The organism is Streptomyces sp. NPDC001153, from assembly GCF_053598315.1.
The window spans coordinates 113120-168762 of the sequence record NZ_JBSFJZ010000020.1; the positions used below are offsets into that span (position 1 = coordinate 113120).

A 55643-nucleotide genomic window follows, 5' to 3' on the forward strand; every position below is an offset into this window, starting at 1 on the left:
TGCGCTATACCGAGAGCACCAACGGCACCACGGAGAACCGGCTGGCGCTGGTGGACCTGGCGACCGGTGCGGTCACGCCCGTCATGGGGCCGCTGGTCTCCGGTGCCCGCGCCGTGCTGTCCAGCACGTACATCGCCTGGTATTCGTCGTACGGAGCCGACGGGACCACCTCAGGGGGGCAGGTCCACGTCGTATCCCGTTCCGCCCCCGGCGGAACGGAGAACACCATCCAGGTCCCGCCGGCACCGCTGGGCAGCACGTACACCAGCACCCTCTACCAGGTGGGCATCGCGGGCGACTCCCTACTCATCACGTACGCAGCGTCGCACACCGGCCCGTCCAGCGCAGACGACGCGATCGGTTACCCGCTCTACAGATGCCCCTGTCCGGCTCAACGGCCTTGACACCGGTCCTGGACCACGTCATTACCAGCAGCCTCAGGCAGGAGCCGGGCGGGGCCGTCGTCGTGGGTGGCTCATCGGTCACCGACTGGGCGGCCCGCCGGTTCACCGCCGGGTCGGCGGGCACCCCGACGGGAACCGCCGTGGACTCCGACCCCGGCATGCCCGCCCCCATCGACGGCCTGACCCTCGCAGGCGGCAAGCTGTTCACGGTGCGGCGCACGTCCGCCGGTGGGGATCTCGTCTACGACCGCAGCGTCCAGCCGGACTCGCCACCCTCGTACGGATCCGAGCAGAACTTCGGCTCCCCCTTCTCCCCCACCCACTGCGACACCACGGCCACCTGCAACCCGCCCATCGCCACCGGTGACGGCAACATCTCCCAGCTGTGGCCGAACACCAACAGCCAGGGCGACGCCGTCACCGTGCAGTCTCCCGGCGACTCCGCGGTGCTGGTCACCCCCGGCGCCACCGGCGGCACCCTCGTCGACGCCGAGGGCCCCTACGTGGCCTACAACGGCGGCTCCACGAAGAAGCAGTACATCGGCGACGCGGACGCCGGCGGCAACAGCCACGTGCTCTTCACCCGCCCCATCTCCGCCGCCGCACTGTCCGGCTCCACCGTGTGGGTCCCCGGTCCTGCCGCCGGAACCCTGCCCCAGATCGACCTCACCACCCAGCGCACCGTCCAGACCGTCGCGACCGACGCCCCGTGTGTGCCCAGTGAGCTGCAGGCCGCCGCCCAGCACTGGGTGTACTGGTCCTGCGGGCCCTCGGGCCCGGCCGGCGTGCACGACCTGGCCACCGGCAAGGACGCCCCTGTACCTGCCCATCCCGCCCAGCTCGGCGACGGATTCGTCGCCGAGCACGACACTGCGGCGGACAAACTGACCCTGACCGACGTCCACACCGGCACCGCCACCACCAGCGGCCTGGCCGACCTGCCCGCCGGTCCGGTCACCGACGACCGCCGGGTGACCTGGGCCGTCGACAACGACGTCCATCCCACCCTCACGCGGCAAGTAGGACGACCCGACCTTCCGTACCTCGTGCCCTCGCCGCGCCGCCCCGGCGGCCAGCCCCTGCAGCATCAGAAGCGACCTGTGACGCAGCGCAGGACACCCCAACGACACCGGCCATATCGAGAGAGCCTGAGCTGCCCAAAAACGGCCTGACGCCCCATCAGAACGAGCGTCAAATGAGCGTCACGAGCGTCATTTCAGCGTCAAGATATCGCCCGTAACGCCCACACTGCACATAATGCGCACGCACAAAACCCCAGGTCAGGAGCCCTTCGCGGCCGGTTCGAGGATGGCGACACACTCCACATGATGCGTCATCGGAAACAGATCGAACGCCCGAAGCGTCCGCACCCGGTACCCGCCCTCGCGGAAGTACGCCAGGTCGCGGGCCAGGGCGGCGGGATCGCAGGCGACGTAAGCGATGCGGCGGGCGCCCAGGGAGGTGAGGTGGGCGACCGTGGTGCGGCCCGCGCCGGCCCTCGGGGGGTCCAGGACGATCAGGTCGACCTCGGTGATGCCCGTGCGCGGCAGGACCGACTCGACCTTGCCCTGTTCGATGCGGACGCGCGGGAACTCGGCGAGGTTGTGGCGCGCGTCCTCCACCGCACGTTTGCCGGACTCGATGCCGAGAACCGCGCCCTTCTCGCCGAGCCGGTCGGCCAGTGCCCCCGCGAACAAGCCCACGCCGCAGTAGAGGTCGAGGGCCATCTCGCCCTTGCGCGGGAGGAGGCCCTGCATGACCGCCGTCACCAGGGTGTCCGCCGCCTTCGGGTGGACCTGCCAGAAGCCGCCGTTGCCCACGCGGTGGGTACGGCCGTCGGCGCGCTCGCGGACGAAGGGGCGGCCGTGGACGCGGTGCACCCCGCCGGACTTCTCGTCGACCCTGAGGACCGACACCGGCTTGTCCAGTTCGACCAGGGGGAGGCGGGCGCCGGGGCGCGGCGTCAGGATCACCTGGCGGTCCTGCGAACCCGTCGCCGCGATCGCCTCGACCGACTCCATGCCGGTCCAGTCGCGCCGCTCGATGCCCAGCTCGCTGACGCCCTCCGCCGCGATCATGCAGTGGTCGATGCGCTCGACCTCATGGGAGCGGTGGCGGCGCAGACCCGCGTGGCCCTCGGCGTCGACGGCGTACTGCACGCGCGTGCGCCACTGCGGGACCTGGCCGGCCGGCAGCTTGTCGCCCTCGGCCGGCATCACCGTGCCGTCCCAGCCGGCCTCCTCCGGCGTGAGGCCCGCGAGCCGCTTGAGCTGTTCGGCGATCACCTCGCCCTTCAGACGACGCTGGGCGCCGGGCTTGGCGTGCTGCCAGTCGCAGCCGCCGCAGCGGCCGGGGCCGGCGAAGGGGCAGGGGGCCTCGACGCGGTCCTTGGACGCCTCCAGGATCCGTACGGCGTCCGCGCGGAGGAAGCGGGCTCCCTCCTCGCCCTCGGTCACCCTCGCCACCACCCGCTCGCCGGGCAGCGCGTGCCGGACGAACAGCACCTGGCCCTCGGCCGTGCGGGCGATGCAGTGGCCGCCGTGGGCGACGGGGCCGATCTCGACCTCGTACTCCTCCCCGACCAGCGACTTCTTCGGTTCTGCCTGCATGGCGAGGTGACTCCAGATCGGGAACGGGAAACGGCCGGACAACAGCCCACCAGTCTACGTGGCTGTCGTCCGGCCGCTCACCACAGGCCGGGCCCCGGGCTCAGCACCCGGGCTCCGTGCCCCGGGCTCAGTCCTTGGTCGCCGACGGCTGCTTGGGCCGGTCCGCCGCCGGGCCGCGGCGCACCGCACCCGGTGCGTTCCACTCCTGCCGCTTGCGGGCCCGCTGCTTGGCCGCTTCGGAGGACTGCAGCTGGTAGGGCACCGAGGTCACCAGCACGCCGGGCGTGAACAGCAGGCGGCCCTTCAGGCGCAGGGCGCTCTGGTTGTGCAGCAGGTGCTCGTACCAGTGGCCGACCACGTACTCGGGGATGATCACGGACACCGCGTCGCGCGGCGACTCCTTGCGCAGGCTCTTGACGTACTCGATCACCGGTCGGGTGATCTCGCGGTAGGGCGAGTCCAGGACCTTCAGCGGTACGTCGATGCCGCGCCGTTCCCACTCCTCGCGCAGCGCCTTGGTCTCGGCCGCGTCGACGTTGACCGTCAGCGCCTCCAGGGTGTCCGAGCGCATCAGCTTGGCGTAGGCCAGGGCGCGCAGCGTCGGGCGGTGGATCTTGGAGATCAGGACGACGGAATGGACCCTGGACGGGCGGACCATCTCGTCGTCCGGGTCGTCCGGAGCGGCGAGCTCCTCGGCGACACGGTCGTAGTGCTTACGGATCCCGGTCATCGTCGCGTAGAAGATGCACATGCCGACCACGGCCACCCAGGCGCCGTGCGTGAACTTGGTGACCAGCACCACGACCAGCACCAGACCGGTCAGGAAGGCGCCGAAGGCGTTGATCGCGCGGGAGCGCATCATGTGGCGGCGCTTGGCCGGGTCCTCCTCGACCGCGAGGTGGCGGTTCCAGTGCCGGACCATGCCGGTCTGGCTGAGCGTGAAGGACACGAACACACCGACGATGTACAGCTGGATCAGACGCGTGGAGTCCGCGCCGTAGATGACGGTCAGCAGGGCGGCGGCGCCCGCGAGCAGCACGATGCCGTTGGAGAAGGCCAGGCGGTCGCCGCGGGTGTGCAGCTGGCGCGGGAGGTAGCGGTCCTGGGCGAGGATCGAGCCGAGCAGCGGGAAGCCGTTGTACGCCGTGTTGGCGGCCAGGAAGAGGACCAGGGCCGTCGCCGCCGCGAGGACGACGAACAGGAAGCTGCCCTTGCCGAAGACGGCCTCGGCGACCTGGGAGATCACCGGGTTCTGGACGTAACCGGAGCCGAGCGGGTGGCCGCCCAGGATCAGTTCGGTGGCCGGGTTCTCGGCCATGCGGACCTTGGTCGTCATGGCGAGCACGATGATGCCGCAGAACATGGTGACGGCCAGCACGCCCATCAGCGCGAGGGTGGTCGCCGCGTTCTTCGACTTGGGCTTGCGGAAGGCCGGGACGCCGTTGGAGATGGCCTCCACACCGGTCAGCGCGGCGCAACCGGAGGAGAAGGCGCGCAGCAGGAGGAAGATCAGCGCGAAGCCGGCGAGGCCCTGGTGCTCGGCGTTGATGTGGTAGCCGGCGCTCGGGGCGCGCATGGTGTCGCCGAGGATCAGGCCCCGGACGGCGCCCCACGCGATCATGACGAAGACGCCGCCGACGAACACGTACGTCGGGATCGCGAAGAGCTTGCCGGACTCCTTCACGCCCCGCAGGTTCATCAGCGTCAGCAGCACGATCACGACGACCGCGCAGAGCACCTTGTGCTCGACCACGAACGGGATCGCCGAGCCGAGGTTCTCGATGCCGGAGGCGATGGAGACGGCGACGGTCATGACGTAGTCCACGAGCAGGGCGCTGGCGACCGTGAGGCCGGCTCTGGCGCCCAGGTTCGTGGTGGCGACCTCGTAGTCGCCGCCGCCGCTCGGGTACGCGTGGACGTTCTGCCGGTAGGAGGCGACCACGGTGAACATCAGCACCACGACCGCGAGGGCGATCCACGGGCTGAAGCGGTACGCCGACACACCCGCGATGGACAGGACCAGGAGGACCTCCCCCGGCGCGTAGGCGACGGAGGACAGCGGGTCGGAGGCGAAGACGGGGAGTGCGATGCGCTTCGGCAGGAGCGTTTCGCCCAGCCGGTCACTGCGCAGTGCGCGCCCGATCAGGATCCGTTTGGGCACGTCGGTCAGTTTGGACACGAGAGAGGATCGTAGGCCTTCGAACTGGCAGCCGCCCACCCGGTGTCCCGGATCTGCCTCACGAGTGAAATCGGGGGCGCGCGGAACTGCGGATTCCGTGGTCCGCGCGCTCCCCGTGCCTAGATGGCAGACCCCGCATGTCATCGCACCTCGGAGGTCCCATGCCCGCGCCCGCGGAGCTGATCGGGGCGACGCTCGCCCTGCTCGGCCTCGGAATCCTGACCCTGTGCAGCGTGCGCAGCATCACTCGCCGTCCCCCGCCCCCGGTGATCGCGGACACCGACCGCTGACGCCGCCCACGCGCATGATCGCCGATCGTGGTCACGAGGAACCCGCACGGGGGGTGCCCGACCCCTGGCGCCCGTGTGTAGCTTTGGGCCTCGGTCTGAGAACCTGTTAAGGCCAAGTCAATGACTCTTGACATCGGAAGGACGGTCGTGCACATCGTCATCATGGGCTGCGGGAGAGTGGGTTCCGCTCTCGCCCAGACCCTGGAGCAACAGGGCCATACGGTCGCCGTGATCGACCAGGACCCGACCGCCTTCCGTCGGCTGGGCCCTGGCTTCGGGGGCCGCCGGGTCACCGGTGTGGGCTTCGACCAGGACACCCTGCGCGAGGCCGGCATCGAGGAGGCCGGCGCCTTCGCCGCCGTCTCCAGCGGTGACAACTCCAACATCATCTCCGCGCGCGTGGCCCGTGAGATGTTCGGCGTGGAGAACGTGGCCGCCCGTATCTACGACCCGCGCCGCGCCGAGGTCTACCAGCGGCTCGGCATCCCCACCGTGGCGACGGTCCGCTGGACCGCCGACCAGATGCTGCGCCGGCTGCTGCCCTCCGGTGCCGAGCCGCTGTGGCGCGACCCCACCGGCGGGGTGCAGCTCGCCGAGGTGCACGCCTCCCCGAAGTGGGTCGGGCACAAGATCAGCAAGCTGCAGGAGGAGACGGGCGTCCGCGTGGCGTTCCTGACCCGCCTCGGCGAAGCGATCCTGCCGACCTCGCAGACGGTGCTGCAGGAGGGCGACCTCGTGCATGTGATGATGCGGGCGGACGACGTCGAGAAGGTCGAGGCGGCGTTCGCCCAGGGCCCGGAAGAGGAGAGCGGTCACTGATGAGGGTCGCCATTGCCGGAGCCGGTGCCGTCGGCCGCTCGATCGCGGGCGAGCTGCTGGAGAACGGCCACGAGGTCCTGCTCATCGACAAGGCCCCGACCGCCATCTCGGTGGAGCGGGTGCCCCAGGCGGAGTGGCTGCTGGCCGACGCCTGCGAGATCACGTCCCTGGACGAGGCGGCGCTGCAGCGCTGCAACGTCGTCATCGCCGCGACCGGCGACGACAAGGTCAACCTGGTCGTCTCGCTGCTCGCCAAGACGGAGTACGGCGTCCCGCGCGTCGTCGCCCGCGTCAACAACCCGAAGAACGAGTGGCTGTTCAACGAGGCCTGGGGCGTGGACGTGGCCGTCTCCACCCCGCGCCTGATGTCCGCCCTGGTCGAGGAGGCGGTGAGCGTCGGCGACCTGGTCCGCCTGCTCCGCTTCAGCCACGGTGACGCCAACCTCGTCGAGCTGACCCTGCCCGAGGAGTCGGCCCTGGCCGGCACCCAGGTGGGCGACGTCGAGTGGCCCGAGGACACCTCCCTGGTCACGATCATCCGCGGCACCCGCGTCCTGACCCCGTCCAAGGAGGACTCCCTGGAGCCGGGCGACGAACTGCTCTTCGTGGCCGCCCAGGCCCGCGAGGAACAGCTGGAGGAGCTGCTGTCGGTGCGGCGCGAGGACACGTCGAGCTAGTCCGTGCGCTGCCGCGCCGAGGGCCCGGGGATCGTCGGATCCGCCGGGCCCTTCGCGTGCGGACGCCTGGAGCGCCGCCCCTGAGCGTCGGCTGTCGTCGGCTGCGCGCCGCTCATACCGCTGCCGCGGCAGCACGCGCCCCCTCACCGCACGGGTGTCGAGGCCATGCGAACGGCCCGGGACCTCGGCGGTCCCGGGCCGGCGCGGATCACGGCCTGTGGCGGCTACGCCTCCCGGCGGTGCCGGCCGCCCGTCGGTTCGCCCGCTTCCCCGGCCGGCGCCGCCGTGCGCTCCTTCTCGGCCTGCTCCTCGGCCTCCATCTCGGCGAAGACGTCGATGGGCGCGGGGGCCTTCGCGAGGAAGACCCAGGTGAGCCAGACCGCCAGCAGGAACGGCGGGATCTTCAGGATGACCAGCACCCAGCCCAGCTTGGTGGTGTCGGACCACCAGTAGAGCGGGAAGAGGATCGCGCACTTGGCGAGGAGGATCAGGCCCCAGGCCCAACTGGCCTTCGCGTAGGCCTTCTTGCGGCCCGGGTTGCGGGTGCGCCAGGAGAGGTTCTCCTTGAAGACCGGGCCGAGGATGAGGCCGATCAGGGGCACCCCGGCGAGGGTCGTGACGATGTAGGCCAGCCCCAGGCCCAGCGTGTAGAGCATGCCGGGGAGGTAGAAGTCCTTGGCGTTCCCGGTGAACATCGCGAACGCGACACCGAAGGCCACGCCGAAGACGCCGCTGAAGGCGTGCTTGACGGTGTCCTTCATCGCGAGCCGGACCACGACCAGGACCAGGGACACGGCCAGCGCGGCGATCGCCGACACGTGCAGGTTCTTGTTCACCGTGAAGATCGCGACGAAGAGCAGGCCGGGCACGACCGTCTCGACCATGCCGCGGACACCGCCGAACGCCTCGAACAGCGCGGCCTCGGTCACCGCACGGGCATCGCCGGTCTCGTCGGGCGGACTCTGGTCGGTGCCTTCGGTCGGCTTGTCGAGGGACGTCACCGGCTACTCCCGTCCGAGGGGTCGCAGTTCGTATTTCGGGTTGAACAGCACCCGGCGGCCCCGGCTCATCGAGATCCGGCCCGATGCGATCAGCTTGCGCCCCGGTTCTATGCCCACGATGGAACGCCTGCCGAGCCACACCACGTCCAGCGCCGCGGAGCCGTCGAACAGCTCGGCCTCCAGGGCGGGGACCCCGGCGCGGGGACGCAGGGTGACCGTGCGCAAGGTACCAGTTACGGTGACGATCTGCCGGTCGTGGCAGTCGCCGATCTTGGTACAGCCCGAGGTCTCGGCGTCCTCACGCAGCTCCTCGGACTCCAGGTCCTCCTGCGACGAGGAGAGCCGGTCGAGCATGCGCCGGAACCGGCCGGCCGGCTTTTCGGAACGAGGAACAGCACTCATACGTGAAGCGTACCGGGGCCCACCGACAGCGCCGTAGCCCAGCTCACTTCACGGCCCGCTCACTTCTCGAAGCGATATCCCATACCCGGCTCGGTGATGAAGTGCTTCGGGTGCGAGGGGTCCGTCTCCAGCTTCCGCCGCAGCTGAGCCATGTACACGCGCAGGTAGTTGGTCTCGGTGCCGTACGACGGCCCCCACACCTCCTGCAGCAGCTGCTTCTGGCTGACCAGGCGGCCGGTGTTGCGGACCAGCACCTCCAGCAGGTGCCACTCGGTCGGGGTGAGGCGGACGTCCCTGCCGGCGCGGTTGACCTTCTTGGCGGCCAGGTCGACCGTGAAGCCCTCGGTCTCGACGGTCGTCAGGTCGTCCTCGCCGGGCCCGACCGGCTCGGCCCGGCGTACGGCGGCCCGCAGCCGGGCCAGCAGCTCGTCCATGCCGAAGGGCTTGGTGACGTAGTCGTCGGCGCCCGCGTCCAGAGCCTCGACCTTCTCGTCCGAGGAGTGCCGGGCGGACAGGACCAGGATGGGCACGCGGGTCCAGCCGCGCAGGCCCCTGATCACCTCGACGCCGTCCATGTCGGGCAGACCCAGGTCGAGCACGACCACGTCGGGATGGCGGGAGGCGGCGAGTTCCAGGGCGGTACGGCCGTCGGGCGCCGCGTCGACCTCGTACTTGCGCGCTTTGAGGTTGATCACGAGGGCGCGCACGATCTGCGGCTCGTCGTCGACCACGAGCACCCGGGTCATAGAGTCGTCTGCCTTTCTGGTTCTGCGAGGTCCCGGCCTGTTTCGAGGGGCTCGGGACGCGATCCTGCCGCGCGGAGGCTGAGGACCATGGTGAGTCCGCCGCCCGGCGTGTCCTCGGCGTTGAGGGTGCCGCCCATGGCCTCGGCGAAGCCCCGGGCGACCGCGAGGCCGAGCCCGACCCCGGCGCCGCGCGGGGCGTCACCGTACCGCTGGAACGGCTCGAAGATGCGGTCCTTGGCCGCGTCCGGCACGCCCGGCCCGCGGTCCACCACCCGCACCTCGACCCGGTCGGCGATGGCACTGGCGGAGACCACCACGGACCGGCCCTTCGGGCTGTACTTGACGGCGTTCTCCACCAGGTTGGCCACCGAGCGCTCCAGCAGCCCGGGGTCGACCTCGACCATGGGCAGCGACTCCGGCACGTCCAGCTCGACGCTGTCCTCGGGTACGCCGCCGAGGGCCACCGGTACGACCTCGTCCACGTCGATCTCGCGGATCAGCGGGGTGACCGTGCCGGTCTGCAGGCGGGACATGTCGAGGAGGTTGCCGACGAGGTGGTCCAGCCGGTCGGCGCCCTCCTCGATGCCCTGCAGCAGCTCCGCCTGGTCCTCCTCGGACCAGGACACGTCGTCGGAGCGCAGGCTCGACACCGCCGCCTTGATGCCGGCCAGGGGCGTGCGCAGGTCGTGGCTGACGGCGGCGAGCAGCGCGGTGCGGATGCGGTTGCCCTCGGCGAGCGCCCGGGCCTGGTCGGCCTCCTCCTGCAGGCGCCGGCGGTCCAGGGCGACGGCGGCCTGTGCGGCGAAGGCGGCGAGCACCCGGCGGTCCTCGGCGGGCAGCACCCGGCCGGTGAGCGCGAGCGCCATGTGGTCGCCGACGGGCATGTCGACGTCGGCGTCCTCGGGCCGCTCCAGCGGGCGCCCGAATCCGGCCCGCCCGGCGCAGGTCCACGGCTCGACGTCGCCCGCCCGCTCCAGCAGCGCGGCCGACTCCATCGCGAAGGTCTCCCGGACCCGCTCCAGCAGCTCCTCCAGGCTGGTCTCGCCGCGCAGCACGTTCCCGGCGAGGAAGGAGAGTATCTCCGACTCGGCGCGCAGCCGGGCGGCCTGGTGGGTGCGCCGGGCGGCGAGGTCCACCACCGAGGCCACGGACACGGCGACCCCGACGAAGATCGCGATGGCGACGATGTTCTTGGGGTCGGCGATGGTCAGCCGGTGCAGGGGCGGGGTGTAGAAGTAGTTCAGCAGCAGTGAGCCGAAGGCCGCCGAGGCCAGCGCGGGCATCAGACCGCCGAGCAGCGCCGCCGCGACGGTGACGGACAGGAACAGCAGCATGTCGTTGGCGAGGCCGAGGTCGACGGAGTTCAGCAGCACCGCGAGGACCACCGGACCCACCAGGCCCACCGCCCAGCCCCAGATGATCCGTGCCCGCCCGAGCCGTCCGCCCCGGGCCACGGGCAGTCCGCGGCCCTTGGCGACCTCTTCGTGGGTGACGATGTGGACGTCCAGGTCGGGACCGGACTCGCGGGCGACCGTGGCACCGACGCCGGGCCCGAAGACGTACTGCCAGGCTTTGCGGCGCGAGGAGCCCAGCACGATCTGGGTGGCGTTCACACCCCGCGCGAAGTCCAGCAGGGCGGCCGGTATGTCGTCGCCGACGACGTGGTGGAAGGTGCCGCCCAGGTCCTCCACGAGGGTGCGCTGGACGGCCAGTTCCTTCGGGGAGGCCGAGGTCAGCCCGTCGCTGCGGGCTATGTACACGGCGAGCACCTCGCCGCCGGCGCCCTTCTCGGCGAGCCGCGCGGCCCGGCGGATCAGGGTGCGCCCCTCGGGGCCGCCGGTCAGGCCGACCACGATCCGCTCGCGGGAGCCCCAGATCTTGGAGACCCGGTGTTCGCTGCGGTAGGCGTTGAGGTACTCGTCGACCCGGTCGGCCACCCACAGCAGCGCCAGTTCGCGCAGGGCGGTCAGGTTCCCGGGGCGGAAGTAGTTGGACAGGGCCGCGTCGACCTTGTCGGGCTTGTAGATGTTGCCGTGCGCCATCCGGCGGCGCAGGGCCTGCGGGGACATGTCGACCAGCTCGATCTGGTCGGCCCGCCGTACGACCTCGTCCGGGACGGTCTCGCGCTGCCGGATCCCCGTGATCGACTCGACCACGTCGCCGAGTGACTCCAGATGCTGGATGTTGACGGTCGAGACGACGTCGATCCCGGCGGCCAGCAGCTCCTCCACGTCCTGCCAGCGCTTGGCGTTGCGCGAGCCGGGGATGTTCGTGTGGGCGAGTTCGTCCACCAGGGCGACGGCCGGCGCCCGACGCAGCACGGCGTCGACGTCCATCTCGCCGAAGGTGGTGCCCCGGTACTCCAGCCGCTTGCGCGGCACCTGCTCCAGACCGTGCAGCATCACCTCGGTGCGCGGCCGGTCGTAGTGCTCGACGTAGGCCACGACACAGTCGGTGCCCCGCTCCACGCGGCGATGCGCCTCGGAGAGCATGGCGTAGGTCTTGCCCACGCCGGGTGCCGCACCGAGGTAGATCCGAAGCTTGCCGCGTGCCATGACTCCATTCTCTTCCCGTGACTGCCGCCTACGCAGCGTCGACCTTACGGCCAACAATCACGGCAAACGGGACAGGAGGGCGTGCGGCGGACAACTTTGACGCAACTCTGATGAGCCCGCTGACCTGCTGCGGACGACGGTCCGCAGCAACCCCACGACGGCGTGCCCCACACGGCCACGAACGGATTGGCAACGGCGCGACCCCGCAGAGAACGGGCCGCACCCCCGGAAGGGCACGGCCCATGCATCCCCGCTGAAGCCGTCAGCGGACCTCTGTGATCTCCGGGCCGCGCTGCAGCTGGCCCATCCCGCCCGAGAAGCGGGAGGACTCCTCCTGCTGCACCCCTTCGGGGACCATCTGCGCGTCGTTCGGCAGCTTCAGGACGATCGGGTCGCGGGGCGCCATCGGCCCCTCACCGCGCACCACGACCGTGTCGCGGAAGATCTGCTCCAGCAGCCCCGCGGCCTGCGGCTGCACCGCGCCCTGCCCGGAGATCACACCCCGCAGGAACCACCGCGGGCCGTCCACGCCCACGAAGCGCACGACCTGGAAACCGCCCGTGCCGTCCGGCAGCTGCACCGGCACCTGCGCACGCAGCTCCCAGCCGAGCGGGCCCTCGACCTCGTCGACGATGCCACCCTGCTGGGTGATGCCGGACCCGATCTCCTCGCGGACCTCGCCCCAGATGCCCTCGCGCTTGGGCGCGGCGAAGGCCTGCAGCTGGATGGCGCTGTCGCGCAGCACGACAGTCGCGGCGACGATCGCGTCACCGGCGACCTCGACCCTGAGCTCCATGCCGTCGACGCCCGGTACGAACAGTCCGCCGAGGTCCACGCGGCCCTCGGCCGGGTCGCGCACCTCGCTGCTGTCCCAGGGCCCGTCGGGCCGGGGCCCGGGCTCCAGCCGGACGCGCTCGCGCTCGGCCTCTTCTTCCTCGTCCGCCTCGGTGTCGACGCTGTCGACGACCTGCTCGGCCTCGCCGGCCGCGTCCTCGGCGGCACCCTTCTTCTTGCGACGTCCGAACACGTCACTGTCCTTCCCGGTCGGATACGACCGAAGCGTATCGATTCCCACCCGTCGGACCGCCATCGGCGGTCTGACCGCTTGTGCCGCTCTCGCCGCCCACCGCGGCATGGCCGCCGGTGGACCCGAAGCCCCCTTCGGCCCGCGTGGAGTCGGGAAGCTCCGCGACCTCCTGGAAGCGGACCCTCTCGACCTGCTGGACGACCAGTTGGGCAATCCGGTCGAAGCGCTCGAACCGCACGGACTCGCGCGGGTCGAGATTCACCACGATCACCTTGATCTCCCCACGGTACCCGGCATCAACCGTCCCCGGGGCATTCACGAGGGCGACACCGCAGCGAGCGGCGAGCCCGGAACGCGGGTGCACGAAGGCCGCGTACCCCTCGGGCAGGGCGATCGACACACCCGTGGGGAGGACGGCCCGCTCCCCGGGTCCCAGTTCGCACGGCTCGGTCGTGCGCAGATCGGCTCCGGCGTCCCCCGGATGCTCGTACGCCGGAAGGGGTACGTCGGGGTCGACGCGGCGGAGCAGCACGTTCAGGGGACCACGGCTCACGGGTTCACCTCGAAGGCGCGGGTACGCCGGATCCGGTCCGGGTCGCTCATGGCGGCCTGGATCTCCTCCGTGCGGCCGTGGTCGATGAAGTGGTCGACCTTGACCTCGATGAAGAGGGCGTCGGCGCGGACCGCGAGGGGCCCGTCGGGGGCGCCGATGCGTCCGGTGGCGGTGGAGTAGATCTTCCGGCCGGCGACGGCGGTGACCTCGGCCTCCAGGTACAGCGTGGTGCCGACGGGCACGGGCCGCACGAAGTCGGTCTCCAGCCGGCCGGTGACGGCGATGGTCCGCAGCAGCCAGTTCAGCGAGCCGAGGGTCTCGTCGAGGGCCGTGGCCAGCACTCCGCCGTGCGCGAGGCCCGGGGCGCCCTGGTGGGCGGACTGGACGGTGAACTCGGCGGTCAGCGAGACACCCTCGCCGGCCCGGGCCTCCAGGTGCAGTCCGTGCGGCTGCCCGGGGCCACACCCGAAACAGTGTTCGTAATGGGCGCCGAGGAGTTCTCCGGGCGCGGGCGCGTCGGGGTGCCGTACCGGTTTCACCGCGTCGGCGGGAGGCTGAAGGCTTACGGAACTACCACTCACAGGCGCAGACCTTACCCGCCCGTCCGTCACCCACCACCGCCCTGCCTGACCGCGCTTCGCGCTGACTGCCCCTGACCGTGGCCAACTTCGGATCCCGTGCCAAGCTTGGCTCCATGCAGCTCTCCGCCACCCCCTACGAAGAACGTCTCACCACCCCCCGCTCGTGGTGGCTGATCAGCTTTCTCGTGGGCGTCTCCTTCGCCCTGATCCTGCTTCCCTTCGGCACCCTGCCGCTGCTCGGCGGCCTGGTCGGCGGTACCGCCGCGGCGGCGGTGGTCGCGAGCGCGTACGGCTCCCAGCGCATCCGGGTGGTGGGCGACTCGCTGGTCGCGGGCGAGGCGAAGATCCCGGTGTCGGCGCTGGGCGAGTCCGAGGTGCTGGACGCGGAGGAGGCCCGCGCCTGGCGGACGTACAAGGCCGACACCCGCGCCTTCCTGCTGCTGCGCGCCTACATCCCGACGGCGCTGCGGGTGGAGGTCACCGACCCGGAGGACCCCACGCCGTACCTGTACCTGTCGACGCGGGAGCCGGAGCGGCTGGCGGCGGCGATCGAGGCCGCGCGCAAGGCGAACGCCTGAAGGCCCTGGTGGGCGCCAGGACGCTCTTGGCGGATGTCTAGAGCTCTTCGGGCAGGTCGCGCAGCTTCAAGGGCTCGGCCGGCTCCTCCAGCGGCGGAAGCTCGGGCAGTTCGTCCCACGGCACCTGGATCTTGCGCAGGTCGGCCCGGACATGGGCGGCGAGCCTCTTGGTGTCCCGGCGGTTCATGACGGCGCCCACCGCCGCGCCGACCATGAACGGCATCAGGTTGGGCAGGTCCCGGACCATCCGCTTCATGATCTGCTGGCGCAGTTCGCGCTTCATGCGGCCGCCGAGGGCGGTGTCGTACGTCGACGGCTTCATCACGTCGATCCCGCGCTCCCCCGACCAGGAGGACAGATACGCGGTACTGCGGGTCTTGAGGTTCCCGGGCGGCCGTACGCCGTAGACCTCGTGCAGCTCGGCGATGAGCTTCAGCTCGATCGCGGCGACTCCGGTGATCTCCGCGGCCAGTTCGGTCGGCATCGCGGGCGGCACCGGCAGCATCGCCGCCGCTCCGATCCCCGCTCCGACCGTCGAGGTGCCGGCCGCCGCGCCCGCCACCAGCTTGTCGGCGAGCTCTTCGGGCCCGACGCCCGGGAACTGCCGGCGCAGGGTCGCGAGGTCGCGCACGGGGACCCGCGGAGCGATCTCGATGATCCGGTCCACGAGGTAGCCCAGGCCCGCGCGAGCACGGCTGCCGCCCCTGCGGACCCCTTCCCGGGCCATGTCCCGGGCTCTCTCGCTGATCACCGCGGCCCGCCGCCGGGCGACGGGCGCGGGCTGCCGTACCGGCGCCGGGTGGTCTGCCCGGTCGGTCGCCGGTTCGAGCGGGGCCACCACTCCGGGTGCGCCCCGCTCGTCGTCACGCGCGCCGTGCGGGCCGTCGGACGGCCCTTCGTCCGCTTGCCCCAGGGGGAAGCGGCGCTTCCGGGGAGGGGTCGAGCCAGACACGGCCGACCCGACCTCAGTCGCAGTCGCGGCAGATCGGCTGACCGTTCTTCTCCCTGGCCAGCTGGCTGCGGTGGTGCACCAGGAAGCAGCTCATGCAGGTGAACTCGTCCTGCTGCTTCGGCAGCACCCGGACGGCCAGCTCCTCGTTCGAGAGGTCGGCGCCGGGCAGCTCGAGACCCTCGGCGGCCTCGAACTCGTCGACGTCCACCGACGAGGTGGACTTGTCGTTCCGCCGGGCCTTCAGCTCTTCAAGGCTGTCCGAGTCGACGTCGTCGTCGGTCTTGCGTGGAGTGTCGTAATCGGTTGCCATATCGCTCTCCCCCTCTGGGTGTCTGCGGTGTCTCCAGCGCACGTAACGCGTGAGAGGCCGGACTTGTGCCCGACCTGAGGCGGAGATTTTGCCTCACATCAAGGTCTGTTACTCAATCGACACCCAACCCGACCCCTCAAGAGTGATCGGCTTGGATGGCGGTGAGGACCGTACACGGTTCCAATGCCGCACCTCAAAGGCGCCTCACCGTGTACTTCCCGTGATCAAGTGCCCTGAAAACCAGGACTTTCCCGGCTTTCCGCCATGTTTCATGATCACGGAGCGTACATGGCTGAAAATCCGCCCATGTGATCGATCACACAACAGCAAGCCCATTCGGCGGCTGGAAAATTCCGCGTCAAGCGAACATCTCCCGCGTGTGTCGGCCCGAGCCCGCGCCACCCGGTCGGACGGCCCGGTCACGCTCGGTCACGGATCACAGCGGAAGCGTGACCCGCATCACCAGGCCGCCGCCCTCGCGGGGCTGCGCCACGATGTGGCCGCCGTGCGCGCGGGCCACGGACCGGACGATGGACAGGCCGAGGCCCACCCCCTTGTCGCTGCCCGTGCGCTCCGTACGGAGCCGCCTGAAGGGCTCGAAGAGGTTGTCGATCTCGTACGCCGGCACCACCGGCCCGGTGTTCGTGACGATCAGCACCGCCTGCCCGTGCTGGACCTCGGTGTTCACCTCGACCCAGCCATCCTCGGCCACGTTGTACCGGACTGCGTTCTGCACCAGGTTCAGCGCGATCCGCTCCAGCAGCACGCCGTTGCCCTGCACCACCGCCGGCTTGCGCTCGCCGCGGATCTTCACGCCCTTGGCCTCGGCCTCGGCGTGCACCTGGTCGATGGCCTGGGTGGCGACCTCGGCCAGGTCGACGGGCCCCCGCTCGACGATCTGGTTGTCGCTGCGGGCGAGCAGCAGCAGGCCCTCGACCAGCTGCTCACTGCGCTCGTTGGTGGCCAGCAGGGTCTTTCCGAGCTGCTGCAGCTCCATGGGTGCGTTCGGGTCCGACAGATGCACCTCGAGGAGCGTTCTGTTGATCGCGAGCGGGGTGCGCAGCTCGTGGGAGGCATTGCCGACGAAGCGCTGCTGGGCGGTGAAGGCCCGCTGCAGCCGCTCCAGCATGTCGTCGAAGGTGTCCGCCAGCTCCTTCAGCTCGTCGTCCGGGCCGTCCAGCTCGATCCGGCGGGACAGGTCGGAACCGGCCACCTGGCGGGCGGTACGGGTGATCCGGCCGAGCGGGGACAGCACCCGGCCGGCCATCGCGTAGCCGAACGCGAACGCGATCACGGCGAGGCCCAGCAGGGCCAGGAGCGAACGGCTGAGGAGGTCGTCCAGGGCCGCCTGGCGCTGGTGGTCCACGCACTGGGCGATCGCGTCGTTGAACTCCGACAGCGGCAGGCTGGTGGTGTTGATCGCGGGGCAGTTGTCGCTGGAGACCCGGATCGACGTACCACTGACGATCTTGAACAGCGGCTGGTTGCCGGTGCTGATCGCCTGCGCGGCCAGCAGGTAGATGATCGACAGCAGCAGGATGCCGGCGATCAGGAACATGCCGCCGTACAGCAGCGTGAGCCGTATGCGGATGGTCGGGCGCAGCCACGGGAAGGGGGCCTGCGGCCTTCTGGGGTCCCAGGTGGGTTTCGGTGGCGCCTGGGGCGGCGCGGGGGTGGCGGCCATGGCCGATCAGATCCGGTAGCCGGAGCCGGGGACGGTGACGATCACCGGCGGCTCGCCCAGCTTGCGCCGCAGGGTCATCACGGTCACCCGTACGACGTTGGTGAACGGGTCGGTGTTCTCGTCCCAGGCCTTCTCCAGCAGCTGCTCGGCCGAGACCACGGCGCCCTCGCTGCGCATGAGCACCTCCAGCACCGCGAACTCCTTGGGCGCGAGCTGGATCTCCTTGCCCTCGCGGAACACCTCGCGGCGGTTCGGGTCCAGCTTGATGCCGGCGCGCTCCAGGACCGGCGGCAGGGGAACACTCGTGCGGCGGCCGAGGGCGCGCACGCGCGCGATCAGTTCGCTGAACGCGAAGGGCTTGGGCAGATAGTCGTCGGCGCCGATCTCCAGGCCCTCGACACGGTCGCTGACGTCGCCGGACGCCGTGAGCATGAGCACGCGGGTGGGCATGCCCAGCTCGACGATCTTGCGGCAGACGTCGTCGCCGTGCACCAGCGGGAGGTCGCGGTCGAGGACGACCACGTCGTAGTCGTTGACGCCGATGCGCTCCAGGGCGGCCGCACCGTCGTACACGACGTCGACGGCCATGGCCTCCCGGCGCAGTCCGGTGGCCACCGCATCGGCGAGCAGCTGCTCGTCCTCGACGACGAGTACGCGCACGTCGCTTGTCCTTCCTCATGTCCACCCGCGTAGCGCGCCGTCGGCGCGTGCGGGCAGGGGTGTTCGTGGGGTGTGACCTCCATCCTGCCCTTTTCGGCCGTAAGTCGGCTGTAAGGCGGGTTGTGGACCGCACAGATCGGTGCCCCGGGGCAGGAATACGAGATTTTCTCCTCCGGTTGAGGTTTCCGGGTGAGGGAGCGGGGGGAGGACGGCTTTACACCCCGCGATCACGCTCTGCATGTGCCGCAGCACCATGCGGTACTCCGCGATCCGCTTCCGCAGAGTGGGCGCGGGTGTCCGGCACCGTCGCCGCCCGGCAGGGCAGCGCTGGGCACCCGTGAGAGACGTGATCGTCCTTTTCCCAACAGGCACACCCCCGTGCCACCGACCCACGACCCAGGACGAGGGGGCGCAGCATGGACGCTTTCACCGCAGGACTTCTGCAGCGCATAAGGGCGACCGAGTCCGACCTGTCGCGGGCTCGTGACGAGGGTGACGACTTCCTCGTCGAAGTGGAGCAGGCAGAGCTCGACGACCTGCGACGCCTCGCCGCCGAACACGGTGTGGAGGTCGGCGCGTCACGCGTCTGATCGGCCCGAAAGCGCAAGAGGGGACCCCGGCGAATCCAGCGCCGGGGTCCCTTTGCGTTCAGCGGCCGGGGACGGTCGCGCTCAGTCGTGCCACGCCCCGAACTCCTCCAGCAGCCCCTGCAGCGGCTCGAACACCCCCGGGGAGGCGGCGACGGTCAGATCGCGTGACGGCCGCTCCCCGGGCCGTCCACCGACCAGCGCGCCCGCCTCCCGGGCGATCAGGTCACCTGCCGCGAAGTCCCACGCGTTCAGGCCCCGCTCGTAGTACCCGTCGAGCCGGCCGCAGGCCACATCACACAGGTCCACCGCCGCCGAGCCGCTGCGGCGGATGTCCCGCAGCAGCGGGATCAGCCGGCCGGCCACCTGGGCCTGGTGGGCGCGGACCTCGGCGACGTAGTTGAAGCCGGTGGAGACCAGCGCCTGGTCGAGAGGGGGCGCGGGGCGGCAGGCGAGCGCCCGGTCGCCCTCCCATGCGCCGGTGGCCCATGCGCCGCCGCCTCGTACCGCGTGATACGTCTCGCCGCGCATCGGGGCGGCGACCACCCCGACGACCGTCTCCCCGTCCCGCTCGGCCGCGATGGACACCGCCCAGGTCGGCAGCCCGTACAGGTAGTTCACCGTGCCGTCGAGCGGGTCGATCACCCAGCGCACACCACTGGTGCCGGCCACGGAGGCGCCCTCCTCGCCGAGGAAGCCGTCGTCGGGCCGCCGGCCGGAGATCAGATCGGTGATCAGCTTCTCCGCCGCGATGTCCATCTCGGTGACGACGTCGATCGGACTGGACTTGGTCCTCGCCACGGCCAGGTCGGCCGGGCGGCCGTCCCGCAGCAGCTCACCGGCGCGGCGGGCGGCCTCCTGGGCCAGTTCCAGCAGTTCCCGGTGCAGGGGGTCGGTCACGGGTCTCCTCACGCGTAGGGGCTGTCGGCGCCGGCGGCGGCCGGGTGGGGCGCACGGGCCGGGCAGCAGCCGACCGGGCAGAGGTTGTGGCTCGCGCCCAGCGTGCCCAGGGCGCACGGGGTGACCTCCTGACCGCGCGCCACGGCGGCGCGCTCCATGATCAGGTCCCGGACGGCGGCGGCGAACCGGGGGTCGGCGCCCACGGTGGCCGAGCGGCGCACCGGCAGGCCCAGCTCCTCGGCCTTGGCCTTGGCCTCGGTGTCGAGGTCGTACAGGACCTCCATGTGGTCGGAGACGAACCCGATGGGCGCCATGACCACGGCCGGGACGCCCGCCGCGTGCTGCTCCTCGAGGTGGTCGCAGATGTCCGGCTCCAGCCACGGGATGTGCGGGGCGCCCGAACGGGACTGGTAGACGAGCCGCCAGGGGTGGTCGACGCCGGTGCGCTCGCGGACGGCGTCGGCGATCAGCTGGGCCACGTCCAGGTGCTGCTCGACGTAGGCGCCGCCCTCCCCGTGGACCTCGACGGGGCCGGAGGTGTCGGCGGCGGAGGTCGGGATGGAGTGCGTCGTGAAGGCGATGTGGGCGCCGGCGCGGACGTCCTCGGGGAGGTCTTCGAGGGAGCGCAGCACACCGTCGATCATGGGCTCGACGAAGCCCGGGTGGTTGAAGTAGTGCCGGAGCTTGTCGATCTTCGGCAGCTCCAGGCCCTCCGCCTCCAGCGTGGCCAGCGCGTCCGCGAGGTTCTCGCGGTACTGGCGGCAGCCCGAGTAGGAGGCGTAGGCGCTGGTGGCCAGCACCAGGATGCGGCGGCGGCCGTCGGCGGCCATCTCGCGCAGGGTGTCCGTCAGATACGGCGCCCAGTTGCGGTTGCCCCAGTAGACGGGCAGGTCCAGGCCGTGCTCGGCGAAGTCCTTGCGCAGGGCGTCCAGGAGGGCGCGGTTCTGGTCGTTGATGGGGCTGACCCCGCCGAACAGGAAGTAGTGCTGCCCGACTTCCTTCAGGCGTTCCTTCGGGATGCCGCGTCCGCGCGTGACGTTCTCCAGGAACGGGACCACGTCGTCCGGGCCTTCGGGACCGCCGAAGGAGAGCAGGAGCAGGGCGTCGTACGGGGTGGCATCGAGCGCGTCTGGCATGTCTCGATCCTGCCACTCGGTGCTGACAGCCAGGAAACAGCAGGGTGACGAGTCGGGTTCCAGTCGGTTTATGCCGGTTTTTCCTGCCGGCCAACAAGGTGCGCTTAGGGTCGCCTAACTCGTAACCTGTATCAGCCGCATTCGCGCCTTACCGAGCCGCTTCGGAGACCCCGTGCCCAGCCCCTACAGAGCCCTGTTCACCGAACCCGGCACCAAGGCGTTCTCCGCCGCGGGATTCCTCGGCCGGATGCCGCTGTCGATGATGGGCATCGGCGTGGTCACGATGGTCTCCCAGTTGACCGGGCGGTACCGGCTCGCAGGCGCGCTGTCGGCCACCATCGCGCTGTCCGCCGCGGTGATCGGGCCGCAGATCTCCCGGCTCGTCGACCAGCACGGGCAGCGCCGGGTGCTGCGCCCCGCGACCCTGGTGGCCCTCACGGCGGCGGCCGGGCTGCTGCTCGCGGCGCACGCCAAGTGGCCGGAGTGGGTGCTGTTCGTCTGCGCCGCCGGGATCGGCTCCGTGCCGAGCCTGGGCGCGATGATCCGGGCCCGCTGGGCGGCGCTGTACCGGGGCACCGGCAAGCTGCACACCGCGTACTCGTTCGAGTCGGTCGTCGACGAGATCTGCTTCATCTTCGGCCCGATCATCTCGATCGGCCTGTCCACGGCCTGGTTCCCGGAGGCCGGCCCGCTGCTCGCCGCCTGCTTCCTGGCCGCCGGCGTCTTCTGGCTCACCGCCCAGCGCGCCACCGAACCCGAACCGCACCCGCGCGAGCAGCACGGCGGCGGTACGGCCCTGCGCTCGGGCGGGCTCCAGGTGCTGGTGGCGACCTTCATGGCGACCGGTGCGATCTTCGGCTCGGTGGACGTGGTCACCGTCGCCTTCGCCGACGAGCGCGGCCACAAGGGCGCCGCCAGCGTGGTCCTGGCGCTGTACGCGGCCGGATCCTGCGTGGCCGGGGCGGTCTTCGGGCTGCTGCGGTTCACCGGGGCGCCGGAACGCCGCTGGCTGCTGGGCGTGGCGGCGATGGCCGTGAGTATGATCCCCCTCCTACTGGTCGGAAACCTGCCGCTTCTGGCCGTGGCGCTGTTCGTTGCGGGGCTGTCCATCGCACCGACGATGATCACGACGATGTCCCTCATCGAAGAGCACGTACCTCGCGCGCGGCTCACCGAGGGCATGACCTGGGTGAGCACCGGCCTCGCGGTCGGTGTCGCGCTCGGCTCCTCCGTGGCCGGCTCGGTGATCGACGCCGCCGGGGCACGGGCCGGGTACGGGGTTCCGGCCGTGTCCGGGGCCGTCGCGGTCGCGGTCGGTTTCCTCGGGTACCGCCGGCTGCGCAGGCCGGCCGCGGGTCGGGGAGGCACCGTTGAGCAGCACAGCGAGCGGGAAGAACGGCACCTGGCGTAACTGGGGCGGGAACGTCTCCGCCCGGCCCGCCCGGCAGGTCGCGCCGGCGTCGGTGGAGGAGCTGGCCGCCGCGGTACGCCGGGCCGCCGAGGACGGTCTGAAGGTGAAGGCGGTCGGGACCGGGCACTCCTTCACGTCCATCGCGGCCACCGACGGTGTGTTGATCCGCCCTCAACTGTTGACCGGAATCCGCAAGATTGACCGTGAAGCCATGACGGTCACCGTGGAGGCCGGCACCCCGCTCAAGAGACTCAATGCGGCTCTGGCGCGCGAGGGACTGTCGCTCACCAACATGGGCGACATCATGGAGCAGACGGTCTCCGGGGCCACCAGCACCGGCACACACGGCACGGGCCGTGAGTCGGCCTCGATCGCCGCCCAGATCACCGGGCTCGAACTCGTCACGGCCGACGGCTCGGTGCTGACCTGCTCCGAGAAGGAGAATCCGAAGGTCTTCGCGGCCGCCCGAATAGGCCTCGGTGCCCTCGGCATCATCACCGCGATCACCTTCGCCGTGGAACCTCTGTTCCTGCTCACCGCGCGCGAGGAGCCGATGCCCCTCGACCGGGTCCTCGCCGAGTTCGACCAACTCTGGGCGGAGAACGAGCACTTCGAGTTCTACTGGTTCCCGCACACCGGCAACACCAACACCAAGCGGAACAACCGCAGCGCCGGTCCCGAACAGCCCGTGGGGCAGCTGGCCGGCTGGTTCGAGGACGAGTTCCTGTCCAACGGCGTCTTCCAGGTGGCCCAGTGGGTCGGCCGCGCCGCCCCCGCCGCCGTTCCCGCCATCGCGCGGATCTCCAGCAAGGCGCTGTCAGCGCGGACGTACACGGACATCCCTTACAAGGTCTTCACCTCGCCGCGCCGGGTGCGCTTCGTGGAGATGGAGTACGCCGTCCCCCGCGCGGCCCTGGCGGAGACGCTGCGCGAGCTGAAGTCCATGGTCGAACGCTCGGGGCTGCGCGTCAGCTTCCCCGTCGAGGTGCGCACCGCCCCGGCCGATGACATCACCCTCTCCGCCGCCTCGGGGCGGGACAGCGCCTACGTCGCCGTTCACATGTTCCGGGGCACGCCGTACCAGGCCTACTTCACCGCCGCCGAGCGGATCTTCACGGCCCACGAGGGCCGGCCGCACTGGGGCAAGGTGCACACCCGGGACGCCGAGTACTTCGCGCGCGTCTACCCGCGCTTCGGCGAGTTCACCGCGCTGAGGGACCGCCTTGACCCGGAACGGCTGTTCCAGAACGACTACTTGCGGAGGGTTCTGGGGTCGTAGGCGTCTGGGCGGATCCGCTGGGCGTGGGGGTCGGGGACGGGCTCGGGCCGCCGCCGGCCTGCCCGCCCGGGGAGTCGCCGGGCGTCGGCGTCGCGCTGTGGGCCGTACCGCCGCCGGCATCGGGTGCGTGTGCGCGGGACGGGATGCGCGAAGGCGGCGGTGCGTCCCCGGACCCGGCGGGCGCATCGGACGTCGAGGAGTGCGAGCTCCGGCCGGTGACGGCGTCGCTGACCGTCGTGCCCCTGCCGCCGCTGAAGGCATTGCCGGACACCAGTTCGTACGTCGTGACACCGGCCATGGTCACCCCGAACACGACGGCGGCCGCGACCACCGGCCGCCGTCGGCTCCTCACTCCCGCGCGGTAGACGGTGCCCTCGGTGAACTCGCCCGGAGCCGGTGGCACTTGCCCCCTGGGACGGGCCGTGACCGTCGCCTCCCTCAACTGCTCCCCGGTCCGCTTGAAGAAGTGCTGGAACAGCGAGCCCCCGCAGGTGGCGACGGCACTCACGACACCCGCGCCGAGGATGGTGCCGTACACCCCGAAGTACGACGCCAGTTTGGCCGCCACGACGGCCGCGAGGGCACCGCCCGCGACCTGGGGGACGCTCAGGTCGATCCGTTTGCGACCCGCATCGGGCGTTTCACGCATACCCGGAACTTGCCTGCCTTTCCCGTACTTGATCGACATCGGTCCACCGGCTGCACGAAAGAGGGACGCGCGCCAGAAACCATTAGTTCCGTTTCTGGCGATTGCGTGAAGTTCGCCACGTTCGTGATCGGCAAAACCGCTTGCCGGCGGCCAAGTCGCGAGCCTTGCCAGAAGTTGGGCGGCGCGCCCATCCACGCACATGGTCCAAATGGAGTACTGTTGCGAGCCCTGGGTCCGGTCCCCCACCAGGGTGTCCGCGGCCTTGAAGGACCGCCGGGAGGGGGCTAGTTGCACAGGGTGACAGTTTTGGTCACTTAGCGTTGCGAATAGGTAACCGTGCCATAACGGCGACCCAGGGCCCGTGCCCGACACGCCGGGCAACTCGGCAAGGTTGTGGCAGGCTGCACCCGGGCAGGCCACACTCGACTAGCGGAAGCAGCGACGCACGTGACGTCGGCAGGCACCACCCGGGAGGTCCCCATGCCCGAACTGCGTGTCGTGGCCGTCTCGAATGACGGCACACGGCTGGTGCTCAAGGCTGCCGACGCAACGGAGTACACCCTTCCGATCGACGAACGGTTGCGCGCCGCCGTGCGCGGCGACCGGCCGCGCCTCGGCCAGATCGAGATCGAGGTCGAGAGCCATCTGCGCCCGCGTGACATCCAGGCGCGTATACGCGCGGGTGCCACCGCGGAGGAGGTCGCGCAGCTCGCCGGCATCCCCGTCGACCGGGTCCGCCGCTTCGAGGGTCCCGTGCTGGCCGAGCGTGCCTTCATGGCCGAGCGCGCCCGCAAGACCCCGGTCCGCCGCCCCGGCGAGAACTCCGGGCCGCTGCTCGGCGAGGCGGTGCAGGAGCGGCTGCTGCTGCGCGGCGCCGAGAAGGACACCGTGCAGTGGGACTCCTGGCGCCGCGACGACGGCACCTGGGAGGTGCTCCTCGTCTACCGAGTCGCGGGCGAACCGCACTCGGCGAGCTGGACGTACGACCCGCCCCGGCGGCTCGTGCAGGCCGTGGACGACGAGGCACGCTCGCTGATCGGCGAGTCCGACGACCTCGCCGTGCCCGAGCCGAGCTTCCCGTTCGTGCCGCGCATCGCCCGCCTGCCACGCGAGCGTTCGATGGACCGCGCGCTGGAGCGGAGCGAGCGGGAGCGGCCGAGCCTGCCCGCGCAGCCGTCCGAGCCCGCCGAGGAGAGCACGGGCGAACGCGACTCGCTGACCAGCCTGCTGGAGGCGGTGCCGAGCTTCCGGGGTGACCTGGTGGTCCCGGAGCGCCCGGCGGAGACACCGGAGGAGCCCGCCGACGAACCGGCGGCCGAGGAGCCGCCGGCCCCCGCCGCCTCGGCCGGCTCGGCCTACGCGGACGTCCTCATGCCCCGCTCCGTCGGCAGCCACCGCGACCGGCTCATCGGCGCCACCGACCGCCAGGCGGAGGCCGACGGCGTCCGCCCAGGCCGCCGTGCCGCCGTGCCGAGCTGGGACGAGATCGTGTTCGGCACGCGCCGCAAGAAGCAGGAGTAACCGGCCGTACGGAAACGGAAAAGTGGGGGTACGCGTGCGTGCCCCCACCTTCCGGCTGCACGCGTGCGTGCCCGGCTTTCCGGCCGCACGCGTGTGTGCCCCGCTCCCCGGCTGGCGCTACTGCGGATCCGCGCCCACCGCCACCGGACGGGACGGGTCCGAGGACCATTCGGACCAGGAACCGGCGTACAGCGCCGCCGGAATGCCGGCCACCGCGAGCGCGAGGACCTCGTGGGCGCCGGAGACGCCCGAGCCGCAGTACACGCCGACCTCGGTGTCCGTGGAGACGCCCAGGGCCTTGAAGCGGTCCCGCAGCTCGGCCGGGGGCAGGAAACGGCCGTCGGGGCCCACGTTCTCCGTCGTCGGTGCCGACACCGCGCCCGGGATGTGGCCGCCGACCCGGTCGATCGGCTCCACCTCACCGCGGTACCGCTCCCCCGCCCGTGCGTCCAGCAGCACACCCGTGCGGGCCAGGGCCGCGGCCCCGTCCGCGTCCAGCAGACCCGACGCGGCAGGAACCGGCCGGAAGTCTCCCTCGGCCACATCCGGCACCTCGTTCGACAGCTCGCCCTCCCAGGAGGGCAATCCGCCGTCGAGGACCCGCACGTCCGGGTGACCCGTCCAGCGCAGCAGCCACCAGGCGCGCGCCGCCGCCCAGCCCTGGCCGCCGTCGTACACGACGACCGGACGGCCGGCCGACACGCCCGCACGGCGCATCGCGGCGCCGAACTCCGCGAGGTCCGGCAGCGGATGCCGGCCGTTCCGGCCGGGCTCTCCGGCCAGTTCCCGGTCCAGGTCGACGAAGACCGCACCGGGGATGTGCCCGGCCGCGTACTCGGCCCGCCCGTCGAAGGCCGGCGCACCCGCCGCCTTCGCCACGCTCAGCTGCCAGCGCACGTCCAGCAGCACCGGCGGGCGGTCGCCGGTCAGGTCGGCAGCGAGTTGGGTTGTAGTGATGATGGCTGTCATGGCGCCATGCATACGCCAGGGGTGGCCGCGGCGTCCAGGTCCGACTACTCTGCTCGGCCGGACAGGCTCGATCACCGGGCGTACGGGGTCGAGCACGTGTTGTACAACCGGCGGACGCCCGCCGGCCATCGTCAGGAAGCGGCGGAAGACGGCAGACCGGGCATCCTCCCGTAGGTACAGCCGAGCGTCGGCGCGGTAAGTCCCGTCGCGGCGTGGAGGATGCGGGCAGCGGCACGGGCGTACCCGCCGCCGGCATGGACAGCCCTTCCGGGGAGCGGAAGCGACACGGCCACCGCGAGGGGCCGGGGAGAGAGTGATCGATGACCGAGGCACGGGAGCCGGCCGGCCCGCACGCGCGGCGCGCGCCCGGCACGCCCTGCTGGGTGAGCCTGATGGCGCACGGGCTGGACGCCACCGAGGAGTTCTACGGTGAGCTGTTCGGCTGGGAGTTCCAGCCTGGCCCGCAGCAGCTCGGCCCGTATGTGCGGGCGCTGCTGGACGGGCACGAGGTGGCCGGCATGGGCCAGCTGCCGCCGGACCGCCGGCTGCCGATCGCCTGGACGCCGTACCTCGCCGCGGACGACGTGGACCAGACGGCCGACACGGTACGGGAGTGCGGCGGCACCGTGGCCGTCGGACCGCTGGACGCCGCCGAGGCCGGGCGGCTGGCCATCGCGGCGGACCCCTCCGGGGCCGTGTTCGGCATCTGGCAGGGCGCCACGCACCTCGGCACCACGATCACCGGAGTGCCCGGCACGCCCGCGTGGAACGAGCTCGTGACCTTCGAGACCGAGAGCGTCTCCAAGTTCTACGCGACCGTGTTCGGTTACGAGCGGGAGCCGATGATCTCCGCGGACTTCGACTACGTGACCCTCCATCTCGCCGGCCGCCCGGTGGCCGGGCTGCACGGGGTCGGGCACGCCCTTCCCCGCGATCGCGGACCGCACTGGCAGACGTACTTCGAGGTCGCCGACGCCGACGCGACGGTGCGGCACGTGGCGGACCTCGGCGGCCGCGTGATCAGACAGCCGCACGACAGCCCGCACGGCCGGGTGGCGACCGTGGCGGACCCGGAGGGCGCGGAGTTCTCGGTGATCCAGAACCCGCACTGAGCCCTCGGGGCGGGACCGGCCGGCCGCCCTGGTCGGGCTCAGCCGGAGGAGACGGGCAGGACGTCCGGGGAGAGGGCCGCCGCCCGTGCCGTCGCGGCGGTCATCCGACGGCGGTGGTGGCGGCGGCACAGCACCTCGTAGCCCACTTCGCCGGCCGCCTGGTTGACGTCGCCGACGACCACCTGGGCGCCCTCGACCACCATCTCACCGCCTATCGTGCGGGCGTTGTGCGTGGCGCGGGCGCCGCACCAGCACAGCGCCTCCACCTGGAGGACCTCGATGCGGTCGGCCAGCTCCACCAGCCGCTGCGAGCCGGGGAAGAGCTTGGAGCGGAAGTCGGTGGTGATCCCGAAGGCGTACACGTCGAGGCCGAGATCGTCCACCACGCGCGCGAGCTGGTCGATCTGCTCGGGAGCGAGGAACTGCGCCTCGTCCGCGATCACGTAGTCGGCCCGGCGGCCCTGCGAGAGGTGCTCCACGAGAGAGGCGTACAGGTCCTGGTGGGCGGCGACCTCCACCGCGTCGGTGACCAGGCCGAGCCGGGAGGACAGCTTGCCCTCGCCCGCGCGGTCGTTGCGGGTGAAGATCATGCCGACGAGCCCGCGCGCGGAGCGGTTGTGCTCGATCTGCAGAGCCAGCGTCGACTTCCCGCAGTCCATCGTTCCGGAGAAGAACACCAGCTCGGGCATGAGGAGTTGAGCACCTTTCGGCGAGTAGTCACACGAGTAGTCACAGGGAGGCGAGCGTCAGGAGCGTACTTCGAGCAGGGGAACCAGCTGCTCGGCGGGCGTCATGGAACCGTGGTTGCCGACCAGCGACGACTCCTTCGGCTCCCGCTCGGACGCGATGATCAGGACCTCGTCGTGCGCGGCCGCGACCACGTCACCGAGCCGTGGGTACACCCGCTCGGCGCACTCGCCGGGCCGCCCGAACCAGCCCGCCGCGATCGCCTCGTCCCGCGAGGCCACCCAGAACTGCTCGCCGAGCACCTCGCGCCAGACGGTCAGTACGTCGTTCTCGGCGCCCGGCACCGCGTACACGTGCCGCGCCCGGCCCTCGCCGCCCAGCAGGGCGACCCCGGCGCGCAGCTCCCAGTCCGTGTCGAAGTCGATGCGGTGCTCGTCGTCGAAGGGGACGTCGACCATGCCGTGGTCGGCGGTGACGTAGAGGGCGCTGCGCGGCGGCAGTTGCTCGGCGAGGCGCTGGGCGAGGCGGTCGACGTACATCAGCTGGCCGCGCCAGGTGTCGGAGGCGACGCCGTAGCGGTGTCCGGCGCCGTCCAGCTCGGAGTAGTACGTGTAGACCAGCGAGCGGTCCCCGGCCGCCAGTTGCTCGGCCGCGAGGTCCATGCGCTCCTCGCCGCTCAGCCGGCCGTGGAAGCTGCCGCCGCTGAGCGCGATCTTGGTGAGCGGGGTGTGCTCGAAGACGGGCGAGGTCACCTGGGCCGCGTGCACCCCTGCGTCCTGCGCCAGCTGGAAGACGGTGGGGTACGGCTGCCAGGCGCGCGGATCGGTGTACGGCTGCCAGCGGAGCTGGTTCATCAGCTCGCCGGTGGCCGGGTTGCGCACGGTGTAGCCGGGCAGGCCGTGGACGCCGGGCGGCAGGCCGGTGCCGACGGAGGCGAGGGACACCGCGGTGGTCGCCGGGTAGCCGGCGGTGAGCGGGCGCCCCGTGCCGCCGCGCGAGGTGCCGAGCAGCGAGGTCAGGAAGGGGGCCTCGTCCCGGTGGGCCAGCAGCTGCTCCCAGCCGAGCCCGTCGATCAGGAGGACGCAGACCCGGTCGGCCGCGGTCAGTTCCCGGATCGTGGCGGTCATGCCGGGGACGCCCATGCCGGCGGCCAGGGTGGGCAGCAGGTCGGCGAGGGAGCCGGTGCCGTACTCGGGCAGCGGCGCGGTGTCCAGGGCGAGGGGTTCCGGGTGGTCCCAGGCGGAGAGCGCGGACATCAGCGGGCGATGTCCGCGGTCGCCTCCGAGATGGCCTGTGCGAAGGCGAGCGCCTGGCGCACCGTCTCCGGGCCGTCCCCGGCCTCGCTGACGCGCAGGCTGAGGTCGTCCGCCGTGGAGTTGCCGGTGTAGCCGTGGTCGGCGTCGCAGTTGGGGTCGCCGCAGGCTGCGGGCTCCAGGTCGATGCGGCTGACCGCGCCCCAGCCGATGGTCAGCACGACCTCGCGGGGCAGGGTGCCCGGCGCGTACTGCTCGGGATTCGCGACCACCCGGCTGACCACGACCGACGAGATCCGGCCCAGCTTCACGGACTCGGTGGAGGTGGTGGCGTACGGCGTCGGGGAGGTGCTGTCGGCGGCCTGCTCGTCGGTGTGGCTGACGATGAAGCGGTTGCCGGTGAGAACGAGCACGGTCACATGCCGCCGCACCTCGTTCTGATCGAAGGTGGTCTCCTGGTGGACCAGGTACGACCGGATGGGCTCGCCGCCCACAGCGGCCTCCACCGCCTCGGCCACGAGGGCCGGGTAGTAGCCGCTGCGCTCGATCGCCGAGCGCAGCCCCTGGGTCGTCGTACTGGTCTTGGCCATGGCGTCCATCCTAATCCGTGGGCAAGGGGGGTCCGGGCCAGTCGCGGAGACCGGGGTCGGCCTGCGCACGCGCGCGTGGGCGCCGCTGGACGAGCCCCGGCAGGATGGCCAGCCCCTCCGCGGCGATCAGGCAGGAGACGGGTTCGGGCCCGCCGCCGTCCGCCTCGAACGCGACCACGACGGGCAGCGTTTCGCCCAGTGCTCCCCGCAGCCGTGCCGTCTCGTCGGCGGTGGGCTCACGGAAGACGGGGTCCTGGAAGGCGGAGGGACACGCGACGAAGCCCGGGGCGGTGAAAACGATCTCCAGGCCGTGGTGGTAGGTGAGGTCGTACCCGGCGGCCAGCCGCAGCTGCCCGCCGTCCCGGACGATCACTTCCCAGTCCCACCAGCTGCCCTCGGGCAGCGGGCGGCCGGCGATGTCCATGCGGTCCCCCTGATCAGTAGGCCGGCATCGTGCGCGGGCCCAGGTCGTCGCGGGCCGGTGGCGGCGCGAGCCGTACCGTGGCGCCGAGGACGCTCACCCCGTGCGGGGCGACGACGACCGGTTCCAGGGTGACGGCGACCACCTCCGGATGATCGTCGACCAGCCGGGACACCCGCAGCAGCAGCTCCTCCAGCGCCGGGGTGTCGACGGGCGTGGAGCCGCGCCAGCCGAACAGCAGCGGTGCCGTACGGATCGACCGCACCAGCGAGGTCGCCTCCCGGTCGGTGACCGGGATCAGCCGGTGCGCCATGTCCCCGAGCAGCTGGGAGGCGGCCCCGGCGAGCCCGAACGACAGCACGGCCCCGGCCGCCGGGTCGATCACGGCTCGTACGACGGTGTCGACGCCGCGCGGTGCCATGCCCTGCACCACCGGCCGCAGCCCCTCCGGCTCGCCGAACAGCTCGGTCAACTCGGCGTACGCCCGGCGCAGTTGCTCCTCGTCCGCCAGGTCGAGGCGTACGCCGCCCAGGTCGGCGCGGTGCCTCAGATGCGGGGCGGTGGCCTTGAGGGCGACCGGGTAGCCGAGGGCTCGGGCGGCCTCGGCGGCGGCGTCCGGGGTGGGCGCGGGCAGCGCGCGCCGCACGGGGATGCCGTACGTGCCGAGCAGGCCGCAGGTCTCCGCGTCGGGGATGGTGAGCCCTTCCCCGCGCGCGAGCAGCTCACCGATCAGCCGCGCGGCACCCTTCTCGTCGATGTCGTCGTACTCCGGTACCTTCCCGGGGTCCATGGCCTCCCGCCGCCACTGCCCGTACCGGACCGCTTCGGCGAGGGCGCGAACGGCCCGCTCGGCTGCGGGATAGGCGGGGATGAGGCGGGTGCCTTCCGGAGGGACCGTCGGCGCGGTGGGCGGTCGTTCCACAGGGCGGCGGAACGGGTGGGCGCCGCCCTCGGCGCCGGGTGCCGTGTCAGCGGCCTGTGGTGCGGTGCTCGCCGCGGCCGACAACGCCTCCGCGAGCCCCCCGAGCTCCACATGCACCACCAGCACCGGCTTCCCCGGAACGGCAGCCGCGGCCGACCTCAGCGCCTCGGCCAGCTCCGCCTCCCCCGGCGAGGCTTCCCCGATCGCGGGGATCGCCGTCACCACGACGGAGTCGCAGGTCTCGTCGGCCAGCGCGGCGCCCAGCGCCCGGTGGAAGTCCTCCGCCGTCGCCCCGGTCGTCAGGTCCAGCGGACGCGAGGGCCGCAGGCCCTCCGCCACGCACCGGTCGTACGTCAGCACCCCCAGTGACTCGGAGTTCCCCAGGATCGCCACCCTCGGCCCCGCCGGCAGCGGCTGCCGGGCGAGCAGCAGCCCCGCGTCGACCAGCTCGGTGATCGTGTCGACCCGGATCACCCCGGCCTGCCGCAGCAGGGCGGAGACGGTGGCGTGCGGCAGCCGGGTGGCCCGCACCGTGTGCCCCTGCGGCGCGGAACCGACGCCCTGCACCACGACCAGCGGCTTGGCCGCCGCCGTCCGGCGCGCGAGGCGGGTGAACTTGCGCGGGTTGCCGATGGACTCCAGGTACATGAGGGCGACGTCGGTCTCGGGGTCGTCGTACCAGTACTGGAGGACGTCGTTGCCGGAGACGTCCGCGCGGTTGCCGGCGGACACGAAGGTGGACACGCCGGTGACCCCGGTGACCCCTCCCCCGCGCCGGTGCAGCCGGGACAGCAGGGCGATGCCGATGGCGCCGGACTGGGCGAACATCCCGATGCGGCCGGGCCGGGGCATCTCCGGGGCGAGGGAGGCGTTGAGGCGCACGTCCGGCGCGGTGTTGATGATCCCGAAGGCGTTCGGGCCGATGAGCCGCATGCCGTACGCGCGTGCCTGCTGGACGAGGGCCCGCTGCCGCTCGCGCCCCTCGGGCCCGCTCTCGGCGTACCCGGCGGAGAGCACGACGAGCCCTTGCACCCCGTGTTCCCCGCACTCGGTGACGACGGCGGGCACGTGCTCGGCCGGTACGGCGACCACGGCGAGGTCCACCGGACCGCCGATGTCCCGCACGCGCCGGTGCGCCGGCACGCCGTCGACCTTCTCCAGGTCCTCGGGGAAGGCCTTGTTCACGGCGTGCAGCCGGCCGCCGTAGCCGGCGTCCCGGATGTTGCCGAGGACGCTGCGGCCGACGCCGCCGGGGGCGCGGCCGACGCCGACGACCGCGACCGAGCCGGGCATGAGCAGCCGCCGTACCGAGCGGGCCTCGGCGCGCTGCTCCCGCGCGCGCTGCACGGCGAGGGAGCGGTCGGTGGGTTCGAGGTCGAACTCCAGGCGGACGACGCCGTCCTCGAAGCTGCGCTGCTGGGTGTAGCCGGCGTCCGTGAACACCTTGATCATCTTGGTGTTGGCGGGCAGCACCTCGGCGGCGAAGCGACGGATGCCGCGCTCGCGGGCGACCGCCGCGATGTGCTCCAGCAGCGCGGAGGCGACCCCGCGGCCCTGGTGGGCGTCCTGCACCAGGAAGGCGACCTCGGCCTCGTCGGCGGGGGCCGAGGCGGGCATGCCGTCCGCGCCGATGCGGTCGTAGCGTACGGTGGCGATGAACTCGCCGCCGATGGTGGCCGCGAGTCCCACCCGGTCCACAAAGTCGTGGTGCGTGAAGCGGTGGACGTCCTTGGCGGAGAGCCTGGGGTACGGCGCGAAGAAGCGGTAGTACTTCGACTCGTCCGAGACCTGCTCGTAGAAGCTGACCAGGCGGTCGGCGTCATCAACGGTGATGGGCCTGATGCGCGCGGTACCCCCGTCGCGCAGCACCACGTCCGCCTCCCAGTGGGCGGGGTATTGGTGCCGGTCCTGCCGGTCCGCCGAGGTCTGCATGGGCCCCAGAGTACGGCTCGCGTCCGACAACGGCGCGGGGCAGTCTGTGGAGGACGGAAGCCGGAACCGAGGCCGCGGTTCCGGCGCCACGGCGGAGCGGACGAAGGTCCGCTCCGGGCACGCTTCGCGATATGGGAAACTGGTCTAGACAACCCTGAAGACTGAAGGGCAGCAACACATGGCTGAGCGCCGCGTCAACGTCGGCTGGGCCGAGGGCCTCCACGCCCGTCCCGCCTCCATCTTCGTCCGAGCCGCCACGGCCGCAGGCGTCCCGGTGACGATCGCCAAGGCTGACGGCAACCCCGTCAACGCGGCCTCCATGCTGGCTGTCCTGGGCCTGGGCGCCCAGGGCGGCGAGGAGATCGTCCTCGCCTCCGACGCCGAGGGCGCCGACGCCGCCCTGGACCGTCTGGCCAAGCTGGTCTCCGAGGGCCTCGAGGAACTGCCCGAGACGGTCTGAACACCAGCGCACTGATACAGCGGAGCCGCCCCGCCCTTTTCTGGGCGGCGCGGCTCCACCGTTTCCGGACTCATTGCGCGCACACCGGAATTGAGGCAGCGGAAATACTTCGCGACCGAATACCTCTTCTTTGTATACGGCGCCCGTGTTAATGCCGAAGGCCCGACATGTTTACGGCATGTTGCGAAGTCCTCACACGCTCGGCGCCCCCGGAAAAACGCAGCCGGTGCGCGGCGGTCGCGCGCTCGGTGTGCAGCGCCGTGACCGCCCGCGCGCGCTCGCCGTCGCCGCGCGCCACCGCGTCGACGATGGCGCCGTGCTCCGCCCAGTACTCCACCGGGCTCGACGGCGCCTCCACCGCGTACATCCAGGAGATCTTGTGCCGCAGCTGGCTGAGCATCGCCGTCAGCGAGGGGCTGCCCGAGGCCTGGGCGAGCGTCTCGTGGAACCAGCCGCCCAGCGAGCGCAGGTCGCCGCTGTTGCCGCTGCGGGCCCGCTCCTGGCCCAGCCTGACGAGGCCACGCAGCACCTTCAGATGGGCCTCGGTGCGCCGCTGCGCGGCCCGGGCGGCCCCGAGCGGCTCCAGCAGCAGGCGCATCTCCAGCAGGTCGGCGGCCTCCTGCTCGGTCGGCTCGGCCACGCACGCGCCCGCGTGCCGGCGGGTCACCACGAAGCCCTCGGCCTCCAGGGTGCGCAGAGCCTCGCGGACGGGGACGCGCGAGACGCCGTAGCGGCGGGCCAGGACTTCCTCGGTCAGCCGGCCGCCGCGCTCGTAGACACCCGCGACGATGTCGTCCCGGATGGCCGTGCACACCGAGTGCGCCGGAATACGCATGACCGACCTCCGCCTTAATCCCCGTGAAACGTCGACGATGGACGCCTGTTCCGTGACTCTATTCCAATGAGCCGGAATTTCCGACGGCGGGCCGGAATCCATGGATATTTTTTGGTCAGCGGATCGGGTGGCGCCCGTGAAAAGACGGCGAAAGCCCCGGCTCGGTGAGCCGGGGCTTCGCATGCAGTGCGACGAGGCGTCAGACGTTCACGCCGTGCTTGCGGAGGTAGGCGACGGGGTCGACGTCCGAGCCGTAGTCGGGGGTCGTACGGGCCTCGAAGTGCAGGTGCGGGCCCGTGGTGTTGCCGGTCGCGCCGGACAGGCCGATCTGCCGGCCCGGGGTGACCTGCTGGCCCACCGAGACGCCGATGGACGACAGATGGCCGTACTGGGTGTACATGCCGTCGGCCATCCTGATCACGATCTGGTTGCCGTACGCGCCGCCCCAGCCGGTGGAGACGACCGTGCCGGAGCCGACCGCGTGGACCGGGGTGCCACTGGCGGCGTGGAAGTCGATGCCCGTGTGGCGGCCGGAGGACCACAGGGAGCTGCTGGCCTGGTAGCCGGTGGAGACGTAGGAGTCGGCTATCGGGGCGACGAAGGCGTTCAGGCGCTCGCGCTCGGCCTCCCGGGCGGCGCGGGCCCTGGCCTCGCGCTCCTCCTTCGCCTTCCTGGCCGCGGCCTCCTCGGCCGCCTTCTGCTCGGCGGCCCGCTGCTGCGCGGTGGCCTGTGCGTCGATGTGCTCGGCGACGTCGTCGCTCACGGCGAGGACGGGCGTGAGGCCGGTCTGCTCCACCGTGTTCTCGGCGGCGAGCGCCGGGGAGGCGGCGAGGGTGCCGATGACACCGGTGGTGGTGAGGGCCGCGACGCCTGCCGCCTGAGCGGTGGTGCGCTTGACCCGGCCGGGCTTGCGGTGCTTCCCGGTGGCGCACATGAACGCCATGGAGTGGCTGGTCCTTTCCTTCCCTCTCGCCTACCGGGTTAGCTGACGGGTTCGGAGCAGGAAGGTCTCCTACGGACTCCCTCGCGCTGGCGCGGGCGCCCGATTCACCCCAGGGACTGCGTGGGTCCCCGGCTCCCCTGGCTCGCGCCGTACGGGGACTCGGCGATGGCTGTCCGGTGCCGCGGGTGCGGCGCACTGCCTACCGACGAACAGCCCGGACGACGCTACGGAAGCCTGCTTCGAACCCCAAACCGATCCGGGCCTTTGTAGCGCATCCCACAGGGCAGACAGGCAACCTCCGTCTCAAATCGGGCATCTGGAGAAGGGAGTGGAACAGCAGGGGCCCTGACGACGAGTCGGTCGTCAGGGCCCCACGCGCGTGTGCCGTCACTCAGCAGCCGTCCCTACGGGGACTACTCGGCCGCCACCACGGTCACTTCACCGATCCCCAGCGCCTCCACCGGTGCCTTGATCTGGGCGGCGTCACCGACGAGGACGGTCACCAGACGGTCCACCGGGAAGGCGTTCACGACGGCCGCCGTGGCCTCCACCGTGCCCGTCGCGGCCAGCTGCTGATACAGCGTCGCCTGGAAGTCGTCGGGCAGGTACTGCTCGACCTGGTCGGCCAGCGTGCTCGCGACGGCGGCCGCGGTCTCGTACTTCAACGGCGCCACCCCGACGAGGTTCTGCACCGCCACGTCCCGCTCGGCGTCGGTCAGCCCGTCCGCGGCGAGGGTGCGCAGCACCTTCCACAGGTCCTCCAGCGCCGGGCCGGTGTTGGGGGTGTCCACGGAGCCGCTGATGGCGAGCATCGAGGCGCCCGTGCCGTCCGGCGCGGACCTGAGGACCTGGCCGAACGCGCGCACACCGTAGGTGTAGCCTTTCTCCTCGCGCAGGACGCGGTCCAGGCGGGAGGTGAGGGTGCCGCCGAGGCAGTAGGTGCCGAGCACCTGGGCGGGCCACACACGGTCGTGCCGGTCGGGGCCGACGCGGCCGATGAGCAGCTGCGTCTGCACGGCGCCGGGCCGGTCCACGATGACCACGCGTCCGGTGTCGTCGGCGGTCACCGGCGGCACGGGCCGCGGCTCGCCCGGGGTGCCCGTCCAGGCGCCCAGGGTGTCGAGGAGCAGCGCGTCCAGGTCGACGCCGGTGAGGTCGCCGACGACGACCGCGGTGGCGGTGGCCGGGCGTACGTGCCGGCCGTGGAAGGCGCGTACGGCGGCGGCGTCGATCTTCTCGACCGTCTCCTCGGTGCCCTGGCGCGGGCGCGACATGCGCGCGGCCACCGGGAACAGCTCCTTGGAGAGCTCCTTCGCGGCCCTGCGGGAGGGGTTGGCCAGCTCGTGCGGGATCTCGTCCAGGCGGTTGCGGACCAGCCGCTCCACCTCGCTGTCGGCGAACGCGGGCGCGCGCAGCGCGTCGGCGAGCAGGCCGAGGCCCTTGGCCAGGCGGGAGGCCGGGACCTCCAGGCTGAGCCGGACGCCGGGGTGGTCGGCGTGCGCGTCGAGCGTGGCGCCCGCGCGCTCCAGCTCGGCGGCGAACTCCTCGGCGGAGTGCTTGTCGGTGCCCTCGGAGAAGGCCCGCGCCATGATCGTGGCGACGCCGTCCAGACCGGCCGGCTCGGCGTCCAGGGGCGCGTCGAGCAGCACCTCGACGGCGACGACCTGCTGGCCGGGGCGGTGGCAGCGCAGCACGGTCAGGCCGTTGTCGAGCGCGCTGCGCTCGGGCGCCGGGAACGCCCACGGCTTGGCCTCGCCGGGCTGCGGCTGGGGGTGGAAGTCCATGGTGGCGAGCTGGGTCACTTGGCCGTCTCCTCGTTCTCGTTACCGGCCTCTACGGTGGCTTCCTGCTCCGGGTCCTCGGGGACGTCGGCGTCCGGAGCCTTCTCCGGGGACTTCGGCTCGTAGACCAGAACCGCGCGGTTGTCGGGGCGCAGGCGGGCCTGGGCGACCGCCTGGACCTCCTCGGGGGTCACCTCCAGGACGCGCTTGACGGCGGTGAGGGCGAGCTGCGGGTCACCGAACAGGACGGCGTACCGGCACAGTTCGTCGGCGCGGCCGGCGACCGTGCCGAGCCGGTCCAGCCACTCGCGCTCCAACTGGGCCTGGGCGCGCTCCATTTCCTCGGGCGTGGGGCCCTCCTCGGCGAACCGGGCCAGCTCCTCGTCGATGGCGGTCTCGATGACCGGCACCTCGACGTCACCGGAGGTCTTCACGTCCAGCCAGCCCATGGAGGGCGCGCCGGCGAGCCGCAGCAGGCCGAAGCCGGCCGCGACGGCCGTGCGGTCGCGGCGCACGAGCCGGTTGTAGAGGCGGGAGGACTCGCCGCCGCCGAGGACGGTCAGGGCGAGGTCGGCGGCGTCGCACGCGCGCGTGCCGTCGTGCGGGAGGCGGTAGGCGGCCATCAGGGCGCGCGCCGGGACCTCCTCGACGACGACCTCGCGCTTCTGCTCGCCGATGACCTCCGGCAGGGAGCCGTCGCGGGGGGCGGGCTTGCCGTCGTGGGAGGGGATCGACCCGAAGTACTTCTCGATCCAGGCGAGGGTCTGCCGGGGATCGATGTCGCCGACCACGGAGAGCACCGCGTTGTTCGGCGCGTAGTAGGTGCGGAAGAACTGGCGGGCGTCCTCCAGGGTGGCCGCGTCCAGGTCCGCCATCGAGCCGATCGGCGTGTGGTGGTAGGGGTGGCCCTCCGGGTACGACAGGCCGGTCAGCTTCTCGAAGGCGGTGCCGTAGGGCACGTTGTCGTAGCGCTGACGGCGCTCGTTCTTGACGACGTCCCGCTGGTTCTCCATGGACTCGTCGTCCAGGGCGGCGAGCAGCGAGCCCATGCGGTCGGCCTCCAGCCAGAGGGCGAGCTCCAGCTGGTGGGCGGGCATGGTCTCGAAGTAGTTGGTGCGCTCGAAGCTGGTGGTGCCGTTGAGCGAGCCTCCGGCGCCCTGCACGAGCTCGAAGTGACCGTTGCCCTTGACCTGCGCCGAGCCCTGGAACATCAGGTGCTCGAAAAGGTGAGCCAGGCCGGTACGCCCCTTGACTTCGTGGCGGGAGCCGACGTCGTACCAGAGGCAGACCGCCGCGACCGGGGTCAGGTGGTCCTCGGAGAGCACCACGCGCAGACCGTTGGCCAGGCGGTGCTCGGTCGCTGTCAGGCCCCCGGAGCCTGCCTCGGCTGTGGTCGTGTGACCCATGGGCATGTACATCCCTTCGCGAGCGGAGGCGGTTGTGGAAACCGCGGTTTTCCTGCCGTTCCTGCCACTGTATGCAAACCGTGCGGGACCTCGACGAAGTTCCGGCGGGACGTACGCCCACAGCGGATCCCGCGGCCCTGGCCGGACCCGCCCGGGGATGCTGGGAAACCTCCCGGGACCGGGTCGTGGTACGGGTTGTCAGTGCCGCGGTCCACAATGGTCCGCGTCAGATCAGTCAATCGCTTCAGCAAGGAGCCGGCAGCGATGGCCCGCCGCAGCACGAAGACCCCGCCGCCCGACGATTCGTTCGAGGAGAGGATCCTCGACATCGACGTCGTGGACGAGATGCGTGGCTCCTACCTCGAGTACGCGTACTCGGTCATCTACTCGCGCGCCCTGCCGGACGCCCGTGACGGCCTCAAGCCGGTGCACCGCCGGATCGTGTACCAGATGAACGAGATGGGCCTGCGCCCCGACCGCGGCTATGTGAAGTGCGCGCGTGTCGTCGGCGAGGTCATGGGCAAGCTGCACCCGCACGGCGACGCGTCGATCTACGACGCCCTGGTGCGCATGGCCCAGCCCTTCTCCATGCGCGTGCCGCTGGTCGACGGCCACGGCAACTTCGGCTCGCTGGGCAACGACGACCCGCCGGCCGCCATGCGGTACACCGAGTGCCGGCAGGCCGAGGCGACGAGTCTGATGACCGAGTCGATCGACGAGGACACGGTCGACTTCGCGCCGAACTACGACGGCCAGGAGCGCGAGCCGGTGGCGCTGCCCGCCGCCTTCCCGAACCTGCTGGTCAACGGCTCCTCGGGCATCGCGGTCGGCATGGCGACGAACATGCCGCCGCACAACCTGCGCGAGGTCGTCGCGGCCGCCCGCCACCTGATCAAGTACCCGAACGCGGACCTGGACGCGCTGATGAAGCACGTCCCGGGCCCGGACCTGCCCACCGGCGGCCGGATCGTCGGCCTGGACGGCATCCGGGACGCGTACGCGACGGGCCGCGGCACCTTCAAGATGCGCGCGACGGTCTCGATCGAGACGGTGACCGCCCGCCGCCAGGGCCTGGTCGTCACCGAACTGCCCTTCACGGTGGGCCCCGAAAAGGTCATCGCGAAGATCAAGGACCTGGTCAACGCGAAGAAGGTCCAGGGCATCGCCGACGTCAAGGACCTCACCGACCGCGAGCACGGCCTGCGCCTGGTCATCGAGATCAAGAACGGCTTCGTGCCGGAGGCGATCCTGGAGCAGCTCTACAAGCTGACCCCGATGGAGGAGACCTTCGGCATCAACAACGTCGCGCTGGTCGACGGCCAGCCGCTCACGCTGGGCCTGAAGGAGCTGCTGGAGGTCTATCTCGACCACCGCTTCGACGTCGTCCGGCGCCGCAGCGAGTTCCGCCGCACCAAGCGCCGCGACCGGCTGCACCTGGTCGAGGGCCTGCTGACCGCGCTGGTCGACATCGACGAGGTCATCCGGCTGATCCGGTCCAGCGAGAACTCCGCGCAGGCCAAGGAGCGCCTGATGCAGCGCTTCTCGCTGAGCGAGGTGCAGACGCAGTACATCCTCGACACGCCGCTGCGCCGGCTCACCAAGTACGACCGCATCGAGCTGGAGGCGGAGAAGGACAAGCTCACCGCGGAGATCGCGGAGCTGACCCGGATCCTGGAGTCCGACGCGGAGCTGCGCAAGCTGGTCTCGGCCGAACTGGCCGCCGTGTCCAAGAAGTTCGGCACCGACCGGCGTACGGTCCTGCTGGAGTCCGCGGGCGCCCCCGTGGCCGCGGTGCCCCTGCAGGTGGCCGACGACCCGTGCCGGGTGCTGCTGTCCTCGACGGGTCTGCTGGCCCGTACGGCGACCGCCGAGCCGTTCCCGGAGCAGGCCGGCGCCAAGCGCGTCAAGCACGACGTGATCGTCTCGGCGGTGCCGGCGACCGCGCGCGGCGAGATCGGCGCGGTGACCTCGGCGGGCCGGCTGCTGCGGATCAACGTGGTCGACCTGCCCCAGCTGCCGGAGACGGCGGCCGCGCCGAACCTCTCCGGAGGGGCGCCGCTGGCGGAGTTCGTCTCCCTGGAGGACGACGAGACGGTGGTCTGCCTGACCACGCTGGACGAGTCGTCCCCGGGCCTGGCGCTCGGCACCGAGCAGGGCATCGTCAAGCGTGTGGTGCCCGACTACCCGTCCAGCAAGGACGAGCTGGAGGTCATCACGCTGAAGGAGGGTGACCGGATCGTCGGCGCGGTGGAGCTGCGCACCGGCGAGGAGGACCTGGTGTTCATCACCGACGACGCGCAGCTGCTGCGCTTCCAGGCGTCCATCGTGCGCCCGCAGGGCCGTCCGGCCGGCGGTATGGCGGGCATCAAGCTCGCCGAGGGCGCGAAGGTCATCTCCTTCACGGCGGTCGACCCGGCGGCCGACGCGGTGGTGTTCACGGTCGCGGGCTCGCGCGGCACGCTGGACGACTCGGTGCAGACGACCGCCAAGCTGACCCCGTTCGACCAGTACCCGCGCAAGGGCCGGGCCACGGGCGGCGTGCGCTGCCAGCGGTTCCTGAAGGGCGAGGACTGCCTGTCGCTGGGCTGGGCGGGCCCGGCTCCCGCGCGCGCGGCGCAGAAGAACGGCACCCCGGCGGAGCTGCCGGAGCTGGACCCGCGCCGGGACGGTTCGGGCACGTCGCTGCCGAAGACGGTGGCGGTGATCGCGGGACCGGTGCTCTAGGCCTCGTACGACGCCTCGTACGGCTGCGCGTCGGGCTCCTCCTCGGAGCCCCGGACGTAGCGCAGGACGCCCCACATGCCGCGTTCGTCGGCGTGTGGGGCGTCGTTCTCGCACCCCTTGAGCTCCTGGCCGAGGGCCTCGGTGTCGATGCCGGAACCGATCAGCACGAGCTGGGTGAGCCGGTCGCCGGCACCGCCCCAGGGTTCCGGGTAGAAGCGCAGAAAGCGGCCGACGGCGTGCACGGTGTACCGGTTGAGGGGGTCGTACGGCCCGAAGTCGACGTAGCCCTTGATCCGGTACAGCCCCTCGGGCCGGCTGTCGAGGAAGCGCATGAGCCGGCGGGGTTCCAGGGGCGCCTCGGAGGCGAAGGAGAGGCTGTCGTAGCCGGTGTGCAGATGACCCGCGTGCTCATCGTGCCCGTCGGCCTCGGTGTGCTCCGTGGGCTCGTGCAGGTCGTCGAAGGACAGCTGCCCGATCCGCTCCTCGCTCGGCCTGCAGTCGAAGAGGAACTCCGGGTCGATCCGGCCGTAGGTGGCGGGGACCACGGCGGCGCGGTCGGCGAGGGAGCGCACCAGACCGAGCACCCGGTCACCGTCGGCGGCCCGGTCGAGCTTGTTGACCACGACCAGGTCGGCGAGGGCCAGATGCCGGTCGATCTCCGGGTGCCTGGCGCGGGTGTCGTCGAACTCGGCGGCGTCCACGACCTCGACGAGGCCGCCGTAGACGACCCTCGGGTGCTCGCAGGCCAGCACCATGCGCACCAGTTCCTGCGGCTCGGCGAGCCCGCTGGCCTCGATGACGATCACGTCGATGCCGGTGCCCGGGTCGGCGAGCCGCTCCAGGTAGAGATCGAGTTCACCGGCGTCGACGGCACAGCACAGGCAGCCGTTGCCGAGCGAGACGGTCGAGTCGCCGAGGGCGCCCGCGACGGCCATCGCGTCGATCTCGATGGCCCCGAAGTCGTTGACGATCGCCCCGATCCGGCTGCCTCCGCTGCGGTGCAGGAGGTGGTTGAGGAGGGTGGTCTTCCCGGAGCCCAGGAATCCGGCGAGCACGACGACCGGGATCTGCGGACCGCTGCTGTTCCCCAACGGGTGACCTCTCTCGTGTGGACCGACTGCCGGTCCAGGATAGGAGGGGCTCCTGGGGCGGGTGCGTCAGCCGGTGGTCGGCACCGCGACCGGCGGCGTCGGCCCCACGTAGCGCGCGACCGGCCGGATGATCTTCGAGTCGGCCGCCTGTTCCAGGATGTTGGCGCTCCAGCCCACCACGCGTGCCGCCGCGAAGGTGGGGGTGAACATCTCGCGGGGCAGTCCGCACAGTTCCATGACCACACCGGCGTAGAACTCCACGTTGGTGTGGAGTTCGCGGCCGGGCTTCAGCTCGGCGAGGATCGCCTCGACGCGGCGCTCGACCTCCACCGCGAAGTCGACGCGCGGACCGCCGAAGCCGAGGGCGATCTCCCGCAGCATCCGCGAACGGGGGTCCTCCGTGCGGTAGATGGCGTGTCCGAAGCCCATGATCCGGTCACCGGCGAGCACCCGCTCGCGGATCCACGGGTCGATCCGCTCCGGCGTGCCGATGGCGTCCAGGGTGTCCAGGGCCCGGCTGGGCGCGCCGCCGTGCAGCGGCCCGGACAGGGCACCCACCGCTCCGGTCAGGCAGGCGGCCACGTCGGCTCCGGTGGAGGCGATCACGCGGGCCGTGAAGGTTGATGCATTGAACCCATGATCAATGGTTGAGATCAGATATTGCTCGACCGCACGCGCCCGTCGCGGTTCGGGTTCCACACCCGTGAGCATGTACAGGTAGTTGGCCGCGTACGTGAGGTCGTCACGCGGCTCGACGGGGTGGAGCCCCTGCCCCAGCCGGTACAGCGCGGTGAGCAGCGTGGGTACGGCCGCGCAGACGGCCAGGGTGTCGGCGCGGCGCCGGTCGGCGTCGATGTCGTACACCGGTCGCAGCCCCCGCGCCGAGCCCAGCAGGGACAGGGCCGTGCGCAGCCCGGACAGCGGGCCGGAGACGCGGCTCGCCGCGGCGATCGCGGGCAGTGCCGCGCGGACTTCCTCGGGCAGCCGCCGCAGCGTCGCGGTCTCGTGGGCGAAGGCGGCGCGGCGCTCGGCGTCCGGGAGCGTGCCGTGGACCAGGAGGTGCCAGACGTCCTCGAAGCCGCGGGTCCGCGCGAGTTCGACGGCCGAGTACTGGCGGTAGTGGTAGAAGCCCTCGCGTCCCCGGACGTCACCGATCTCGGTCTCGGTGACGACGACGCCGGCGAGTCCGCGCGGTGCGTCGATGAGCGGGGTCGCGGTCCTGTTGATGGCCATGGTTCTCCTCCCTGGACTTGATCCGACTGTCCATGCTTGACTAATTGCTTGTCAATATTGATTGAATCAAGGCATGCCGATCAACATGTGCAGAGGCGGCTACCGTGACCTCCATGCGCGATCACGAACCCGCTCCCGGCCGTCCCGGGCGCAGGCTGCTGACCACCAAGGAGACCGCCGAACTGCTCGGCGTGAAGCCGGAGACGGTGTACGCGTACGTGAGCCGCGGCCTGCTCAGCAGCAGGCGCGAGCCCGGCGGCCGTGCCAGCACCTTCGAGGCGAAGGAGGTCGAGGCCCTCGCCCGGCGTCACCGCCGTGAGGCGGCCGGAACCCCGGGCTCCGGCGGGGACCTGTCCGTCCGGACCCGGATCACGCTGATCGAGCACGACCGGTACTACTTCCGGGGCGTGGACGCCGTCGAGCTGGCGCTCCGTCACTCCTACGAGGAGGTCGCGGAGTGGCTGTGGACGGGCCGGCTCACCCCGGGCGTGACCTTCACCGCGCCCGGCCCCACCGTCGAGGTCGCGCGCCGCGCGGTGGACGCGCTGTCCGAGCACGCCTCCCCCACCGACCGGCTCCGTGTGGCGGCCGTCGCCGCGGCGGCCGAGGACCCGCTGCGCTTCGACCTGTCCGAGAACGCCGTGCTGAACACCGCGCGGATCCTGATCCCCACGCTCGTCGCCGCGCTGCCGCCGGCCCGGCGCGACCACGAGGACGACGCTCCGCTCGCCCACCGGCTCTGGGTCCGGCTGACCGGCCATCCCGCCGACGAGGCGTCCCTGCGGGTCCTGGACACCGCGCTCGCCCTGCTCGCCGACCACGATCTGGCCGCCTCCACGCTCGCCGTCCGCGTCGCCGCCTCGGCCCGCGCGCACGCCTACGCTGCCGTCTCGGCCGGGCTCGGCGTCCTGGAGGGCCCGCTGCACGGCGCCGCGAGCGGCGACGCCCACCGCATGCTCCTCGACGTGCTCGACCAGGGCACGGCGGTCCCCGTGATCGCCGGCGAACTGCGCGGGGGACGCCGGGTCCCTGGGCTCGGCCACCGGCTCTACACCGGCGAGGACCCGCGCGCGAGCGTACTGTTCGGCCTCCTGGAGCAGGTCCCGCGCGCGGAGTCCGCCCTGCTCGCCGCCCGGGACATCGTCGCCACCACCGCCCGGCACACCCCGCTGCACGCCAACGTCGACCTCGCCCTGGCGGTCTTCACCGCGTCCAGCGGCATGCCCGCCACGGCCGGCGAGACGATCTTCGCCGTCGCCCGGACGGCGGGCTGGATCGCACACGCCCTGGAGGAGTACGGCGAGCGCCCGCTCCGCATGCGCCCGGTGGGCCAGTACGTCGGTCCGCGGCCCCCGCAGCCCCTGCCGGAGTAGGTCGTCGGTGCACGGCCTCCACCAGCGGCCGAACCCTCCCCGAGCAGGACACGACCACGGCCGGAAGTCGCCCCACGGAGAGTCAGGTTAGGCTCACCTCTGTGAGTAGGTGCGCGACCGTCTCCCGGAGCCTCGACGAGCCCGTTTCCGGTACCGCGGCCACGGCGACGACCTGGCTGCTGCTGGAACAGCCCGGCCCGTGGGGCGTCAAGGCGCTCACTTCGAGCCACCTGGACCCCGCCGTCGGGCGGAGCCTGGAGGCGGCCGCCGAGGGAACCGGCGTCCGCGTCGCGCTCATCCGCCGCCCCGGACGCCACGCCGACCCCGGCGGGCCCGCCGTCCGGCAGGTGTACGCCGCGCACACCGTGCCGGGCCGCGTGTGGCTGCACAGCGCCACGACCCGCGATCCGCGTCGCCTGCTCGGCCTCGACTTCGCCGCCCTGGGAACGGGGGATCACCGTTCCTTCGCCGCCGCGCTCGGCGGACAGCCGTACCGGGGCGACCCGCTGGCGTTCGTGTGCACCAACGGCAAACGCGACCGCTGCTGCGCTCTCCTGGGCCGTCCCCTCGCCGCCGAACTGTGCGCCTCGGGGGTGCGCGGAGTCTGGGAGGTCACCCATCTGGGTGGACATCGTTTCTCGCCGACCGTGCTCGTCCTGCCGTACGGCTACGCCTACGGCCGCGCCGAGGCGCACACCATCAAGGAGGCGCTGCACGGCGTGCAGGAGGGGCGCGTGGTGGTCGACGGGTGCCGCGGCTGCTCCGCCTGGGAACGGCCCGGTCAGGCGGCCGAGCTGGCCGTCCGGTCGGTGGCGGGCGAGTACCGGGCGGGGCTGCTGAGCGTCGTGACGACCGACGGTGCGGCCCCGCGCTGGGAGGTCACCGTCGGGCACGCCGACGGCCGCCGCTGGCGGGTGACCGTGGCGCAGAGGGCGTCGCTGCCGCCCCGCCCGGAGAGCTGCGGAGCCACGGTGCTCGGCACGCCGGCCCGGATGGACGTCGTGGCCGTGCGCGAGCTGAGGACGACGGCGCTGGCGAGCTGAGCGACCGCCTTCCCGCAACGACCGCCTCTTTCAAGAACTGGTCAAGAGATCCCCACCACATCCCCTGGGGTGCGTCGGACCACCCCACTACCGTCGTGGGCATGAGCCCCACTCCCCCCGCACGCCGTCTGCGTCTCGGTCTGCCGCGGCGGGTGTTCTCGCAGGTGCTGCTGATGCAGGTGGCGATCGCCGCGGGGGTCGCGGTGCTCGCGACCGGGCTGTTCCTGGCGCCGCTGAGCAGGCAGCTCGACCAGGAGGCGGAGCGCCGCGCGCTGGCCATCGCGCAGACCACCGCCCAGGACCCGCAGATCGCCGAGGGTGTGCTGACCACCCCGCCGACCGTGAACGGTCCGGTGCAGAAGGAGGCCGAGCGGATCCGACGGGCCACGCACGCGGAGTACATCGTGGTGATGGACCGGCGGGGCATGCGCTGGTCGCACACCACCCTCTCGGAGGTCGGCGGGCACGTCTCCACCGACCCCAGGCAGGCCCTGGCCGGTCATGAGGTCATGGAGATCGACAACGGCACCCTGGGCCGCTCCGCGCGCGGCAAGGTGCCGCTGTACGACACGCGCCACCGCATCATCGGGGCGGTCTCGGTCGGTATCGCCTACGACAGCGTGCGGGCGCGGCTGATCAGCGCGATCCCGGGCCTGCTCGCGTACGCCGGAGGCGCTCTCGCGGTGGGCGCACTGGCCGCCTGGCTGATCTCCCGGCGGGTCCAGCGGCAGACCCGGGACCTGGCCTTCTCCGACATCTCTGCGCTGCTCGCGGAGCGCGAGGCGATGCTGCACGGCATCCGTGAGGGCGTGGTCGCGCTCGACCGCGGCGGTCGTGTCCGCCTCCTCAACGACGAAGCCCGTCGGCTGCTCGGCATCGGCGACGGGGCCGTGGGACAGACCCCGGACGAGGCGCTCGGCACGGGCCGTACGACGGACGTGCTGGCCGGCCGGGTGACCGGCACCGACCTGCTCACCGTGCGCGGCCGGCGCGTGCTGGTCGCCAACCGTATGCCCACCGATGACGGCGGCGCCGTCGCGACCCTGCGCGACCGCACCGAACTGGAGCAGCTGGGGCGCGAACTCGACTCCACGCGCGGGCTGATCGACGCCCTGCGCGCCCAGGACCACGAGCACGCCAACCGCATGCACACCCTGCTCGGGCTGCTGGAGCTGGAGATGTACGACGACGCCGTGGAGTTCGTCGGCGAGGTGGTCGGCGACCACCGGGTCACCGCCGAGCAGGTCACCGAGAAGATCCAGGATCCCCTGCTCGCGGCCCTGCTGGTCGGCAAGGCGACCGTGGCGGCCGAGCGGGGCGTCGCGCTGTGGGTGTCGGAGCACACGCTGCTGCCCGACCGGCTGATCGATCCGCGGGGTCTGGTCACGGTCGTGGGCAACCTGGTGGACAACGCCCTCGACGCGGTGGCCGGCACGCTGCACGCGCGCGTGGAGGTCGAGTTGCGCACCGAGGGCCGTACGGTCGTCCTTGCGGTGCGCGACACGGGCCCCGGTGTCCCGGCCGGCCGACGGGAGCTGATCTTCACCGAGGGCTGGTCCACCAAGACCCCGCCCGCGCACGGCAAACGGGGCATCGGGCTCTCGCTGGTGCGCCGGCTCGCCGAACGCCAGGGCGGCAGCGCGACCGTGGGCGCCGCGGACGGGGGCGGTGCGGAGTTCACCGTGGTCCTGCCGGAGGCGCTGACCGAGCCGGAGCTGGAACCCACGGTGCGCGAGAAGTCCCTCGAGCCCGCTGCCGTCACCGAGGAGGAGACCCGATGATCGAGGTCCTGGTCGTGGACGACGACATCCGGGTCGCCCGGGTCAACGCCGCGTACGTGGCGAAGGTGCCGGGATTCCATGTGGCCGGCGAGGCGCACAGCGCCGCCGAGGCGCTGCGGCAGGTGGAGACGCTGCCGCGGCTGGACCTGGTCCTCATGGACCACCACCTGCCCGACGACACCGGTCTCGCGGTCGTCCGCGAGATGCGCCGGCGCGGCCACCAGGCCGACGTGATCATGGTGACGGCGGCGCGGGACATGACCACCGTCCAGGCCGCGCTGCGGCAGGGCGCGCTGCAGTACCTGGTGAAACCGTTCACCTTCGCCGGTCTGCGCGCCAAGCTGGAGGCGTACGCCCGGCTGCGGCGGACCCTGGACCGCGGCGGCGAGGCCGAACAGGCGGACGTGGACCGCATCTTCGGTGCCCTGTCCGCGCCTTCGGAGCCCGGGCTGCCGAAGGGGCACTCCCCCACGACGGCCGAACTGGTGCGACAGTCGCTGATGAACGCCGAAGGCCCCTTGTCCGCCCAGGAGATCGCCGAGCGGACGGGGGTGAGCCGGCAGACGGCCCAGCGGTATCTGAAGCTCCTGGAGCGCACCGGACGGGCGCGGCTGACCCTCAAGTACGGCGACGCGGGCCGCCCGGAACACCGTTACGTGTGGGCGACCCGCGGCTGAGCGCGCTTCACGCGGCGGTCACTTGACCGCCTCGACGAACTCGGTCGTGTACGTCCTGCTCAAGTCGACCTTGGCGTTCTTGATCTTCGGGTTGAACGATTTGAGGACCTTCTCGACGGTCTCGGGGCCGCCCTGGGGCATCACGCCGTCGTCGGTGAACATCGGCAGGGTGCTCTTGATGGCCTGCGCGTAGAGCGTCTTGTTGCCCTGGGAGTAGTCGGCGGGCATCTTGGCGGCGATCTCGTCGGCGCTGTGGGCGGACATCCACTTGAGCGTCTTGACGAACGCGTTGACCAACTTCTGGACGGTGTCCTTGTGTCCGTCCACCCAGTCCGTCTGCATGTACAGACTTGACGACGGGTACAGCCCGCCCAGCGCCTTCTGCGAGCCCTCGGGGGTGCGCATGTCGATGAGGACCTTGCCCGCCTTCTTGTCCAGGATCGTCGCGACGGTCGGGTCGGTGGTCATGCCGCCGTCGATCGCCCCCTTCTGGAGGGCCGCGACGAACGTCGGTCCGGCGCCCACCGCGACCGGCGTGAACTCGCTGACGTTCACACCGTTCTTGACCGCGAGGTACTTGGTGAGGAAGTCGGTGGAGGAACCGAGCCCGGTCACGCCCAGCTTGCGGCCCTTGAAGTCCTTGGGCGAGGTGAGGCTGCCCGCCGCCTTGTCGGAGACCACCTCGACCTCGCCGGGCGCGTGCGAGAACTGCACGACCGACTCCACCGACTTGCCCTTCACCTGCAGGTCGAGGGTGTGGTCGTAGAAGCCGACCGCTCCCTGCACCTGGCCGGAGACGAGCGCGGTCTCGGCCTGGACACCGGCGGGCTCGCTGAGGAGTTGGACATTCAAACCCTCCGCCCGGAAGTAGCCGAGGCGCTGGGTGAGCATCGCGGGCAGGTAGATGACCTTGTCCAGGCCACCGACCATGATCTTGACGCTCTCGCCCTTGCCGCCGCCGCTGCCGGTGTCGGCGGCGGAGCCGGCCGCGTCGTTGGCGCAGGCGGTGAGGGAGGAGAGCGCGAGCAGGCCGGCGGCGGCCAGGGAGGCGTGTCTGGCGGTGTTGCGCATGCGGTTCACGTCCTTGTGAGAGGGCGGTACGTGGAAGGCGTGGGGGCTGGTCCGGGAAGGCCCGGAGGTGGGCCGGGGAGAAGCCGGGGGGGCCGGTGAGGGGCCGGGGGACCGGTGAGGGGCCGGGGGGACCGGTGAGGGGCCGGTGGACCGGTGAGGGGCCGGGTCAGCCCTCGGAACCGGCGGGCCTCCAGCGGAAGATGCGGCGCTCGGCGAAGGTCAGCAGCCCCTCGGCGGCGAGGGCGACGACCGCGAGGATGACCATCGCGGCGTAGACACCGGCCGCGTTGAAGGTGTTCTGCGACTGCGAGACGAGCAGGCCGATGCCCTTGGTCGCGCCGATGTACTCGCCGACGATGGCGCCGATGAGAGCGAAGCCGAAGCTGACGTGCAGGCTGGTGAAGATCCAGGAGGTGGCCGACGGGATGACCACCTGGAGCGTGACCCGGCGGTCACTGGCACCCAGGATGCGGGCGTTGGCCACGAGGTTGCGGTCCACCTCACGGGCGCCCTGGAAGGCGTTGAAGAAGACCGGGAAGAAGACCAGTACGACGGCGGAGGCGACCTTCGAGGACGGCCCGAGCCCGAACCAGATCAGGAAGATCGGCGCCAGGACGATCCTCGGGATCGAGTTGAGCACCTTGATGTATGGACCAAGGACTTCGGCGAGCAATCTGATCCGCCCGAGTGCGATACCGAGGAGGACACCGGCGATCACACCGAGGATCCAGCCGAGCAGTGCCTCGTAGAGCGTGTACCAGATCTGTTCGCCGAGGGAGCCCAGCGCGGTCCCGTGCATCACCCAGGTCCGGATCTGGTCCCAGATCTCCGAGGGCATCGAGAAGTTGAACGGATCGATGATCTTCGCCCGGGACAGTCCCTCCCACAGCCCGAGGACGGCCACCAGCAGCACCACGCGTACGGCGATGACGAGAGCCTTGCGGCGGCGGGCGGCCTGGGCGCGGGTCTGCGCACGGTCGGAGACCTTGGCGGCGTCGGCCACCGGAGTGCTGAGAACCTCAGGCGACACGGGCGGCACCCCTCTCGCGGGTGATGCGGACCTCTTCGCCGAGGGACTCCCAGATCTCGCGGTAGATCTCGATGAACCGCGGCTCCAGGCGAACCGACTCGACCTTGCGCGGCCGCGGCAGGTCGATCTCGAAGACCTGCTTCACGGTCGCGGGTCCGGCGGTCATCACCACGACCTTGTCGGCGAGCGCGATGGACTCCTCCAGGTCATGGGTGACGAAGACGACGGAGGCGCCCGTGCCCTCCCACAGCTCCAGCAGCTCGTCCGACATCAGCGCCCGGGTCTGCACGTCCAGCGCCGAGAACGGCTCGTCCATCAGCAGGATCTCGGGGTCGTTGACGAACGTGGCGGCGAGGGCGACCCGCTTGCGCTGACCGCCGGAGAGCTGGTGCGGGTAACGGTCCTCGAAGGCGGCCAGGCCGACGCGGGCCAGCCATTCCCGGGCCTTCTCCTTGGCCTCGGTCTTCGGCACGCCCCGGAAGCGGGGGCCGGCCATGACGTTGGACAGGACCGTGCGCCAGGGGAAGGTGGCGTCCTGCTGGAAGACGAAACCGACCTTGTCGCCGACGCCGTCGACCGGCTCGCCGGCCACCAGCACCTCGCCCTCGGTGGGCTCCTCCAGACCGCTGACCAGCGTCAGTGTGGTGGACTTGCCGCAGCCGGTCGGACCCACGACGGCTACGAACTCACCGCGCTGGACAGTGAGATCCAGACCGCGTACGGCCGTGTGCAGTCCCCCGGACGGGGTTCTGAAGGTCTTGCTCGCGCCCCGCAGCTCGATGGCGGGGCTGGTGTCTGCGCTCATGGCCCGGGACGGTAGGTGTGGACCCGGCCACAGCAGGAGACTTGTGAGCACAAGCCGTTCTTCTGCTTGCAAGAGTCTGTTGTGCTCTTTTTGCTCGCGCTACAACTGCGGAGCCGAAACACGGGCTCAACGCTCGTCGGCCTTGAAGGAGAGGCCTGATGATTGACGTCCTGGTCGTGGACGACGACTTCCGCGTCGCTGAGATAAACGCCAAGTACGTGGGAAAGGTTCCCGGCTTCCGGGTGACCGCCCGCGCGCACAGCGCCGCCCAGGCCCTGGCCGCCGTCGAACGCGGCACCATCGACCTGGTCCTGCTCGACCACTATCTGCCGGACCGGACCGGTCTCGATCTCGTGCACCGCATGCGGGAGCAGGGCCACGGCACGGACGTCATCATGATCACCGCGGCCAGCGATGTGACGACCGTGCAGCAGGCGATGCGCCTGGGCGCCCTGCACTACCTGGTCAAACCCTTCACCTTCGCCGCCCTGCGGGCCCGCCTCGACTCCTATGCGGCGCTGCGTCGCACGGTGGACCGGGTCGGCGGCCACGGCCTGACCGGGCAGGAGCAGGTCGACCGGATCTTCGGCGCGCTGCGGACGAATCCCGCACCGTCCGCGCCCGGCCCGCCGAGCGGCCGCTCGGCGCCCACGACCGACCTGATCTGCGGCGTCCTGCACCGCGCCGACCAGCCGCTGTCCGCTCACGAGGTGGCCGCCAGGACCGGCCTGAGCCGCTCCACGGCCCAGCGCTATCTCCGCCATCTGGAACAGGCCGGCCGGCTCCGGCTCTCCCTGAAGTACGGCGACACCGGCCGGCCGGAGCACCGGTACGCCTGGGTGGCGCCGTAGCGAGCCGTGCCCGGCGCCGGTGACCGGCTACACGGCACCGGCGCCGGTCAGCGACCGCACCTCCGTCTCGGCGTACTTGGCCTCGTCCGCGATCTCCGCGGAGGTGATCGTGCCGAGCCAGCCGGCGAGGAAGCCGAGCGGGATGGAGACGATGCCCGGGTTCTGCAGCGGGAAGTACTGGAAGTCGACGTCCGGGAACAGGGAGGTCGGGCTGCCGGACACCACCGGGGAGAGCAGCACCAGCCCGAGCGCCGGGATCAGCCCGCCGTACACGGCCCAGACCGCCCCGCGGGTGGTGAAGCCGCGCCAGAACAGCGAGTACAGCAGCACCGGGAGGTTCGCCGACGCGGCGACGGCGAAGGCGAGGCCGACGAGGAAGGCGACGTTGAGGTCACGGGCCAGCAGACCGAGCGCGATCGCCACGACACCGATGCCGACCGCCGCCCAGCGCGCCACCGCCACCTCGCTGCGTGCCGTGCCGCGCGAGCGCCGCAGCGACGCGTACAGGTCGTGCGCCACCGACGCCGACGAGGCGAGCGTGATGCCGGCGACCACCGCGAGGATGGTGGCGAAGGCGACGGCGGCGACGACCGCGAACAGGACCGTGCCACCGGTGGAGCCCGCGCCGCCGCCCAGGTCGAGGGCGAGCAGCGGCACCGCCGTGTTCCCGGCCGCGTTCGAGCCGCGCACCGCATCCGTCCCCACCAGCGCGGCCGCCCCGAAGCCGAGGACGATCGTCATCAGGTAGAAGCCGCCGATCAGCCCGATGGACCACACCACGGAACGACGGGCGGCCCGCGCGGTGGGCACGGTGTAGAAGCGGGACAGGATGTGCGGCAGTCCCCCCGTGCCCAGCACGAGGGCGAGTCCCAGGCTGATGAAGTCCAGGCGGGCGGTCCAGGTCCCGCCGTACTTCAGGCCCGGCGCCAGGAACGCCCTTCCGTGACCGCTGCGGTCCGCGGCCGTGAGCAGCAGACGGTCGACGTCGCCGTGGAAGCGGAGCAGGACGAGGACGGTCAGCGCGATCGTGCCGCTCAGCAGCAGCACCGCCTTCACGATCTGGATCCAGGTGGTGGCCCGCATCCCTCCCAACGACACATAGATCACCATGAGCGCGCCGACCCCGATGACCGCCCAGGCCTGCGCGGGCCCGCTCGTCCGCCCCAGCAGCAGCGCCACCAGACTGCCCGCGCCGACCATTTGCGCCACCAGATACAGAACGGACACCGTGACCGAGGAAGTTCCCGCCGCGATCCGCACCGGCCGCTCGCTCATCCGCGCGGCCACCACATCGGCCAGGGTGAACCGCCCGCAGTTGCGGACCAGTTCGGCCACCAGGAACAGCACGACCAGCCAGGCCACCAGGAAGCCGACGACGTACAGCATCCCGTCGTACCCGTACAGCGCGATGAGCCCAGTGACCCCCAGGAAGGAGGCGGCCGACATGTAGTCACCCGCAATGGCAAAACCATTCTCCATCGGAGAGAAGAGCCGCCCTCCGGCGTAGAACTCCTCCGCCGAACCATGCCGGCGACGGCTCACCCACGTCGTGATCCCGAGGGTGAGGGCCACGAAACCGCTGAACATCAGCAGCGCCAGCGTCTGATGCTCACCGGTCATGAGGCATCTCCCCGCACTTCGCGGGCCAGTTCCTGGGTGTCCCAGCGCAACTCCAGCGCCGCCCGGTCCCGGCGCAGCCGAGCGTGCCGGGCATAGGCCCAGGTCAGCAGGAACGTGGTGAGGAACTGTCCCAGCCCGGCCAGCATGGCCACGTTCACCGCGCCCGCCACGGGCCGGGCCATGAGCCCCGGCGCGGCCGTGGCCGTGACCACATAGCCCACGTACCAGGCGAGGAAGGCGGCGACCCCCGGCACGACGAACCTCCGGTACCTGGTGCGCACCTCCTGGAAGGCCGCGCTGCGTTGCACCTCGACGTACACATCGCGGGCGCGAACCGCCGCTGCGCTCAGCTCCCCTCGAGCAGGTGGCACCACCGGCGTCGGCGCACCGGTGCCGTCCAGCTCGCCCCAGCCGTAGGCCAGTGCGTCGTACCAAGGGTCTTCGTACGTCGCGTCGCGGGAGGGCGCGCCGTGGTCTTGCTGGTTCTCGGGCGAACTCTCGGGACCGTCCCCGGCTCCACGGGCACGACCGTTGCTTGACTGCATGCCCAAGGATGGACAGAACGGGAAGATCCCTGACTCTTCTTCCTCCGGCTCTTCACCCCATCAGGTGACTCACTGGGTGGGCGGCCGCACCAGCCCCTTGCTGTAGGCGTACCGCACCGCCTGCGCCCGGTCCTTGAGGCCCGTCTTGGAGAAGAGGTTGTTGATGTGTGTCTTCACGGTCGCGGTCGACACATGCAGCTTGCGGGCGATCTCCTGATTGCTGAGCCCTTCGGCGATCAGCAGCAGCACCTCGGTCTCCCGAGCGGTCAGTCCGTCGGGCGGCGCCTCGACGGTCGCCGGCGGGCTGTGCTCGGGCTGCGACAGCCGTTCCAGCAACCGGCGTTGGACACTCGGCGACAGACCAGCATCTCCCGACAGCACGCTCTCCACGGCACGCACGATCTCGTCACCGCCCGCGTCCTTGGTCAGATATCCCCGGGCGCCGGCACGCAGCGCGGGAAACAGCGATTCGTCGTCCGCGTACGTGGTGAGCACCACGACCTGGGTCCCCGGGTACTGCGCCCGGATCCGCCGGGTGGCCTCCACACCGTCGCAGCGGGGCATCCTGAGATCCATCAGGACGACATCGGGGGCCAGTTCCCCGACCAGCCGCACCGCTTCCTCGCCGTCTCCCGCGGCACCCACGACCTCCACACCGGGCAGCAGTCCGAGCAGCATCACGATGCCCTCCCGGACCACGGTCTGGTCGTCGGCGACCACCACCCGTGCGGGCTTCTTCTCCCCCTCCGTCTCCGTCATACAGGCACCTTCAGCGTCACCACGAACCCCTCCTCGTCCGGCCGCGCGTCCAGTGAGCCGCCGAGCAGTTCGGCCCGCTCGCGCATCCCCAGCAGACCGTACCCACCTCCGGACCTGGTGAGCTCGCCCGGCCGCCCGCCCGAGTCCCGTACATCCAGCGTCACTTCGTGCTCGCTGTAGTCGAGTCGCAGATGCACCTTGGCACCCTGTGCGTGCTTG

General features: G+C 71.5%; 53 protein-coding genes and 1 riboswitch (2 of these 54 running past the window's edge). Of the genes, 18 read left to right on the top strand and 35 right to left on the bottom strand.

Features of this window, described 5'->3' with window-relative positions:
• Both ACWDEN_RS23450 and ACWDEN_RS23455 read left to right on the top strand, forming a co-directional pair.
• Positions 1 to 404 carry the 3' end of a hypothetical protein gene (locus tag ACWDEN_RS23450; RefSeq protein ID WP_450860045.1) on the top strand. The gene continues 529 nt to the left of window position 1, outside the view, so the window shows 404 of its 933 coding nt (coding positions 530–933); its start codon lies beyond the left edge, outside the window; the stop codon is at positions 402 to 404.
• A 62-nt stretch (positions 405 to 466) separates the two neighbouring features.
• Positions 467 to 1576 carry a hypothetical protein gene (locus ACWDEN_RS23455; protein WP_450860046.1) on the top strand — a complete coding sequence of 370 codons (1110 nt, stop codon included), beginning with the start codon at positions 467 to 469 and terminating at the stop codon, positions 1574 to 1576.
• Between the two features lie 108 nt (positions 1577 to 1684).
• Here ACWDEN_RS23455 and ACWDEN_RS23460 read toward each other — a convergent pair whose 3' ends face one another.
• Together ACWDEN_RS23460 and ACWDEN_RS23465 are read right to left on the bottom strand one after the other, a co-directional pair.
• On the bottom strand, positions 1685 to 3013 hold the full coding sequence (locus tag ACWDEN_RS23460; protein WP_450860047.1) for a class I SAM-dependent RNA methyltransferase: 1329 nt from the start codon (positions 3011 to 3013) through the stop codon (positions 1685 to 1687).
• Between the two features lie 127 nt (positions 3014 to 3140).
• Positions 3141 to 5192 (bottom strand): APC family permease, encoded by a 2052-nt coding sequence (locus ACWDEN_RS23465; RefSeq protein ID WP_351607633.1) that lies wholly within the window; start codon positions 5190 to 5192, stop codon positions 3141 to 3143.
• Positions 5193 to 5353: 161 nt separating this feature from the next.
• On the opposite strand from ACWDEN_RS23465, the gene ACWDEN_RS23470 reads away from it, so the two are divergent.
• The 3 genes from ACWDEN_RS23470 (at position 5354) to ACWDEN_RS23480 (ending at position 6978) form a co-directional block, all read left to right on the top strand.
• Positions 5354 to 5482 (top strand): hypothetical protein, encoded by a 129-nt coding sequence (locus ACWDEN_RS23470; RefSeq protein WP_351607671.1) that lies wholly within the window; start codon positions 5354 to 5356, stop codon positions 5480 to 5482.
• 147 nt (positions 5483 to 5629) lie between these two features.
• Positions 5630 to 6301: a potassium channel family protein gene (locus ACWDEN_RS23475; protein WP_351607669.1), complete on the top strand. Its 672-nt coding sequence runs from the start codon at positions 5630 to 5632 to the stop codon at positions 6299 to 6301.
• Positions 6301 to 6978: a potassium channel family protein gene (locus tag ACWDEN_RS23480; protein ID WP_351607630.1), complete on the top strand. Its 678-nt coding sequence runs from the start codon at positions 6301 to 6303 to the stop codon at positions 6976 to 6978. Before ACWDEN_RS23475 ends, ACWDEN_RS23480 begins: the two co-directional genes overlap by 1 nt.
• A 224-nt stretch (positions 6979 to 7202) precedes the next feature.
• Here ACWDEN_RS23480 and ACWDEN_RS23485 read toward each other — a convergent pair whose 3' ends face one another.
• The 7 genes from ACWDEN_RS23485 to ACWDEN_RS23515 all read right to left on the bottom strand — a co-directional run bounded on the left by ACWDEN_RS23485 (position 7203) and on the right by ACWDEN_RS23515 (position 13843).
• The gene (locus ACWDEN_RS23485) at positions 7203 to 7979 is read right to left on the bottom strand and encodes a DUF3159 domain-containing protein (protein WP_351607627.1); all 777 of its coding nucleotides are present in this window, start codon (positions 7977 to 7979) and stop codon (positions 7203 to 7205) included.
• A gap of 3 nt (positions 7980 to 7982) precedes the next feature.
• Positions 7983 to 8381 (bottom strand): OB-fold nucleic acid binding domain-containing protein, encoded by a 399-nt coding sequence (locus ACWDEN_RS23490; RefSeq protein WP_351607625.1) that lies wholly within the window; start codon positions 8379 to 8381, stop codon positions 7983 to 7985.
• A gap of 59 nt (positions 8382 to 8440) precedes the next feature.
• Positions 8441 to 9127 (bottom strand): response regulator, encoded by a 687-nt coding sequence (locus ACWDEN_RS23495; RefSeq protein ID WP_351607623.1) that lies wholly within the window; start codon positions 9125 to 9127, stop codon positions 8441 to 8443.
• Entirely contained in the window at positions 9124 to 11682 is a 2559-nt protein-coding gene (locus ACWDEN_RS23500; protein WP_351607620.1) for a sensor histidine kinase KdpD, read from the bottom strand. The genes ACWDEN_RS23495 and ACWDEN_RS23500 overlap by 4 nt, the downstream gene beginning before the upstream one ends.
• Before the next feature lie 262 nt (positions 11683 to 11944).
• Positions 11945 to 12709 (bottom strand): DUF3710 domain-containing protein, encoded by a 765-nt coding sequence (locus ACWDEN_RS23505; protein WP_351607617.1) that lies wholly within the window; start codon positions 12707 to 12709, stop codon positions 11945 to 11947.
• A 1-nt stretch (position 12710) separates the two neighbouring features.
• Positions 12711 to 13262, bottom strand: coding sequence for a dUTP diphosphatase (dut, locus tag ACWDEN_RS23510; RefSeq protein ID WP_351607614.1), 552 nt, complete (start codon positions 13260 to 13262; stop codon positions 12711 to 12713).
• Positions 13259 to 13843 (bottom strand): PaaI family thioesterase, encoded by a 585-nt coding sequence (locus ACWDEN_RS23515; protein WP_351607611.1) that lies wholly within the window; start codon positions 13841 to 13843, stop codon positions 13259 to 13261. Before ACWDEN_RS23515 ends, dut begins: the two co-directional genes overlap by 4 nt.
• A gap of 113 nt (positions 13844 to 13956) precedes the next feature.
• On the opposite strand from ACWDEN_RS23515, the gene ACWDEN_RS23520 reads away from it, so the two are divergent.
• The gene (locus tag ACWDEN_RS23520) at positions 13957 to 14421 is read left to right on the top strand and encodes a DUF3093 domain-containing protein (protein ID WP_351607608.1); all 465 of its coding nucleotides are present in this window, start codon (positions 13957 to 13959) and stop codon (positions 14419 to 14421) included.
• 37 nt (positions 14422 to 14458) lie between these two features.
• Here the strand turns inward: ACWDEN_RS23520 and ACWDEN_RS23525 are convergent, their stop codons facing one another.
• From ACWDEN_RS23525 to ACWDEN_RS23540, 4 genes are all read right to left on the bottom strand, one after another.
• Positions 14459 to 15373 carry a hypothetical protein gene (locus ACWDEN_RS23525; protein WP_351607606.1) on the bottom strand — a complete coding sequence of 305 codons (915 nt, stop codon included), beginning with the start codon at positions 15371 to 15373 and terminating at the stop codon, positions 14459 to 14461.
• Positions 15374 to 15386: 13 nt separating this feature from the next.
• On the bottom strand, positions 15387 to 15683 hold the full coding sequence (locus tag ACWDEN_RS23530) for a DUF4193 domain-containing protein (protein ID WP_003997302.1): 297 nt from the start codon (positions 15681 to 15683) through the stop codon (positions 15387 to 15389).
• Positions 15684 to 16119: 436 nt separating this feature from the next.
• Positions 16120 to 17367, bottom strand: coding sequence for a sensor histidine kinase (locus ACWDEN_RS23535; protein WP_351607604.1), 1248 nt, complete (start codon positions 17365 to 17367; stop codon positions 16120 to 16122).
• A gap of 6 nt (positions 17368 to 17373) precedes the next feature.
• Positions 17374 to 18027, bottom strand: a complete 654-nt coding sequence (locus ACWDEN_RS23540) for a response regulator transcription factor (protein ID WP_023546086.1) — start codon at positions 18025 to 18027, stop codon at positions 17374 to 17376.
• 416 nt (positions 18028 to 18443) lie between these two features.
• Between ACWDEN_RS23540 and ACWDEN_RS23545 the strand changes: the two genes are divergently transcribed.
• On the top strand, positions 18444 to 18617 hold the full coding sequence (locus tag ACWDEN_RS23545) for a hypothetical protein (RefSeq protein ID WP_023546087.1): 174 nt from the start codon (positions 18444 to 18446) through the stop codon (positions 18615 to 18617).
• An 81-nt stretch (positions 18618 to 18698) separates the two neighbouring features.
• Here ACWDEN_RS23545 and ACWDEN_RS23550 read toward each other — a convergent pair whose 3' ends face one another.
• Positions 18699 to 19514 (bottom strand): inositol monophosphatase family protein, encoded by an 816-nt coding sequence (locus tag ACWDEN_RS23550; protein ID WP_351607601.1) that lies wholly within the window; start codon positions 19512 to 19514, stop codon positions 18699 to 18701.
• Positions 19515 to 19522: 8 nt separating this feature from the next.
• Positions 19523 to 20650, bottom strand: a complete 1128-nt coding sequence (locus tag ACWDEN_RS23555) for a ferrochelatase (protein ID WP_450860048.1) — start codon at positions 20648 to 20650, stop codon at positions 19523 to 19525.
• A 172-nt stretch (positions 20651 to 20822) separates the two neighbouring features.
• Between ACWDEN_RS23555 and ACWDEN_RS23560 the strand changes: the two genes are divergently transcribed.
• Together ACWDEN_RS23560 and ACWDEN_RS23565 are read left to right on the top strand one after the other, a co-directional pair.
• The gene (locus ACWDEN_RS23560) at positions 20823 to 22061 is read left to right on the top strand and encodes an MFS transporter (RefSeq protein WP_450860049.1); all 1239 of its coding nucleotides are present in this window, start codon (positions 20823 to 20825) and stop codon (positions 22059 to 22061) included.
• Entirely contained in the window at positions 22021 to 23340 is a 1320-nt protein-coding gene (locus tag ACWDEN_RS23565; RefSeq protein WP_450860050.1) for a D-arabinono-1,4-lactone oxidase, read from the top strand. Before ACWDEN_RS23560 ends, ACWDEN_RS23565 begins: the two co-directional genes overlap by 41 nt.
• Here ACWDEN_RS23565 and ACWDEN_RS23570 read toward each other — a convergent pair.
• Positions 23264 to 23989, bottom strand: a complete 726-nt coding sequence (locus ACWDEN_RS23570; protein WP_450860051.1) for a hypothetical protein — start codon at positions 23987 to 23989, stop codon at positions 23264 to 23266. The genes ACWDEN_RS23565 and ACWDEN_RS23570 overlap by 77 nt on opposite strands.
• Positions 23990 to 24469: 480 nt before the next feature.
• Between ACWDEN_RS23570 and sepH the strand changes: the two genes are divergently transcribed.
• Positions 24470 to 25510 carry a septation protein SepH gene (sepH, locus tag ACWDEN_RS23575; RefSeq protein ID WP_351607590.1) on the top strand — a complete coding sequence of 347 codons (1041 nt, stop codon included), beginning with the start codon at positions 24470 to 24472 and terminating at the stop codon, positions 25508 to 25510.
• A 117-nt stretch (positions 25511 to 25627) separates the two neighbouring features.
• Here the strand turns inward: sepH and ACWDEN_RS23580 are convergent, their stop codons facing one another.
• The gene (locus tag ACWDEN_RS23580; protein ID WP_450860052.1) at positions 25628 to 26479 is read right to left on the bottom strand and encodes a sulfurtransferase; all 852 of its coding nucleotides are present in this window, start codon (positions 26477 to 26479) and stop codon (positions 25628 to 25630) included.
• Between the two features lie 320 nt (positions 26480 to 26799).
• Here ACWDEN_RS23580 and ACWDEN_RS23585 point away from each other — a divergent pair, with 320 nt between their 5' ends.
• Positions 26800 to 27591, top strand: coding sequence for a VOC family protein (locus ACWDEN_RS23585; protein ID WP_351607586.1), 792 nt, complete (start codon positions 26800 to 26802; stop codon positions 27589 to 27591).
• Positions 27592 to 27629: 38 nt separating this feature from the next.
• On the opposite strand, the gene ACWDEN_RS23590 is transcribed toward ACWDEN_RS23585, so the two are convergent.
• From ACWDEN_RS23590 to ACWDEN_RS23610, 5 genes are read right to left on the bottom strand one after another with little or no spacing between them, the layout of a single operon-like run.
• A complete protein-coding gene (locus ACWDEN_RS23590) occupies positions 27630 to 28280 on the bottom strand; it encodes a thymidine kinase (protein ID WP_450860053.1) in 651 nt (216 codons plus the stop codon).
• Positions 28281 to 28337: 57 nt separating this feature from the next.
• Positions 28338 to 29534 carry an alkaline phosphatase family protein gene (locus ACWDEN_RS23595; RefSeq protein WP_450860054.1) on the bottom strand — a complete coding sequence of 399 codons (1197 nt, stop codon included), beginning with the start codon at positions 29532 to 29534 and terminating at the stop codon, positions 28338 to 28340.
• Positions 29534 to 30121 carry a DUF5998 family protein gene (locus tag ACWDEN_RS23600; protein WP_351607581.1) on the bottom strand — a complete coding sequence of 196 codons (588 nt, stop codon included), beginning with the start codon at positions 30119 to 30121 and terminating at the stop codon, positions 29534 to 29536. Before ACWDEN_RS23600 ends, ACWDEN_RS23595 begins: the two co-directional genes overlap by 1 nt.
• Positions 30122 to 30131: 10 nt before the next feature.
• On the bottom strand, positions 30132 to 30545 hold the full coding sequence (locus tag ACWDEN_RS23605; RefSeq protein ID WP_450860055.1) for a hypothetical protein: 414 nt from the start codon (positions 30543 to 30545) through the stop codon (positions 30132 to 30134).
• A 13-nt stretch (positions 30546 to 30558) separates the two neighbouring features.
• On the bottom strand, positions 30559 to 33396 hold the full coding sequence (locus ACWDEN_RS23610) for a bifunctional acetate--CoA ligase family protein/GNAT family N-acetyltransferase (RefSeq protein ID WP_450860056.1): 2838 nt from the start codon (positions 33394 to 33396) through the stop codon (positions 30559 to 30561).
• Positions 33397 to 33574: 178 nt separating this feature from the next.
• On the opposite strand from ACWDEN_RS23610, the gene ACWDEN_RS23615 reads away from it, so the two are divergent.
• The gene (locus ACWDEN_RS23615; RefSeq protein WP_003993478.1) at positions 33575 to 33856 is read left to right on the top strand and encodes an HPr family phosphocarrier protein; all 282 of its coding nucleotides are present in this window, start codon (positions 33575 to 33577) and stop codon (positions 33854 to 33856) included.
• A 148-nt stretch (positions 33857 to 34004) separates the two neighbouring features.
• Here ACWDEN_RS23615 and ACWDEN_RS23620 read toward each other — a convergent pair whose 3' ends face one another.
• From ACWDEN_RS23620 to ACWDEN_RS23635, 4 genes are all read right to left on the bottom strand, one after another.
• Positions 34005 to 34691, bottom strand: a complete 687-nt coding sequence (locus ACWDEN_RS23620) for a GntR family transcriptional regulator (protein WP_351607573.1) — start codon at positions 34689 to 34691, stop codon at positions 34005 to 34007.
• Positions 34692 to 34890: 199 nt separating this feature from the next.
• Complete coding sequence (locus ACWDEN_RS23625) at positions 34891 to 35634, bottom strand: M23 family metallopeptidase (RefSeq protein WP_351607570.1); 744 nt, start codon at positions 35632 to 35634, stop codon at positions 34891 to 34893.
• Between the two features lie 12 nt (positions 35635 to 35646).
• Positions 35647 to 35809, bottom strand: a riboswitch (cyclic di-AMP (ydaO/yuaA leader).
• A 238-nt stretch (positions 35810 to 36047) separates the two neighbouring features.
• Entirely contained in the window at positions 36048 to 37436 is a 1389-nt protein-coding gene (locus ACWDEN_RS23630) for a M16 family metallopeptidase (protein WP_351607568.1), read from the bottom strand.
• Positions 37433 to 38827: a M16 family metallopeptidase gene (locus ACWDEN_RS23635; RefSeq protein WP_351607566.1), complete on the bottom strand. Its 1395-nt coding sequence runs from the start codon at positions 38825 to 38827 to the stop codon at positions 37433 to 37435. Before ACWDEN_RS23635 ends, ACWDEN_RS23630 begins: the two co-directional genes overlap by 4 nt.
• Before the next feature lie 258 nt (positions 38828 to 39085).
• Here ACWDEN_RS23635 and ACWDEN_RS23640 point away from each other — a divergent pair, with 258 nt between their 5' ends.
• Complete coding sequence (locus ACWDEN_RS23640) at positions 39086 to 41545, top strand: DNA gyrase/topoisomerase IV subunit A (protein WP_450860057.1); 2460 nt, start codon at positions 39086 to 39088, stop codon at positions 41543 to 41545.
• On the opposite strand, the gene ACWDEN_RS23645 is transcribed toward ACWDEN_RS23640, so the two are convergent.
• Positions 41542 to 42636 (bottom strand): CobW family GTP-binding protein, encoded by a 1095-nt coding sequence (locus ACWDEN_RS23645; RefSeq protein WP_450860058.1) that lies wholly within the window; start codon positions 42634 to 42636, stop codon positions 41542 to 41544. The genes ACWDEN_RS23640 and ACWDEN_RS23645 overlap by 4 nt on opposite strands.
• A gap of 66 nt (positions 42637 to 42702) precedes the next feature.
• Positions 42703 to 43869: a citrate synthase gene (locus tag ACWDEN_RS23650; protein ID WP_450860059.1), complete on the bottom strand. Its 1167-nt coding sequence runs from the start codon at positions 43867 to 43869 to the stop codon at positions 42703 to 42705.
• 113 nt (positions 43870 to 43982) lie between these two features.
• On the opposite strand from ACWDEN_RS23650, the gene ACWDEN_RS23655 reads away from it, so the two are divergent.
• The 4 genes from ACWDEN_RS23655 (at position 43983) to ACWDEN_RS23670 (ending at position 48743) form a co-directional block, all read left to right on the top strand.
• Entirely contained in the window at positions 43983 to 45242 is a 1260-nt protein-coding gene (locus ACWDEN_RS23655) for a citrate/2-methylcitrate synthase (protein WP_450860060.1), read from the top strand.
• Positions 45243 to 45343: 101 nt separating this feature from the next.
• Positions 45344 to 46285, top strand: a complete 942-nt coding sequence (locus ACWDEN_RS23660; RefSeq protein WP_450860061.1) for a sucrase ferredoxin — start codon at positions 45344 to 45346, stop codon at positions 46283 to 46285.
• Between the two features lie 101 nt (positions 46286 to 46386).
• Positions 46387 to 48066 carry an ATP-binding protein gene (locus tag ACWDEN_RS23665; RefSeq protein ID WP_450860062.1) on the top strand — a complete coding sequence of 560 codons (1680 nt, stop codon included), beginning with the start codon at positions 46387 to 46389 and terminating at the stop codon, positions 48064 to 48066.
• Positions 48063 to 48743, top strand: a complete 681-nt coding sequence (locus tag ACWDEN_RS23670) for a response regulator (RefSeq protein WP_450860063.1) — start codon at positions 48063 to 48065, stop codon at positions 48741 to 48743. Before ACWDEN_RS23665 ends, ACWDEN_RS23670 begins: the two co-directional genes overlap by 4 nt.
• Positions 48744 to 48761: 18 nt before the next feature.
• On the opposite strand, the gene ACWDEN_RS23675 is transcribed toward ACWDEN_RS23670, so the two are convergent.
• From ACWDEN_RS23675 to ACWDEN_RS23685, 3 genes are all read right to left on the bottom strand, one after another.
• Positions 48762 to 49814 carry an ABC transporter substrate-binding protein gene (locus ACWDEN_RS23675; RefSeq protein ID WP_450860064.1) on the bottom strand — a complete coding sequence of 351 codons (1053 nt, stop codon included), beginning with the start codon at positions 49812 to 49814 and terminating at the stop codon, positions 48762 to 48764.
• 166 nt (positions 49815 to 49980) lie between these two features.
• Positions 49981 to 50844, bottom strand: coding sequence for an ABC transporter permease (locus tag ACWDEN_RS23680; protein ID WP_450860065.1), 864 nt, complete (start codon positions 50842 to 50844; stop codon positions 49981 to 49983).
• Positions 50834 to 51649, bottom strand: a complete 816-nt coding sequence (locus ACWDEN_RS23685) for an ABC transporter ATP-binding protein (protein WP_450860066.1) — start codon at positions 51647 to 51649, stop codon at positions 50834 to 50836. Before ACWDEN_RS23685 ends, ACWDEN_RS23680 begins: the two co-directional genes overlap by 11 nt.
• A 158-nt stretch (positions 51650 to 51807) precedes the next feature.
• On the opposite strand from ACWDEN_RS23685, the gene ACWDEN_RS23690 reads away from it, so the two are divergent.
• The gene (locus tag ACWDEN_RS23690) at positions 51808 to 52500 is read left to right on the top strand and encodes a response regulator (protein WP_351607538.1); all 693 of its coding nucleotides are present in this window, start codon (positions 51808 to 51810) and stop codon (positions 52498 to 52500) included.
• Between the two features lie 27 nt (positions 52501 to 52527).
• Here ACWDEN_RS23690 and ACWDEN_RS23695 read toward each other — a convergent pair whose 3' ends face one another.
• The 4 genes from ACWDEN_RS23695 to ACWDEN_RS23710 form a co-directional block, all read right to left on the bottom strand.
• The gene (locus ACWDEN_RS23695) at positions 52528 to 54120 is read right to left on the bottom strand and encodes a solute symporter family protein (RefSeq protein WP_450860067.1); all 1593 of its coding nucleotides are present in this window, start codon (positions 54118 to 54120) and stop codon (positions 52528 to 52530) included.
• The gene (locus ACWDEN_RS23700) at positions 54117 to 54665 is read right to left on the bottom strand and encodes a DUF485 domain-containing protein (RefSeq protein ID WP_351607532.1); all 549 of its coding nucleotides are present in this window, start codon (positions 54663 to 54665) and stop codon (positions 54117 to 54119) included. Before ACWDEN_RS23700 ends, ACWDEN_RS23695 begins: the two co-directional genes overlap by 4 nt.
• 69 nt (positions 54666 to 54734) lie before the next feature.
• Positions 54735 to 55424 carry a response regulator transcription factor gene (locus tag ACWDEN_RS23705; protein WP_351607530.1) on the bottom strand — a complete coding sequence of 230 codons (690 nt, stop codon included), beginning with the start codon at positions 55422 to 55424 and terminating at the stop codon, positions 54735 to 54737.
• Positions 55421 to 55643 carry the 3' end of a sensor histidine kinase gene (locus ACWDEN_RS23710; protein ID WP_351607527.1) on the bottom strand. Its footprint extends 929 nt past the window's final position, so only the last 223 of its 1152 coding nucleotides appear in the window; the start codon falls outside the window, past its right edge; the stop codon is at positions 55421 to 55423. Before ACWDEN_RS23710 ends, ACWDEN_RS23705 begins: the two co-directional genes overlap by 4 nt.

Excerpts from the sequence above, each read along its gene's own strand:
- ACWDEN_RS23460 (WP_450860047.1), bottom strand. The coding sequence starts at position 3,013 with ATGCAGGCAGAACCGAAGAAGTCGCTGGTCGGGGAGGAGTACGAGGTC.
- ACWDEN_RS23470 (WP_351607671.1), top strand. The coding sequence starts at position 5,354 with ATGCCCGCGCCCGCGGAGCTGATCGGGGCGACGCTCGCCCTGCTCGGC.
- ACWDEN_RS23480 (WP_351607630.1), top strand. The coding sequence starts at position 6,301 with ATGAGGGTCGCCATTGCCGGAGCCGGTGCCGTCGGCCGCTCGATCGCG.
- ACWDEN_RS23490 (WP_351607625.1), bottom strand. The coding sequence starts at position 8,381 with ATGAGTGCTGTTCCTCGTTCCGAAAAGCCGGCCGGCCGGTTCCGGCGC.
- ACWDEN_RS23495 (WP_351607623.1), bottom strand. The coding sequence starts at position 9,127 with ATGACCCGGGTGCTCGTGGTCGACGACGAGCCGCAGATCGTGCGCGCC.
- ACWDEN_RS23500 (WP_351607620.1), bottom strand. The coding sequence starts at position 11,682 with ATGGCACGCGGCAAGCTTCGGATCTACCTCGGTGCGGCACCCGGCGTG.
- ACWDEN_RS23520 (WP_351607608.1), top strand. The coding sequence starts at position 13,957 with ATGCAGCTCTCCGCCACCCCCTACGAAGAACGTCTCACCACCCCCCGC.
- ACWDEN_RS23530 (WP_003997302.1), bottom strand. The coding sequence starts at position 15,683 with ATGGCAACCGATTACGACACTCCACGCAAGACCGACGACGACGTCGAC.
- ACWDEN_RS23535 (WP_351607604.1), bottom strand. The coding sequence starts at position 17,367 with ATGGCCGCCACCCCCGCGCCGCCCCAGGCGCCACCGAAACCCACCTGG.
- ACWDEN_RS23545 (WP_023546087.1), top strand. The coding sequence starts at position 18,444 with ATGGACGCTTTCACCGCAGGACTTCTGCAGCGCATAAGGGCGACCGAG.
- ACWDEN_RS23555 (WP_450860048.1), bottom strand. The coding sequence starts at position 20,650 with ATGCCAGACGCGCTCGATGCCACCCCGTACGACGCCCTGCTCCTGCTC.
- ACWDEN_RS23570 (WP_450860051.1), bottom strand. The coding sequence starts at position 23,989 with ATGCGTGAAACGCCCGATGCGGGTCGCAAACGGATCGACCTGAGCGTC.
- sepH (WP_351607590.1), top strand. The coding sequence starts at position 24,470 with ATGCCCGAACTGCGTGTCGTGGCCGTCTCGAATGACGGCACACGGCTG.
- ACWDEN_RS23580 (WP_450860052.1), bottom strand. The coding sequence starts at position 26,479 with ATGACAGCCATCATCACTACAACCCAACTCGCTGCCGACCTGACCGGC.
- ACWDEN_RS23585 (WP_351607586.1), top strand. The coding sequence starts at position 26,800 with ATGACCGAGGCACGGGAGCCGGCCGGCCCGCACGCGCGGCGCGCGCCC.
- ACWDEN_RS23590 (WP_450860053.1), bottom strand. The coding sequence starts at position 28,280 with ATGCCCGAGCTGGTGTTCTTCTCCGGAACGATGGACTGCGGGAAGTCG.
- ACWDEN_RS23595 (WP_450860054.1), bottom strand. The coding sequence starts at position 29,534 with ATGTCCGCGCTCTCCGCCTGGGACCACCCGGAACCCCTCGCCCTGGAC.
- ACWDEN_RS23600 (WP_351607581.1), bottom strand. The coding sequence starts at position 30,121 with ATGGCCAAGACCAGTACGACGACCCAGGGGCTGCGCTCGGCGATCGAG.
- ACWDEN_RS23605 (WP_450860055.1), bottom strand. The coding sequence starts at position 30,545 with ATGGACATCGCCGGCCGCCCGCTGCCCGAGGGCAGCTGGTGGGACTGG.
- ACWDEN_RS23610 (WP_450860056.1), bottom strand. The coding sequence starts at position 33,396 with ATGCAGACCTCGGCGGACCGGCAGGACCGGCACCAATACCCCGCCCAC.
- ACWDEN_RS23615 (WP_003993478.1), top strand. The coding sequence starts at position 33,575 with ATGGCTGAGCGCCGCGTCAACGTCGGCTGGGCCGAGGGCCTCCACGCC.
- ACWDEN_RS23620 (WP_351607573.1), bottom strand. The coding sequence starts at position 34,691 with ATGCGTATTCCGGCGCACTCGGTGTGCACGGCCATCCGGGACGACATC.
- ACWDEN_RS23625 (WP_351607570.1), bottom strand. The coding sequence starts at position 35,634 with ATGGCGTTCATGTGCGCCACCGGGAAGCACCGCAAGCCCGGCCGGGTC.
- ACWDEN_RS23635 (WP_351607566.1), bottom strand. The coding sequence starts at position 38,827 with ATGCCCATGGGTCACACGACCACAGCCGAGGCAGGCTCCGGGGGCCTG.
- ACWDEN_RS23640 (WP_450860057.1), top strand. The coding sequence starts at position 39,086 with ATGGCCCGCCGCAGCACGAAGACCCCGCCGCCCGACGATTCGTTCGAG.
- ACWDEN_RS23650 (WP_450860059.1), bottom strand. The coding sequence starts at position 43,869 with ATGGCCATCAACAGGACCGCGACCCCGCTCATCGACGCACCGCGCGGA.
- ACWDEN_RS23655 (WP_450860060.1), top strand. The coding sequence starts at position 43,983 with ATGCGCGATCACGAACCCGCTCCCGGCCGTCCCGGGCGCAGGCTGCTG.
- ACWDEN_RS23665 (WP_450860062.1), top strand. The coding sequence starts at position 46,387 with ATGAGCCCCACTCCCCCCGCACGCCGTCTGCGTCTCGGTCTGCCGCGG.
- ACWDEN_RS23670 (WP_450860063.1), top strand. The coding sequence starts at position 48,063 with ATGATCGAGGTCCTGGTCGTGGACGACGACATCCGGGTCGCCCGGGTC.
- ACWDEN_RS23675 (WP_450860064.1), bottom strand. The coding sequence starts at position 49,814 with ATGCGCAACACCGCCAGACACGCCTCCCTGGCCGCCGCCGGCCTGCTC.
- ACWDEN_RS23685 (WP_450860066.1), bottom strand. The coding sequence starts at position 51,649 with ATGAGCGCAGACACCAGCCCCGCCATCGAGCTGCGGGGCGCGAGCAAG.
- ACWDEN_RS23690 (WP_351607538.1), top strand. The coding sequence starts at position 51,808 with ATGATTGACGTCCTGGTCGTGGACGACGACTTCCGCGTCGCTGAGATA.
- ACWDEN_RS23695 (WP_450860067.1), bottom strand. The coding sequence starts at position 54,120 with ATGACCGGTGAGCATCAGACGCTGGCGCTGCTGATGTTCAGCGGTTTC.
- ACWDEN_RS23700 (WP_351607532.1), bottom strand. The coding sequence starts at position 54,665 with ATGCAGTCAAGCAACGGTCGTGCCCGTGGAGCCGGGGACGGTCCCGAG.
- ACWDEN_RS23705 (WP_351607530.1), bottom strand. The coding sequence starts at position 55,424 with ATGACGGAGACGGAGGGGGAGAAGAAGCCCGCACGGGTGGTGGTCGCC.